Consider the following 53289-nt stretch of genomic DNA (forward strand, 5'->3'; position numbering starts at 1 on the left):
GTCGAATATCGGATACGAACGCTGAGGTTTTCACCCACTCGTACTCCCGACGCCGCTACGCTATCTCCTCGAACGAGTCGAAACCGCTCCAGCACTCGCACTCCAGGTCGTCAAGCGACGTCACCTCGTCCGGCAGGTCCGATATCGGCATCCCCGACCCCACCTCGTCGCAGTCTCGCGTATGTACGGAGAAATCACTCGTAGACATCGTGTACATACGACAGGATTCCACCGTCTACCGGTATAAACTTCTGGTTTCTAACACTCTCACCGGGAGTTCCGACGCTCGCGCGCTTCGGCTTGTCGCTGCACGTCCGCCAACGCGTCTTCCTGTTCGCTCCGCGTCAGTCCGCCGGATTCGACGTGGCGTCCGTCGTACTGCCACCGCGGAATCGCGTCCCAGACGCTGTCTCCCGACCGCTCTGTCGCGAACAGGGCGCGGAGTCGTTCGAGGAGTCGGAGGGCCATGAGCGACGGTAGCACGGCTGGGCGCATAACGCTGCTGGTGTGGGACGACTGACAGCTCTTCGGTCGGACGGGTACCGCTCACTCGGCTTCTCGCCGGCCCCGTTCGGACCACTCGCCCGCGCGGACGAGGAGAGCGACGCCGGCTATCCACCCGCCGAGTCGAATCGCTTCGACGGCGATGTGCGGTGGGTCGCGCCACCCCCATCCGGTCACGACGTACTCGTTCGCCGTCGGTTCGACGAGGTAGTACGTTCCGTCGCGGACGACGTAGAACCGACTCTCCTCGTACACGTCGTCCTCGTTGACGGTGACCGTGCCCTCACGTATCGCCGTCTGGACGTACTCCGGTGCTCTGTCGAATTCAGTCGCGAGCGCATCTCTCACCGTCGATTCGGAGACGGGGTCCAGTCGGAGAACGAGCGCCCCGTCTTCGAGCGTCGTGTTCGGCCGGAAGTAGCCCTCGGGCGTGCGGACGAAGTCGTGGGCGGCGTACGTCTCTCTCGTCGGTTCGTCGCCGACGGGGACGCGGAGCGCTCCCCCGTCGTCCAGGGAACGCTCGAAGGCGCACGTCCGCGACCTGATGGGCGTCCACGAACATCGTCTCACGTCCACCGTCGTCCGGACGTACTCCGCGTCGGGAACGCCGTCGGCTTCGGTCGCTTCGTAGGTGATTCGCTCCTCCGACGAGACGCCGTCCGGATAAGCGTAGACGTGATTGCCGAGGAGGAGGACGCCGAGGACGGCGAAGAGGAGGGCGCGTCTGTACTGGGGATTCACGGCCGACCGATTCGACGTATCGGATAACTGTCTTTTGGTCGCGGGTTCGCCGTCTACGCCTCGCGGACGACGTGGCCGTACTTCAGGAGGGCGACGAACACGGACCCGCCGATAGCGTTGCCCGCCGTCGAGAGGACGAGGAATTCACCGAACGTGGCGAACCCCATCGCGGGGTCGACGAGGACGGCGGCGAGCACTTCCACGGTTCCCGCGATGGAGTGCGGGAGGTGGGCGATGCCGATGGTCGTCGCGATAATCCAGACGAAGAACACCCGGCTGATGGTCTCCTGGGCGGCCGCGACCAACCACGAGAGCAGTCCCATCAGCCACCCCGCGAGGATGGCCGCCGACAGCATCACGAGCGGCGGGTGGCCGACGAGTTTCTTCCCGATGTCGACGAACGCCGACGGGTCGACGATGCCGTACGCCGGCGCGACGAGGACGACGATACCGGCGAACAACGACGCGCCGACGATGTTTCCGGCGTAGACCAGTCCCCAGAGTCGCCCCAACTCGGAGAGGGACGCGCGGCCGTCGATGACCGGGAGGACGGCGAGCGTCGTGTGTTCGGTGAACAGTTCCGACCGCCCGAGGACGACGAAGATGAACCCCACGGCGTAGAGGTTCGCGAGGACGATACTCATCGTCGCCTCCGTCCAGACGCCGGACGCCAGCGTCGCGACGGTAACCATGAGAAACGGGCCGAATCCGACGTCGAGTCCCGCCGAGAGCGCCGAGAGGAGTAACCCTCCCGAGGGCCGTTCTAGTTCTCCGATTCCTTCCTCTATCTGCTCTGCGAGAATCGACCGTCGTGTAGTCTGCTCGCTCCCCGACGAGAAGTTCTCGCCACCGTCTGTCTCGGGCATCTAGTCGGGTCGTCGGGCGGGGGGCCTATAGTCGCTCTTGCCGTTACCCCCTGCGACGGAGGGCGACGAGCAGTCCGGCCAGCGTCACTCCCCACACGAGGTGACCGACGAATCCGACGGACGAGAGGTTCGGAACCGGGGCCGGAACGCCGAGTGCGCGGAGCCAAAGCGGCATCACGACGCCCGCGGCGACGAGCGAGAGTCCCGCGCCGTAGCCCGCACCGGCGAGGGAGGCGAGGTGGAGTCGCCGCCGGTATCGCGCGAAGCGCGGCGTCGCGAGGGCGGCGGCGAACGCGACGCCGAAGACGAGGCTGTGAAACAGGTGCGTCGTCCACCCGACGAACGGCGAGGCGACGCCGTAGAGCGACCCGATGACGGGGAGCGAACCCGCTGCGTAGTCGAGGAGGAGTCCCATCACACCGCCGGCGACCACCGAGGCGACGGCGGCGTCTCGGACCCATCCCGTCGAGAGACCACCGACCGCGGTCGGGTCGTGACCGTCCGGCGTCTGGTGGCGACGGAAGGTGAGCGTCACCCCGGTACCGTCGCCGTCGATGCCCGGTCCGACGTCGACGCGCGCCCCAGACTCCTCGGCGAGGAGTCGGACGACGGTCACCCCGAACCCCGCAGTCGGGTCGTCGTACTCGGGGAGCGACCCGTCGCGGAGGACGCGACGCTGTGCGTCCGGCATCCCCGGCCCGTCGTCGGCGACGGTGATACTGACCCGACGCCATCCCACCTCCGCGGTGACGGCGACGGCGGGGTTCGACTTCGGGTTGTGTTCGACGGCGTTGCGCAACAGGTGCTCGAAGAGGTCCGCGACGTGCGTCGTCGCGCAGATGTCGACGTCGTCGACCATCGCTCTCTGGTATCGAATCTCGGCGTCGGGATGTCGTTCCGACACGGCCGCGACGCTGGATTCGACGACGGCCGCCACCGAGACGGGTGCGAGGGGGTCCGGGTGCGTGAGGGCGGTCACCTCGTCGACGGCGTCGCCGATTCGGTCGGCGCTCCGTTCGATGACGCCTCTCGGGTCCGACGCGTGTTCGCCGCCGTCCGTCTCGACGCCGACGAGGCTCGCGTAGCCGCGAACGACGTTGACGCCGTTCAACACCTCGTGTCTGAGGATGCGGTTCAACAGCGTCAGTCGCGTCGTCCGCTCCGCCAAGTCACGCTGTTGGTCGTGCCGCCGCGACACCTGCACGCCCGTGAGTGCGCCGCCGACCGCACCGGCCAACAGGAGGTCCAACCCGAGTGCGGTCGTCGTCGCGTTCGTCCGTACGCCCGCGAGTTCGCTCCCGACGACCGACGCGGCGACGGCGACGCCCGTCGCGACGGTTCCGAGGAGACACCACCGCGCGACGGTCCACCCGTGCGTCCGGCCCCACTCGTTCACGGCAAGGACGACGCCGAACAGACTGAGTCCGAGACCGACTATCAGGAAGGGGGCTTCGCCGAGGAGAAACGCGAGCGTCGACCCGTTCGTCGTCGATGCGGCCGTCGCCGACCGGGTGAGCGAGAACCCGACGACTGCGACGGCGAGGCCGCCCCACGCTCCTTCTCTCCGCGCTCGTCTCCCGGACATATCGGATACAGTGAATTATTCGCAACCGTATATCAATCCTCCCCCGAGTCGCCTCCGTCTCTCGCGTTCGTCGTCGTCCGCCGTTCGCCCGATTTAAGAGTAGCGACGGCCGAGAGTCGGCTATGTCCTCGAATCGAAAAGGTGACCGCAGGGAACGCGAACTCGTCAACAAACTCGACGAGGCGGGATTCGCGGTCATGCGCGCCCCGGCGTCCGGAAGCGCGACGGAACGGGAACTGCCGGACGTCCTCGCGGGCAACGGCGAGGTGTTCTACGCCATCGAGGCGAAGGCCAGTTCCGGCCGTCCCATCTACCTCCAGGGCGAAGAGGTGGAAGCGCTCATTTACTTCGCGCAGAACTTCGGCGCGAAGTCGCGCATCGCGGTGCGGTTCGACCGAGAAGACTGGTACTTCTTTCATCCCGGCGACCTGTACGTCACCGACGGCGGCAACTACCGGGTGAAGAAAGAGACGGCACTCGCCGAGGGCGAACCGTTCGAGTCGTTCGTCGGCGGCCCCGCTCAGAGCCGTCTGACCGACGTCTCCGACGCTTCCGACGACGCGTAGACACGCGATACGCCGGACTACCTCTCGACAGCCACGCGTCTGACACGTTTCAGAATTACTGACAGCCTAGTTACTTATTGCCTTTCGGCACCGAGTGTACTTGCCGGAGGCACCCTCTCTGACGTTCTGAAGTCTCTTTCTGTCAGATATTCACTAGTCACTATCACTATATTTTGCTCTCCGGGGGCACTCGTCCGACCGGAATCGAGAGTCAGACCAGCGACGCCTGCGTGGTCCGTCCGTCGCTCGGCCCCGTCGCACCGCGGACGGCGTCCGAGTCGGCGAACCCCGACTCCACGGGGCGAAGGCGAGACGCGGGGAACCGGTACCGGCGTCTGCCTCTCAGGTCGGCGACGCCGCCGGCGAGTGGAACCGAATCGACGTAGACGGCCTCGAAGACGGGTTCGTGGCGGCCGTAGTGAGCGTTCGTCTCGTAGTCGGCGACGACTCGCCCTCGTTCTGTCTCCGCGTCGTCGGCGCGTTCGCCCGTCGCGCGGACGACGACGAGGAGGCTCTTCGTCTCCCTGTCGCGCACTAAGTCGCCGGGCGCGTGGTCGTGCGCCGCACAGAGGGCGGGCGCGGGGTCGAACTGGGAGACGAACGTTCGGCGGCCGCAGACGGCGCAGACGCCGGCGCGTTCGCCGGGCGCGGGGACGATACCTTCGGTTATCTCGATGGCCGTGCGGCGCAGGTGCTTACAGCGCGCGTGTCTGATGGCGTTGTCCGGACAGGTGCAGGTACCGGCCTCGACGTCGGTGACGTACGTGCCGCCCTCCGTCTCGACGACGTACCGGCCGTCGCGCAGTGGTCGAACCGCCATCGCCTCCGCGCGGGCGCGACGGGCGCGCCCCGCGTACCCACTCGCGGGGAGTGTCGTTTTTCGTCTGACCGGCCGGACGGCCGGGGCAGAGCGGTCTGTCGACGCGGGTGTGTTTCGGGTGTGCGTCATGGTTTGTTCACCGCGAGAGCGAGTGCTCACGCGTTACTCTCAGATACGTTCCGAGCGAACCTAAACCCTCGTTTCGTCTGGAATCTCGAACGTTCTTCGAAGCGCTTTTAGAACGGCCGCGGAAAGGCGGGTGCATGGCTCTCGAAGCGGAGATGCGCCGAAAGATACTCGTCTCCGTCGTCGCCGTCGGCTTCTTCATCGCTCTCATCGTAGGGGTCGGCGCGACGTACAACGACGGCGGACTCGCCGGGTCCGGTGGACTCGTGTTGGTCGGCACTATCGCACTGTTCGTTCTGGTTATGGCTGTCGTCGGCTTCCTCCTCGACAGGTAGACGCGACGCTTCGTCGAATCTCACTCTCGTCGACTCACTCGCGGGACCTCTTTTCCTCGACTCACTCGCCGACCGCTTCGCGCCAGTCTCGAACTTCGCCGGCGTCGCGGACGGCGCTCGTGTAGTACGACAGCGGATGCGAGATGGTCTCGCAGCGTTCGTCCCGGTTCACGCAGTCGCCGTACGACTGCATGCTCGCACACGACGGCGGCGCGAACTGCGACCCCTCGGCGTCCGCGAGGTACGTCACGCGCGTCTCGATTCTGTCCGCGTCGTCGCCGTCGGCGCCGAGCAACGTCGCCACCTCCGTCGCGTCCATCCCGAACGCGACGAGGAAGGAGACGAGCGAGAACTCGCTGTGCGCTGGGAGCGACTCGCCGGACTGGGCGCGTTGCAGGAGCGCCTTCATACACGGCGGAAACAGGCCGGGGACGACGGCGTCGACGTCGGTTCGCCCGGCCACGTCGTGGTCGTTCAGGAGGTTCCGCAGCGACTCGACTTCGTCGTCGAGTGCCTCGGCTATCTCGTCGCCGGCGGAATTCCCCCGAACCTCGAACGGGAGGCCGTCGGCGACGCGGCGTCGGACCGCCTCTTCGAGGAGTCGGTGGAGTTCGTCGTTCGTCACCCGAACCGCTCCCGTCGCGAGTTCGCGGTTGACGAGTCGCCAGCGCTCCCCCCAGTCCGCCGACGCGAGCGTCAGGTACGCTCCCACGCCGACCCAGTAGTGCGTCGGGTCGCGGCCCCCACGGCGTCGGTCGGTCGGGTCCGTCCGCTCCGGGCGAACGGCACCCGAGAGGTCGAACTCGCGGAGTACCCTGTCCAGCGAGACGGTCGGCGAACTCGTGCTCTGGAGGCCGTCGTCGTCGGTCTGGAAGTCCGCGCTGAACCGTTCGTGCGCCGTCGCGGCCTCCGCGGCGGCGTACTTGTCCACCGCCGCGGGCGTGTCGACGAGCGAGACGAGGATGCGTGCGATGGGGTACGACAGCAGTTCCTCGCGGTCGCTCCATCGTCGGGGTTCCTCGGGGGCGACGGTGCCCTCCATGAGGGCGCGTTCGACCCGCTCTAAGCCGCGCTCGACTGCCGGGGCGTCCTCGGCGATGAGCGCCGGGGGCGAGATGTCCGCCTCGCCGACGGCGGCGCGGGCCCCGTCGAAGAACGGATACCGAGCGTGGTGGGGGTCCATCGTCTGTTCTCGTCGTAGCCGGTGACCCCGAATAAACACGACGATTGGCCCGGACTCCGACAGGGCGACGCGCGCCCACCGCGACCCACACCGTACCACCTAAGACGGCGCACGTCTTCCCCCACTACGTGCCGCAGTTCGACTATCCGTGTCCCGACTGTCGGGCGACGAACAGCCTCCACGACGTGGATTGTCGGTTCGAGGGGGTTCCGTGGCCCGACGTCGAGAAAGCGTACACCGACCTCGCCGTCCGACTCACGGCGGGACCGGTCGACGAGGACGACCTGCGGGCGGCGGTTCACGGCGACTGGGACAACCTCCACCGCGCCGCACTCGACCGACTGAAGCGCGACGGCCGCGTCTCCGAGGGGAACGGAACGCTCCGTCTGCTCACGCCCGAAGAGTTCCGAGAGGAGGTGTCCGAACCCACGAGAGAGCCGATGCGGACGCTGTACCGCCACGGGAGCGTCCCCGGTTGTCACGACAACGCCGTCTTCGCGATGGTCGCGTGGTACGAGATGGTCGGCCTCTCGTGGTCCGAGACGCGAGAGAACGTCATCTCGTGGCTCGAAGACAGCGGAACGTGGGCGCGCGGCGGGTTCGAGGAGGCGACGCCCGCGCAGTTGGTCGACAGCAAACGCCACGTCTACGAGGCCGGCTACGGCTGGAAGGAGAAAGCCGAGTCGGCCAAACGCGTCATCGACCGACACCGCTGAGTCGCCGTCACGCCGAAGCGAATCTGAGACGGGCGTTCTCGACGCAATCCTTACGCCGTCGTGTCACTATTCTGCGGTGTGAGTTCTCCAGAGACGACGAGCGACGGCGGGGCGGATGCGACGCCGTCCGGCCCGACGGTCGAGGCTCCGCGCCGCGCACTCGCCATCGTCGTCGGCATCGTCTTCTTGGACCTGCTCGGGTTCGGCGTCGTCATCCCCATCCTCCCGTTCTACGTGCGGAGCTTCGAGGTGTCGGACGTGCTCATCGGCCTCCTCGCGGCGTCGTACTCGGTGATGCAGTTCGTCTTCGCGCCCTTCCTCGGCCGCCTCTCCGACGCCCGCGGGCGACGGCCCGTCCTCATGCTCTCGCTCCTCGGGAACGTCCTCGCGTGGACCGTGTTCGGACTGGCCGCGGAGGTGGGACTCCTGTTCGGGACGACTGCGGCGTTGGCGACGCTTTTCACCTCGCGGATGCTCGCGGGAGCGATGGGCGGGAACATCGCCACCGCACAGGCGTACATCGCCGACGTGACGCCCGCCGAGGGCAGAGCGGCCGCGCTCGGACTCGTCGGCGCGGCGTTCGGTCTCGGCTTCGTCTTCGGCCCGGCCCTCGGCGGCGCCGCCGCCAGCGCGGAGGCCGTCTCGTTCGCCGAGTCGGTGCTCCCGCCGTTCGTCCCGGCGACGCGGTTCTCGCTCCCGAGTTTCGTCGCCGCCGGGCTGAGCGTCCTCGCACTCGCGGCGACGGCGGCGTTTCTCCCCGAACCGGACAGACAGCGGGGGGAAGCCGGGCAGACGACGCTCGTCGGGCAGTTCGTCTCCGCGCTCCGCGACCCGGTTCTCAGGGGTCTCGTCCTCGCGTTCTTCCTCGTCTCGGTGGCGTTCTCGGGCGTTCAGGTGATGTTCATCCCGTACGCCGCCGACTTGTTCGGCTACGACGAGACGCAGACGGCACTGCTGTTGACGTACATCGGCGTCCTCGGCGTCGTCAATCAGGGCGTCCTCGTCGGACGTCTCTCGCGTCGCTACCCCGAGCGCCGAATCGCCCTCGCGGGCGCGACGATTCTCGTCGCCGCACTCGGAACGCTCCCGTTCTCGCACCTCCTCGGCGGGTTCGTCTCTCTCCCCGCGTTCGGTCCGGCGTGGTTCACCGGCGGCGTCCTCGTCCTCCTCGTCGTTCTCGCGTGTCTCTCGGTGGGGAACAGCCTCCTGAACGTCGCGCTCTCCGCGCTCGTCTCTCGGTCGGTGTCGGCCGACAAGCAGGGCAACGCCTTCGGCGTCACGCAGGGCGCGGGGAGTCTCGGACGGACCGTCGGCCCGCCGTTGATGGCGGCGCTGTACGTCTTCGTCTACTGGTCGCCGTTCGTCGCGGGCGCGTTGCTGGCGATTCCCGTCGTCGCCATCCTCGCGGGACGCGAGGCGGCCGCCGGACGCGACGACGTCGAGAGCGCGGAGTGACGGTATCAGTCGTCGGCGAGCGGTCGAGGCACGACGGTCCCCGTCGCCGTCGCGACGCCCCACCAGAGCGCGGCGAACTGGGCCGCGACGACGACGAGGAGGAGTACCGCGCCCTGTGCCGTACCGATTCCCGTCGACGCGAACCAGAGCGCGCCGAGACCCACGAACGCGAACCAGAGCGGCGGCGACGTCCCGTCCCGTCGCCCCTCGCGAATCGAGACACCGGCCGCACCGCAGAGCGCGACGCCGAACGTCGTCAGCGACTGCTTCAACCAGACGAGCGTCGTCGAGGCCGGGCCGCGAGTCGTCCGGACGAGGAACCGGTCGTCGCCTCGGACCACGACCACTCGCCCCGCCTCGAACGCCGGGTCGGCCGTGCGTTCCACGAGGACGCCGTCGGTCGACCGGGCGTCGTCGAACGCCGCCTGCGTCGCCGGTGACAGCGTCGCGTAGGCGACGGTGGCCGTCCGGTCGGTGTCCGCCGCGTCGGCCGCGTGCACGGCGTGGCGGTACGTCGGGTCCGCCGCGTGCGGGAGGACGAAAAGCGAGGACGAGAGGAGGAGCATCCCGACGGCGACGATGAAACAGACGACGCGTCGGTCCATACCGACTGGTTACAGTCTTCTGATATGAGTTTTCTGGTGAATGACACGATATGGAGACGTTCGTCGTCGATCGCAAGTCGCGTCGCCGAGGCCCGTGCGGCGGTGTCAGTGGCGGAGCGAACGGGCGGGGTGAGAGACCGAATCGAAGAGAGAGTGAGAACCGAGGAGAGGCCGCGAGTCGACGGCGTCAGTCGCTCTGGATGCGCGGGGCGAGCATGTAGGTGACGTTGCCCTGCCCCTCGGCGATGCGGTAGTGGAGTTTGACCGGGAACTCTTCGCCGAGTTCGACGGTCACTTCGGCGTCCTTCGGGATGGCCTTGTTCATGTCCTTCAGGTAGTCGAGCGAGAACAGCGAGTCGGCCGTCCCGGAGGTGAGGTCGATGAGGTCCTCGGCGTCGAGTTGGAAGTCGACGTCGTCGGTGTCGCCCTGCGCCTGGATGTGGAACGCCTCTTCGGCGTCGTCGACGCGGAGGCGGACGTGGTCCGAGACCATGTCGGCGGCCTTGATACCGCGGTCCAGTTGCGCGCCTTCGAGGACGATTTCTGCGGGGAGGTCCAGGTCCGGGATGTCGGGTTCCTGCCGGATGGAGTCGGGGTCGATGAGCGCGAGCGTCGAGGAGAGGCCGTCGATGCGGATGTTGAGCTTTCGCGTCTCCTCGTCGAGTTCGAGTTCGACCAACTGGTCGGCGTTCGCCATGCCGACGAAGTCCTCTAACTTCGAGAGGTTGACGCCGATGACGCCGCCGTCAGCCTCGTAGGACTCGAACGACGCGGCGTCGAGCGTGAGGTCGACCATGCCGACGTTCGCGGGGTCGACGGCCCGAATCGACAGGTCGTCCTCGTTCAGTCGAATCTTACACTCCTCGACGAGTACGCTCACCGAATCCAGCGCGTCCCGGAGCGTGGAGGCGCTCACGATGGCCTTGAACATGTGACCGAAGGTACGACAGCGGGCTTAAAAATACCCCTGATTCTCGTGTTCACATAGTGTCTTCCCGCGTGCCGCGTGAGCGCACGCGAGGCCGACCGTCACCCGACTCACACTCCGGTCTCGCTCTGCGGAATATTTATCTGAATGGATGCTCAACTATTCAGCTATGGCGCAGGATACGACCAGACTTCGCCGCCTCGTCGCGGACGAGACGGGCGACTGTTGCGAGGCCGACGTAGACGCGCGACTCGCCCGACTCGACTCGCTGGCGGCGGCGGTTCCGACGGGCGCGGACGCGGACGAGGACGTGGACGCACTGAAGACGCTCGGCAGCGAGACGCGCTACCGAATCGTCCGACTCCTCGTCGCCGCCGGGGACGAACTCTGCGTCTGCGAAATTACGCCCGTACTCGACGTGAGCGACAGTGCGGTCAGCCACGCGCTCTCGGACCTCGTCGACGCCGGACTGCTCTCGCGACGAAAGGAGGGAACGTGGCGCTACTACCGGACGACCGAACGGGCGGACCGACTGGCCGCGGCACTCGACGCGACGCGAGGTGACGGGGAATGAACGACTCGACCGAGACGGCCGACGAGAGCGACCTCACCGCCGCCGAACAGCGACGCGCGGTCAGAGAGCGATACGCTCGAATCGCGACGGGGTCCGAATCGGCGTCGCCCGACGAGGAGTCCGCGGGCGACTGCTGCGGCGACGACGGCGGATGCTGTGACCCCGGTGTCGACTCCGAGTCGCGCGACTCGACGGCACTCGGCTACACCGACGAGGACGTGGCCGCCGTCGCGTCGGGTGCGGACCTGGGTCTCGGATGCGGGAATCCGAACGCTCTCGCCTCTCTCGACGAGGGCGAGACGGTCCTCGACTTGGGGTCCGGTGCGGGCTTCGACTGCTTCCTCGCCGCGCGGGAAGTCGGAGAGACGGGTCGCGTCGTTGGCGTCGACATGACGCCCGAGATGGTCGAGAAGGCCCGCGACAACGTCAGGAAGAACGACGCGACGAACGTGGAGTTCCGCCTCGGCGAGATAGAACATCTCCCCGCCGCCGACGAGACGGTGGACGTCGTCATCTCGAACTGCGTCGTCAACCTCTCGCCGGACAAACCACAGGTGTTCCGCGACGCCTACCGCGTGCTCCGACCCGGCGGGCGACTCGCCATCTCGGACGTGGTGCTGACCGCGCCCGTCCCCGTCGAGATGCGCGCGGACCCCGACTCCGTCGCCTCCTGCGTCGCCGGTGCTTCGAGCGTCGACGAACTCCGCGCGATGCTGGACGAGGCGGGGTTCGTGGACGTGGCTATCGACCCGAAAGAAGAGAGCGCCGAGTTCGTCCGCGAGTGGGACGACTCGCTCGACTTGAGCGAGTACGTCGTCTCCGCGGCGATTACCGGTCGGAAGCCCGACTCGGCGTAGCTCTTCGTTCCATCCCGCTACCCCTATCTGTCTGAACCGTTTAGAGCCTGCAACTGACCATGGCCCGAAAGGACCACTACTACAACAAAGCGAAGCAGGAGGGCTACCGAACCCGGTCTGCGTACAAGCTGAAGCAGTTGGACGAAGAGGCGGGCCTGTTCGGCCCCGGCAACACCGTCGTCGACTTGGGTGCCGCCCCCGGCGGGTGGCTTCAGGTCGCCGCCGAAGCGGTGGGCGAACGGGGAACCGTCGTCGGCGTCGACTTCCAGCGCATCCGCGATTTGGACGCGGAGAACGTCGAGACCATCAAAGGCGACATGACCGACGAGGGGACCAAAGACCGCCTCAAGGAACGAATCGGCGCGGAGGGCGCGGACGTGGTCATCTCCGACATGGCACCGAACATGACCGGCGAGTACTCGCTGGACCACGCGCGTTCGATTCACCTCGCGCGGCAGGCGTTCGAGGTGGCACTCGAACTGCTCCCCGCCGGCGGCGACTTCGCGGTGAAGGTGTTCGACGGGCAGGACCTCGCGCCGTTCCGCGCCGACGTCGAAGAGGAGTTCCAGTACGTCCGCTCGATTCGCCCGGACGCCTCCCGCGACGAGTCCTCCGAACAGTACCTCGTCGCGAAACACCGCATCACCGCGCCCGTCGCGAAGGGCGACGAACTCGACGTGGTCATCCACGACGTGGGGAGCGAAGGCGACGGCATCGCCAAGGTGGACGGCTACACGCTGTTCGTCTCGGGGACGGAGACGGGCGACGAAGTTCGCGTCCGCGTCACCGACCTGAAGCCGAACTTCGGCTTCGCAGAACGCGTCGACGAGTAGCGCCGAGGCTCTCGACAGTCTCTTTTCGGGTGCGTCGCAGCCGTCGGTTCTCAGTCTTCGATTACGACGTCGACGTGCAGGTGGACGTCGCAGTCGCCCCGTCCGCCGCCGTTTCGACACTGACCGGTCGCGATGATATCCGATATCGTCGTGTACGTGCCACACGCCGGGCAGTGGAGTCCGTTCTCCATGCAGTGCCCCTCTGTCAGTCGTACCCGTCGCTCGCCCACCATGAGTGGCGTACGGTATCACGGAACATAAACGAGTTTGTCTGCGGGTTGACTTTTAGGCGTCCGAACCCCGTTCACAGCGTCCGTTCGACGCTGACCTCCGTCCGGAGTCGATTCCGCGGCGGCACCGCACCGTCGAGGGTGACGACGTACTCGTTCCTCCCCGGAGCGACCACGACGCCGGACACGACGCCACTGGCTCGGACACCCCCGTCGGGACCGACGATTTGTACCGTCACGTCGGCGCTGAGGCTCTGTCCCGTGTTGTTCACGACGACGGTGACGGCCGTGACGTTCCCGGCGTCGTAGGTCGTGGTGAAGCCTTCGACGACCAACGTCTGGTCGCCCACGCTCTGCGTGCGCGTCTGTTCGACGCCTTCCGCGTCCGTCGCGACCGGAATCGCCTGCGCTGTCGTCGCCGCGAGAAGCAAGAGGAGCGTGGCGACGCCGACCCGTCGCGTCATCCCGTCCGTTGGACGACGACCTCGATACCGGTAACGTTCGCGACGCTGTAGTTCCCGCCGAACGAGACGTCGACGGATTTCGTTGCCCCTGCGGCGAACGTCGTCTCGCTCGTCGTCTCGGTCGCAAGCGTCGCGCCGTCGTCGACGAGTCTCACGTGGACCGTCCCCGTGTGTTCGCTCGCTCCGGTGTTGTTCACTACCACCGTTGCCCCGGTGACGTTGATTCCCTCGTAGCTCAGTTGCTGTGAGTCGATAGTCAGGTCGTCGTCGACCTGTACGGTTCCCGTTGCGGGGACGATTGTGGCGGGGTTTCGGACCAACACCGTCGTCGCCGCGGAGGTTCCGGCGGCCGTGACGAGAACGACGACCAGAACGACTTTCAGCGACACGAGTCTTTCTGGCTTCTCCATATGTATCGGGATATGTCGAACAGTATATTCGTATACCCGGACGTGTCCGGCCTGTCAGAGTTCTTATAGGCAGTGGCTGAACGTATCCACAACACCAAAGCGCGAGTACGGTATCGCAGCTACCATGACCGTCGAAGCGTCCGTCGTCGAACTGGAGTTCGAGTTGGAGGGCGACCTGTTCTTGGTCGAAGCCTCGCGGGCGGCGTCGTGTCACCTTCGGCTCGAAGAACTCCAACAGCGCTCGGACGGGTCCGTCCTGGAGTTCGTCACGGTCACCGGTGCCGACCCCGAACGCGTGCTCGAACTCGCCGCCGGAACGCCGGTGCTCTCGGAGGCCAGACTCCTCCGAACGGACGAGGCCACCGACCGGTCGCTCTTCGCGTTCGTCTCTACCTCACCCATCGCGACGTCGCTCGCGGACTCGGAGTCGGTCGTCAAGCAGATATCCGCGCAGGCGGGGTCCGGGCGCGTAGTCGCAGAAGTACCCCCGCACATCGACGCCTCGAACGTCATCCGTGCCTTCCTCGAACAGTATCCCGACGCGACGCTCGTGGCTCGTCGACAGACGTCCCGGACTGCACCGTCTCTCACTGCCGCGGAACAGCGAGACTCACTCCTCTCGGGGATGACGGAGCGACAGTTCGAGACGATTCGGACCGCCCACGGGATGGGGTACTTCGAGACGCCGCGGGCGGTGTCGACGGCCGAAATCGCCGACGAACTCGGTCTCGCCAGTTCGACGGTGTCCGAACATCTCCGGATGGCACAGAAACACGTGTTCGATGGGCTCTTCTCGTCGGTGTCCTCGACGGACGGCTACCCTTGAACGTCGATTCTACGCGCCGTTCGCCCTCGGTCTCACTCCAACGCCCACGCGTCGCGTTCGCTCTGCCGGCCGCCGCCGAGAAGAGCGACGACGGCGTAGACGAACGGCGTGTCGAGGAGCGCGATGAGCAGTTTCAGGAGGTACTGCCCGACGACGAGGGCGACGACGACGCCCGTCGGGAGCGCCTCGCCGATGCCGAGGACGCGAGGGGCGACGTAGAAGGCGACGGTGACGAAGATGACGGTGTCCAGCGCCTGACTCGTCGCCGTGGAAGCGATGTTCCGGAGCCAGAGGTGGCCGTCGCCCGTCAGTTCGCGGATGCGGTGGAAGACGAGGACGTCCCAGTTCTGACTGACGAGGTACGCGAGGAGACTCCCCGCCACGATGTTCGTCCCCGAGGCGAGGACGGTACGGAACTGCCCGGCGAACTCGGGGTTCGCCGCGGGCGCGAAGATGGTCCCCCAGACGAGTGCGAGGAGGACGAAGTTCATCGCGAAGCCGACGTTGACCATCACCTGCGTCGGACGCTGGCCGTACAGTTCCGAGTAGCAGTCGGAGGCGAAGAAGGTGAGCGCGTACGCTAGCGCGGCCCCCGGCATCAGTATCGTCGCGCCGACGACGGGGAGCGACCCGAGGGCGTCGGGGACGGGGATTGCGAGCAGTTTCGAGGCGGTGAGTTGCGCCGTCGTCAGCGCGGTGACGAACAGCGCGAGGAGGCCGACCTGTCCGGCGTCGAGGCCGTCACTCATGTTCGAGTCTGCCGTGTCGTTCGTCTATCTCGTCTAAGATGTCGAGCGTCTTGCGGACGGACGCCCGGATGGCGTCGCTCCGGTTGACGAACTTCTTGTCGTCGCCCACGTGCTCGTCTAAGTCCGCGAGTAACTCGTCGGGTATCTCGACGCTTATCTTGGACATACCCGTGGATTATCTGCGTCATACTTACGCCTTTATACCCGAGCCGACGTTCGCTCGTCGGCTCTCTCGGGGTCGAGATGCTCGTCGAGATATTCGTGGGAGAATACCTCCTCGGTCTCACGCCGTTCCGCGGGCGGGCGCGAGGTTCCGACGGCCGCCGAGGGTGACGACGAAGAGGACGCCGAGGCCGACGCCGTAGGCGGCCATCAGCGGAATCGTGACGATGAACATCGTGATGATGTCGGCGGGGGTGAACACCGCGGCGAACGCCAGCAAGCCGACGGTCACCTCGCGCCAGCGGTTCCGCATCGTCTGGTAGGTGATTCCCCCTCCGTTCAGCAACAGCATCAGGATGGGGATGTCCGCGAGGATGCCGATACCGCCCGTCGTGAAGAAGATGAGCCAGAAGAAGTCGGTGATGCGGTAGGAGACGAGCATGTTCGCCTGCACCGCGTCGTTCACCAACCACGAGATGACGCCGGGAGCGACGTAGAAGTACCCGAGGACGAACCCGCCGAGCAGACCGAAGGTGAGAGAGCCGACCCAGATGAACACCGTCGCTCGGCGACGACGGACGATGTTGCGTTCGCGAAGCGCGGGCCACGCGAAGAACGCGACGAACGGGAGCGTGACGATGACCGCGACGAGGACGGAGAACTTCACCTCGAACACCAGCGCCTCCATCGGGTGGAGGGCGACGACGTTCAGCACCTCGTCGGGCGTCACGGCGTCCGGCAGGCGACTGAGGAAGTTTTCGTAGACGATTTTCAGCCCGCCGGCGTACAGCGCCGTGAACGTCGTCGCCATCGTCCCCATGAAGACGACGGCCAGCCAGAACGTCTTCGAGGTGATCGTCTCTAAGATGAACGTGATGTCCTTGTAGTAGCCGCCGATGTCGTCCTCGTCGGACTCGCCGTCGGTGAGTTCGTCTAAGAACGTCCCGCCGGCGCGCGTCGCTCTGTCTTCGATGCCGTCCGACTGCTCGGTCTCTCCCGCCGCCTCGTCGGCCTCGCGCGTCTCCTCGGCCTCGTCGAACCGGTCGAGGATGGCCTGCGCCTTCTCGTTGTCGCCGGCGTCCAAGGCGTCGCCCGCGAGTCCCATCGCCTCGTCCTCCGAGAGGTCCGCGAACACCTCGGGCGGGGCGGCGCGGACGCCCGCCACGTCCAGGTCCTCGACGGCTATCTTCGAAGGGTCGCCCACGCCGCGTTCGAGCGGACCGACGGACTCCTCGATGTCTTTGTAGACGGCGTAGCCGAGGCCGAAGAGGAAGAGGACCAGGCCGCCGAGCACCGACCAGACGACGAGTTCCGTCCGCGGGGGGAGGCCGAACGTGCTCCCGAGGGGGAGGACGACGTAACCGCTGTCGACGAGTGCGAGTCCGCGGTTGACCGCGTCGTCGCCGCCGTAGGTGTAGAACAGGTAGACCGCGGCACCGCCGAGGGCGGCGCTCCCGGCGACGACGTTCCAGCGTTTCGTCACCGCGTTCCGGAAGTCGAGCTGTTCGCTCCCGCGTCGAGCCGTGACGACTATCTTCGAGAGGTAGAGGCTGAAGCCGTACAGCGCGAGGACGGGCACGGCCCAGAGAATCTGCGTGAACGGGTCCGGCGGAGTGAACATCGCACCCGCGGCGAACACGGCGACGACGGCGTAGCGCCACTTGTCACGGAACGTCTCGTACGGGACGATTTCGGCGTACGACAGGAGCGTCATCACCAGCGGAAGTTGGCTCGCGAGGCCGAACGAGACGGTCAGGAGGAACATGAACTGCGCCCACTTGACGATGGAGTACGTCGGCTCGAACCCGATGTTCACCGTCGCCTGCGCGAGGAACTGGAAGGTGATGGGGAAGAAGAAGAAGTAGCCGTAGGCGACGCCGGCGGTGAACAGCGTGACCATCCCGGCGGCGATGAGCGCGAGTTTCCACCGCGGCACCGGCGTCTCGGGCCACGCCCCGCGCTCTCGGAGGGCGTCGCGCGAGTAGTAGATGAATATCGGCGTGGCGAGGATGAGACCGGTCACCAGTCCGATCTTCGCCTGCAACAGCACCACGTCGAACGGCGTCTGAGCGATGATTTGAACCTGTCCGCTCAGCGCCTCGTTCATGTTCCGCCTGGTGACCGATTCGAGGAAGCCCCAGACGTAGAGGCGAAGCGCGTAGAACGTTCCGAGGAAACCGACGAGGAACACGATGAAGACCTTCTGGAGGTCCTTCTGCGCCGCGCGCAACATCGCACCGGCGGTCTCGCGACCGCCGTCGATCGCGCGGCGGGTATCCTCGTCGAGCGCGCTAGACATACCCGACGAAAGCCGTCTCGCGGTTATCAATCTTTTTCACCGGCGGCGCGGCCATCCGGAAAGGCCTATAACGACCGGGCGGTGAATCACTGGTGAATGGCCGACGATTCGGAGTCGGACCGATCCTCGCCGGACGCCGACGAGTCCGACGGTTCGACCGCGGACCACGAGACGCCCGAGTCGTCCGCGACGCCGACCGACGAACCGGACGCGGCATCGGCGGACACGGAGAGGGACGACGCCGGCGTTTCAGACGCCGCCGAGGAGACCGAATCGACGGACGCAGACGACGATTCTGACCCCGCAGAGCGGGCCGACGCCCCGGATATCGCCGCGACGTCGGACGGTCGCCCCGGAGCGGACGTCGACCCCGACGACGTCGAGACGGTCGGCGACGATTCTTCGGAGAGCACCGATGGCGAAGACGACTCCTCGGAAGACACTGCCGCTGCCGAACTCGAACCCGAGACGGAAACCGAAGACGACGCCGAGGCCGCGAACCTCGAACGCGAGGGGCTCATCCCGCCGCCGGACGAGGAGACCATCGCCGAGGCGACGGCGTCGACGGACGACGCCGACACGGACGACGGAGACGGCGAGGAGTCCGCAGACGACGATGACCGACGCGCGGACTTCGTCCCCTCGGACTACGACCCGCCGGAGACGAAGACGCCCGAGGAGATGGGGCTGACAGCAGACGACGAGGAGACCATCGCCGACACCGACGGCGGCGCGCCCGCCGTCGCCACCGGGACTCGCGAGGACTTCATGGAGGAGTCCGGCGAGTTCGACGACGACGGGATACTCGGCGACGGCCCCGAGACGGACCAGGAGATGCCGCTCGCGGACCACATCGAGGAGATGGTCCACCGCCTCGCCGTCGTGTTCGCCATCGGCGGCCTGATTACGCTCGTCCTCTACCCCGGCGCCGACTTGGCGAACTCGGCGCTGAACCTCAATCTCGTGAGTTCGACGGACGTCATCAACTTCCTCTGGGACAAACACATCCCCGGGGCGCCCGAGATGGCCGAACGCCGGCCGCGCATCTACGGCCCCCTCGAACTCGTCTTGACCGAACTGAAAGTCGCCGGCCTCGCGGGCCTCGTCATCGGCCTCCCGGTGTTCGTCTACGAGACGTACCTGTTCATGCGCCCCGGGTTGTTCCCCAAGGAGCGACGCTACTACCTCGCGGCCGTCCCGACGAGCCTCGTCCTCGCGTTCATCGGTATCGCGTTCGCGCACTTCATCGTCCTCCCCGCCATCTTCGCGTACTTCACCTCCTACACCACGGGCACGGCCGTCATCGCGTTCGGTCTGAAGGAGACGTTCAACCTCATCCTCATCTTGATGGGCTACAACGCCATCATCTTCCAGATTCCGCTGTTCATCATGCTCGCCATCATGATGAACCTCGTCACGCGGGAGTGGCTGGTGGCCCGTCGCCTCCTCTTTTGGGCGTCGTTCCTCGGACTGGCGTTCTTCGTCAGTCCCGACCCGACGGGGATGGCCCCCATCATCATCGCGGCGACGATGATTACCCTGTTCGAGGGGACGCTGTTCCTCCTGCGGTGGACCGGGAACTGACCGCCCGGCCGCCGTCCCCCCGTCTGCGTCGCCTGCGGAGTCACTTCCCGACCGGAACCGTCGCCGCCAGTCCCTCCACGAGGTAGTCGTTCGCGACGAGGACGACGACGACGATGGGTGCCAACCCGAGGACGGCGGCGGCGGCACCGAACACGGCCTCCGAGTAGCGAAGCCCGTAGACGAACGGTGCGAGCGGAGCCCAGTGTCTCGGGTCGCCGTCGGTCATCAGATACGAGAAGAAGAACTCGTTGTACACCTGCACGAACGTGAGCACGCCCGCCGCGGCGATGCCGGGTCGCGCGAGCGGGAGGACGACGCGCCGGAACGCGCCGAGTCTGGTCGTCCCTTCGACGCGGGCGGCGGCCTCCAGTTCGTCCGGTATCTGCGCGTAGAACGTCGTCAGCACGTAGATTGCCAGGGGGAGCGTCAGCATCGTCGTCGGGAGGACCACGGCCCCCGGCGTGTTGTACAGCGTCGGCGACGAGAGCGTCACCGGCCCCACCGCCACCTCGACGCCGGTGAACAGGTGGAACAGGGGGGCGAGAAACGACGCGGGCGGGAAGTACGCGACGACGAGAAAGCCGAGGAGCAACGGCCGGCGGCCGGGGAACTCCAGGCGACCGAAGGCGTACCCCGCGAGCGACCCGACGACGAGGACGACGACGGTGCTGAGCGTCGCCACGAGGAGTCCGTTGAACAGGTGTCTGAGAAACGGCGAGTACAGGGCGACGACGGCGAAGTTCGACACGCTCACGCTCTCGGGGACGAGGCCGAGTCCGTGGACGGCGGACGGCGGCGTCACGGCGAGGACGAGGAGCCAGTACAGCGGAAAGCCGAACGTCACGAGCAGCGAGACGACGAGGACGAAAAAGAGGAGTCGGTAGACGACGCGAGGGTACGCGATGGCGTTCCGAACGCCGCGCTGGAGGACGTTCTCGCTCATACTGAACCGACTCCGGGGACGGGCGTCACGTCGTGTCGTGTCGCCGCGCCGAACGAAAAGTGCTGGGCTTCAGGTCGTTCTCGGCGCGCGCGGACCGACCTCGGGAGCGCCCGCCTCGACGCGGCGTTTCAACGCCTCGTTCATCGCGACGAACCCCGCCTCCGTGTCGTCGCCGACGAACCGGAGGACGGGTCCCGCGAGGACGCCCGTGAACGTCTCGGCGTGGACGAATCGAGTTCGCTCGCCGCCGTCGAGCGATTCGAGGACGAACCGGTGCTCGCCGTCGAACAGACCGGGGACGAACAGGTGGCCGAGCCACCGCAGTTCGCGGTTCGCGTCGGCGACGACTATCTCGGGGCGGAAACCCGTCTCGCGACCGTTCGGCGGCGACAGACGGACGTGCGGGTGCGACCCGACGTTCGGTTTGCCCGCGATACGGAGGAACGGGTTCCACTCGGGGTAGCGGTCGAAGTCGGTGAGGACGTCCCACACCGCCTCGGGCGGAGCGGCTATCTCGACGGTCGTCCGAATCTCTCTCATACGCTCTCAGACGCTGTTCGAGCGGATAACTGTCGCGCGCGCCGGGGTCTCACGGCGCGCACACGCGAGTCACTTCGTCGGGTAGTCGGTGGCGAACACGTCCTCGACGAGGGGTTCGTCGTCGTCGCCGTCCTCGTCGTCGGCATCGTCGGACCCCGGACTCACGCTCCCCGTCTGGTAGCCGTGGAGGTCCAGCGTCACGTGGTCGAACCCGAGGTCGGTGAGTCGGTCGCGGACGGCGTCGGCGAACTCGGGGTCCAGCGCCGTCTCCAACTCCTCGCTCGCGACTTCGATGCGGGCGAGGCCGTCGTGGTCGCGGACGCGGAACTGCGAGAAGCCCCACTGGCGGACGACGCGTTCGGCCTTCTCGACGCGCGTCAGTCGCTCTTCGGTCACTTCGATGCCCGTCGGGATGCGCGAGGAGAGACACGCCATCGACGGTTTGTCGGCCACCGAGAGGCCGTAGTCGTCGGCGATGGCCCTGACCTCGTCTTTCGAGACGCCGTGACTGAGAAGCGGCGAGAGTACCTCTAACTCCTCGACGGCGCGGAGCCCGGGTCGGTGGCCCTCGCCGGGGTCGGAGGCGTTCGTCCCGTCGCAGACCGTCTCGATGCCCATCTCGCGGGCGGCGTCGTACATCCGGCCGAGGCGCATCGTCCGGCAGTGGTAGCACCGGTCGCCGTCGTTCGTGACGAAGTCGGGGTTGTCGAGTTCGGAGAACTCCACCACCTCGTGACGAATCCCTATCTCGTCGGCGACGCGGCGGGCCTCGTCGAGTTCTTCGGCCGGGAGCGTTTCCGACTTGGCGGTGCAGGCGACGGCGTCGTCGCCGAGTGCCTCGTGAGCGAGTGCGGCGACGACGGCGGAGTCGACGCCGCCGGAGAACGCGACGAGCACCCCGTCTCGCGCTTCGAGCGACGTGCGCGCCGCCGCGGCCTTCTCGGCGGGCGTCGTGTCAGAGTCGTCTGGCGTGTCCGCGTCGAGCATACCTCGTCTATCCGGCGGAGCGGCAAAAGTACGTTGTCCTCGGCGACGCCCCCGACCCGGAAGCCAAAAGAAACAGGGCCGGTTCGCCCGAACACCTCGACGGAGGTCCGACGCCCGGCCAATCCCCTTGCCAGCACGGGCGTCTCTCCTCCGTCGGTTCACACGCGGAGAGGCGTCGCTCCGCCGTGACTCCGCGCCGCACCGCGCCGCGAATCGCGGTCGACGCGGTCGCGCGCCCGTGCTGGCCGACGCCGCCGTCGCCTCACGCTCACTATGACCCGAAGACACGAGCCAACCGGCCCGGACGAATCGTCTGACACGGCCGACGGACTCGGCGGCTACCCGGCCGTGACCGGCAACGCGACGCTTCTCGGCGTGAGTACCCGCGGGACGCCCATCTACCTCGACGACGAGGGGAACAGGCGTCTCGAAGGCTACCACGAGTCCGAGGACCGACCCGACGAGTGGCGAAGCGAAGTCGCCCACGACGAGGACGACTCCGTCGCCGACGTGATAGACGACGTCGAAGAGACCGTCGGCTGGGACCGACTCACCGACTTCGCGCGAGAACACCTCCCCGGCGTCGACGACCCGGACGAGACGGACGAAACCGACGCCGACGCGCGGTGACGCCCGCGCGGAGGCGCACCGGTGGCGTCACCGTCGCTCTTTCTGCCGTCAGCGTCACAACGCTCGCCGGAGAATCGCCGTGCAATGCCGGTCGATTCATCTATCGAGTCCGACGCGGCCGACGCGGAGAGAGAGAACCACGAGGCGACCGTCCTCGACGTGACGCCGATGGACGAGAACCGCGAGGAGGAGATTGCGTCGGTCGTCGACTCGCGCCGCGAGGACGTCCGGAACCGACTCGGTCGCGAGGAGGAGTTGGGGTCGTTCGCGGACCCGAACAGCGGGTGGGAGGAGGCCATCACCGAGTTGACCGACAGAGGGGACGTCCTCGGCGACGACTTGGAGGCGTGGCGAGGCCGACTGCGGATGCCGTATCCGTCGTTAGTCCGTGTCCGGTTCGAGGTGGGCGCGTCGCGCACCGACCCGCACGACACCGGGTTCGAGTACGTCCCCGGACAGTACGCGCGAATCAGCTACGACGACGAGGAGCCTCGCGTCTACTCCATCGCCAGTTCGCCCAACAGCGACCACGTCGAACTCTGTATCCGGCGAGTTCCCGGCGGCGAACTCACGCCCGACCTGTGCGACGAACTCGAAGCGGGCGACGACCTGTTCGTCCGCGGCCCGTTCGGCGACGAACTCATGCTGAAAGAACCGTCCGACCGCGACGTCGTGTTCGTCGCCACGGGAACCGGCGTCGCCCCGTTCAAGAGCATGATCGACTACCTGTTCGAGGAGGGGATGGACGAGTTCGACGGGGAAAATCGAGACGTGTGGCTCTTCCTCGGGTCGTCCTGGGAGGACCACCTGCCGTATCGGGAGGCGTTCCGCGCGATGGACGACGAACGCGAGCACTTCCACTTCGTCCCGACGCTGAGTCGCGAGACGTCGCTCACCGACTGGACCGGGGAGACCGACTACGTCCAGTACTGCCTCCTGCGCTACCTCGACGGCGACGCGACCGACACGGGCGGCCTCCCCGAGGAGTTCGCGGAGTACGCCGGGGCCGAACCGACCGCCAACGCGAACCCGCCCGCCCGTCTGAACCCCGACGAGATGGAGGTGTACGTCTGCGGTATCGGCGCGATGTGCGACCCCGTGACCGACGTGGTCGAATCGCTCGGCGTCGACGAGGCGTATCTCGACGTCGAGAGCTTCGGCTGAGGCGTCTGACGGCCCGAACCGCCACCTGACAGCGCCGCGGACCCGTAACGTTTTGTCTGGTCGGGCGATACTCCACGGCGAATGGAGTTCGAGTCCATCCCCGGCGTCGGGGAGAAGACGGCGAAGTCGCTGTCGAAACTCGACGGTGCCGAACGAGCGTTGGCCGCGGGCGACGTGGCGACGCTGGCCCGCGCACCGGGACTCACGGAGGGCCGGGCGGCGGCCATCGCCCGCGGCGCGATTCGACGACGGCACGACGACGACGGCGGCTTCCTCGCCACCGACCGCGCCCGGGAGGTGTACCGCGACGTCCTCGCGTTACTCCGCGACCGAACCGTCACCACGTACGCCGCGAAACGACTGGAGACGTTCTTCCCCACCGCCTCGGCGTCGCGAATCGAAGAGGTCCGCGAGTTCGCCGAGACGGCCGTCGAGCGAGACCCGGACGCGGACGTCCTCGCCGCCCTCGACGGCGTCGAACCGCTCGAATCGGCCTCGGGAATCCGCGTCCGCGAGCGCTGTCTCGCCACCGCCGACGCCGAACGCTACGCCGCCGCGAAGGACGCGTTCCCCGAACTCTCGGTCGAAGTCGTCGAAGACGCGCGGGGCCTCTCGGAACTCGCTCGCTCGTACGCCACCGTCGTCGCCTTAGACGAGGCGTTCGCGGGCGTCGACGTAGAGGGCGACGTGCGCGTCCGCCCCGACGCGGCCGAGCATCCCGACGAGATAGTGCCCGAACGGGTCCTCGCCTTCTTCGCGCAGAACCGCGCGCGCATCCACGCCGCCGCGGACGTCCACGAGGTGGCGAGCCTCGACGCGCCGTGCGACCTCGACTCGCTCAGAGACGCTCTCTCGCGACTGGACGACGACGGCACCATCGTCGGCGACGACGAACTCGACCGGTTGGTGAACGCCGTCGACGACGCGGACGCCGCCGCCTCCACTGCGGAGTCCGTCGCCAACGACCACCTCCGCGACGCCATCCGCGAACGCGACGTGACCATCGAGGGGACCGACTTCCTCTCGCTCGTCGAACAGGGCGCGCGCGTCGACTCGTTGCTCTCGCGGGAACTCGAAGACCAGTACGCCGACGCCGTCGCGACGGCCAGAGACCACCTCGTGGAGTCGCTGTCGCTGAGACCCGAGGAGGCCGACATCGCCACCCGGGTCTTCACCGACGACCCCTCGTTCCCCGTCGGGTACGACGAGGAGATGCTCGCTCGACTCCGAACCGAGTTGAAGACCGGACGCGACCGCCGCGCCGTCCGCCTGAAGCGCGAACTCGCCGCGGACCTCTCGGACCTCCGCGACCCGGTGAACGAGATGGTCACGGACGCCCTCGAACTCGACGTGGAACTCGCCGTCTCACGGTTCGCCCGCGACTTCGACTGCGCCTTCCCGGCGTTCGTCGCGGACGGGAGCGACGCCGAATCCGCAGACGACGACGGCGACGGATTCCGCATCGACGGCGGCCGCTCACCGCTCCTCGACGTGCCGTTCGACGCCGTCGACCCCGTCGACTACGGCGTCTCCGGCGTCACCCTCCTCTCCGGCGTCAACTCCGGCGGGAAGACGTCGACGCTCGACCTCGTGGCACTCGTCGTCGTCCTCGCGCACATGGGACTGCCCGTCCCCGCCGAACGCGTCGAACTCGAACGCTTCTCGGAACTCCACTACTACGCGAAATCGCAGGGGACGCTCGACGCCGGAGCGTTCGAGAGCACCCTTCGGGACTTCCGCGAACTCGTCGACGGCGAGACGAACCGCCTCGTCCTCGTGGACGAACTGGAGAGCATCACCGAACCCGGCGCGTCCGCGAAGATAATCGCCGGGATTCTGGAAGCGCTGGACGACCAGGCGACGACGGCGGTGTTCGTCTCCCACCTCGCGGACGAGATACGCGAGGCGGCGACGTTCGGCGTCGCCGTCGACGGAATCGAAGCCGTCGGACTGGCAGACGGCGAACTCGTCGTGAACCGCTCGCCGGTCAAGGACCACCTCGCGCGTTCGACGCCGGAACTCATCGTCGAGAAACTGGCCGGCGAGGACGCCTCGGGATTCTACGACCGCCTGCTGGAGAAGTTCTGACAGGAGTTATGACCTCGGCGTCGCGGCAGACGACCGTCTGCCAAGCGGCGTCACTCCGGATTGGTAAGATGCAGTGAATTACTGAATTCGGCGTCTGTAACCGGTTTCCGTTTCGATTTCACTTTCACTCCGGGTCTGGGGAACCGTTAAGTACGCTGCTATTCGTGATTCAAGCGATGAGGGACGACCCCGAAGAGGGGATGCTGTCGTGGGACGAGACGGTCTTCCGCGACGAGCACGTCTTCGAGATAGACTACGTTCCGGAGACGTTCAACCACCGCGAGACGCAACTGCAGAGCCTCAAGTACGCGCTCCGCCCCGCCGTCCGCGGGTCCCGTCCGCTCAACACCATCGTCCGCGGTCCGCCGGGAACGGGGAAGACGACGGCCGTCCAGAAACTGTACGGCGAACTCGGCGCACAGTCGGGCGTCCGCACCGTCCGCGTCAACTGTCAGGTCGACTCCACGCGCTACGCCGTCTTCTCGCGCATCTTCGAGCACATCTTCGAGTACGAGCCGCCGTCGTCTGGAATCTCGTTCAAGAAGCTGTTCGGGCAGATAACCGACCGACTCGTGGAGGAGGACGAAGTCTTGGCCGTCGCCCTGGACGACGTGAACTACCTGTTCTACGAGAACGAGGCGTCGGACTCGCTGTACTCGCTGCTCCGCGCCCACGAGACGCACTCGGGCGCGCGAATCGGCGTCATCATCGTCTCGTCTGACCTCTCGCTCGACGTCATCGACGAACTCGACGGCCGCGTGCAGAGCGTCTTCCGGCCCGAAGAGGTGTACTTCCCGGTGTACGGCGTCGACGAGATAGTCGACATCCTCCGCGGCCGGGCGCGCCGCGGGTTCCACGACGGCGTCATCGGCGACCCGGAACTCGACCGCGTGGCCGAACTCACGGCCGACAGCGGCGACTTGCGCGTCGGCATCGACTTGCTTCGCCGCGCCGGCCTCCACGCCGAGATGCGCGCCAGTCGAACCGTCACGCTCGAAGACGTCGAAGCGGCGTACGACAAGTCCAAACACGTCCACCTCTCGCGGTGTCTCCGCGGCCTCTCGGACCCCGAACGCGCCCTCGTGCGCGTCATCGCCGAACACGACGGCGAACAGGCCGGCACCGTCTACGAAAGCTTCCACGAGGCGACGGACCTCGGCTACACGCGCTACTCGGAAATCGTGAACAAACTCGACCAACTCGGCGTCATCGAGACCGAGTACGCCGAGATAGAGGGCCGCGGACGCTCTCGGTCGCTCTCTTTGGCGTACGATGCCGACGCCGTGTTGGACCGCCTCTGAGTCTCCGTTCGGTAGCTACATCCACCGCCCCGGCGAGTGACGACCATGGACGCAGACCGAGTCGCCGTCGTGACGGCGGCGGGACGCGGAATCGGCGCGGCGTGCGCGAGGCGACTGGCGGACGACGGCTACGTGCCCGTCCTCCTCTCGAAATCCGGGGCGGCCGTCGACGTGGCCGACGAACTCGGCGGCGTCGGGTTCGAGGGCTCCGTCACCGACCCCGACGACCTCGCGGCACTCGTCGAGGCCGCACACGACCGCTACGGCCGCATCGACGCCGTCGTGAACAACACGGGCCATCCGGCGACGGGTGACCTCCTCTCGCTCGACGACGACGCGTGGCACGAGGGACTTGACCTGGTCCTCCTGAACACGGTCCGGATGGCGCGTCTCGTCACGCCCATCATGCGAGCGGGCGACGGCGGCGCGTTCGTCAACGTCTCGACGTTCTCGGCGTACGAACCGAGCGCAGAGTTCCCCGTCTCGTCGGTCCTCCGTGCGGGACTGGGGGCGTTCACGAAACTGTACGCCGACCGGTACGCGGGCGAGGGAATCCGGATGAACGCGGTGCTCCCGGGGTTCGTGGACAGCTACGAGGTGGACGCGGCGACGCGCGACCGAATCCCGATGGGCCGACCGGCCCGAACCGCCGAGATAGCCGACACCGTCGCCTATCTGCTCTCGCCGGCCGCGAGTTACGTGACGGGACAGAACGTCCGCGTCGACGGCGGCCTGACCGACCACGTCTGACTCGCCGGACCGCCACATCGTCGCCCCCGAAACGCCTCAGAACTCCTCGACGTGCGGTCTGAGGTCGAGTTCGAGCGTCCACGCGCTCCGGTCCTGTTCGACGAGGTGCCAGTACGTCTCGGCGATGGCGTCGGGGTCCAGATAGTCGGCGTCGTCGCCGACGTCTCGGTTCGGCGGGCGGATGCCGCCGTCGACGACGACGTGGGCGACGTGGACTCCCTTCGGGCCCAACTCGCGCGCCATCGACTCGGCCATCCCGCGCGCGCCGAACTTCGCGGCGGAGAACGCGAGGGCACCCTCGCGGCCGCGGACGGCCGACGTCGCGCCGGTGAAGATGACCGTCCCACCGGCGTCGTCGCCGTCCAGCATGTCGTCGACGGCCTCCTGTGCGCAGACGAACGCGCCGCGGACGCCGACGGCCACGGCGTGGTCGAGTTCTTCGACCGAGAGTTCGCGCAGACCCTTCCAGGCCGACCCGCTCGCGTGGTTGACGAGGACGTCGACGGGGCCGAACGCCTCGCGAACCGCGTCGAACGCCGACCGAATCTCGTCGGGTTCCGTGAGGTCCGTCGGGACGGCGAGTCCCGCGCCCGCCGTCTCGTCCAGTTCCGCGGCGAGTTCGTCGATGAACGACGCGGAACGCGCGAGGAGTGCGACCGAACAGCCCTCGCTGGCGAACGTTCGGGCGAGCGATGCACCGAGTCCGGGCCCGACACCGGCGACGACGGCGACTCGTGACATGCCTTCTCCGAGGTGCGCCAGCACCAAAACACCGAGTGAGAGCGGAAGGTTTGTGCCCGCCTGCGCCGACGCCTCGCGTATGAAGACGACGGGCGGCAGCGACGACCAGAAGCGCCGGGCGGCCGAACGGGCGGCCGAACTCGTCTCCTCCGGTGAGACGGTCGGACTCGGCACGGGAAGCACCACGGCGTTCGCCATCCGAGCGCTCGGACGGGCCGTCGACGGCGGACTCGACGTTCGCGGGGTCCCCACGTCGTTCGCCTCGCGCGAACTCGCCCGCGACGTCGGTATTCCACTCGCCTCGTTGGACGAGGTGGCATCGGTCGACATCGCCATCGACGGCGCGGACCGACTCGACGCCGACCTGAACCTGATAAAGGGCGGCGGCGCGGCGCACGCCCGCGAGAAGATAGTCGCCGCCGCGGCGAGTCGGTTCGTCGTCGTCGCCGACCCCTCGAAGGTGGCGGAGACGCTGGACCGGTCGGTACCGCTCGAAGTGCTCCCCGACGCGCGAACCGTCGTCGCCGGGGCCGTCGAGGAACTCGGCGGCGACCCGGAACTCCGCCGCGCGGAGCGAAAGGACGGCCCCGTCGTCACCGACAACGGTAACCTCGTCCTCGACTGCGAGTTCGGTCGAATCGCCGACCCCGCGTCGCTGGCGGCCGACCTGTCGGCGACGCCGGGCGTCGTCGAACACGGCCTGTTCGTCGGACTCGCCGACGAGGCGTACGTCGGCACCGACGACGGCGTCGACGTGCGTCGCTGAGGCTCGAACGCGCTGTTCTCGACGGTTCTCTCTCGTCCTCTCTCGGCGTCTCCCCGGTGTCGCAACTCGTCGGCGGAGTCGGCTAAAAGAAAGGTGAGTTAGAAACCCGGCTTACAGGTCGCGGGGCTGGACCGTCTTCCGGTCGTTCTCTTCCGCACGGCGGGCGGCATCTTCGAGCAGTTCCTTCACTTCCTCGTCGAGCGCGTCGTAGAAGTCAGAAGCGACGTTCTTGTCGTTGAGCGCTTCCTTGACGGCTGCCTTGACAATAAGGTCTGCCATACAACCCTCCTTTCTAAGGCCTACTTAATAAGATTTCCCAAATCAGCCGCCTCTCAGCCCCTACTCGTAGTATATGGCCTTTCGGAGGGGACGGATTTATATACCGGGAGGGCGCATAGGGGCAGACGCTTTGAACGAGGGTCTGGAGGGGTCGAATCCTTCGTTTCCCTGATTTTTCGTTCGAGTCGACCGTCGTCGGCCCGAAACGATAGGTAGGTGGGGAACGGGCGCGAACGCACGCTCATGCGAGATGTTCTAGAGGACGTCGCGGCAGGCGAACTCACTCCGGAAGAGGCCGAAGTGCGTCTCACGGGGTACACGACGACGGACGCGGGCCGCTTTGACGCGGCGAGAGAGTCGCGACGCGGCGTCCCCGAGGCGATTCTGGCGGACGGAAAGACTCCCGACGAGACAGCGACAATCGCCGTCGCCGCCGTCCGTTCGACGGGAAGAGCGATTCTGACGCGGGCGGCGGAGTCACACGTGGACGCCGTCGTCGACGCCCTCGACGAGAACGCGACGTTCGACAGAGACGAACGGGCGCGGACGCTCGTGGTACACGCGCCGGAGTTCGACTCGCCGACGCTCGACGCGACAGTCACCATCGCCACCGGCGGCACATCCGACGCCGAAGCGGCGGGCGAAGCGGCGGTCATCTTGCGGGAGATGGGTGCGACGGTGACGCGCGTCGAAGACGTGGGCGTCGCCCACCTCGGGCGCGTCCTCGACAACCTGGAGACGCTCCGCGAGGCGGACGTGGCAGTCGTCGCCGCGGGTCGCGAGGGTGCGCTCCCGACGGTGGTGGCCGGCCTCGTCGACACCCCCGTCATCGGGCTTCCCGTCTCGACGGGGTACGGCCACGGCGGCGAGGGCGACGCGGCCCTCATGGGGATGCTCCAGTCCTGTACCGTCCTCTCCGTCGTCAACGTCGACGCCGGATTCGTCGCGGGGGCGCAGGCCGGACTCGTCGCCCGCGCGGTCCACGACGCACGAACCGCCACCGAGGAGTCGTGACGGTCGTCGGCACCCGCACGCCGGCTCTCGTCTCGTGCGGCCGGCGTGTAATTTAACAGACGTTCGTCCGATTCGAACCCCCCTTCGTGGACGTTTCGACACTCAACGCGCACGCGCGCGAAGCCCTAAGTGGGTGGCGTCCGTACTGAATGCTACCGGCACACGTGGTGGCTGCCGGAATTCAACCATGCCAACTTGCGACCACTGCGGGTCGCACGTGTCTGAACGCTTCGCGCGCGTGTTCACGGACGGTGAAGGACGGCTTCTGGCCTGTCCGAACTGTTCGGCGAACGCGGGTATCGCGGAGGTCGCACGGCAACGAACCCGCACTGCATGACCACTGAAGCGGACGAAAGACCACCACGCGAAGCCGTACCCCTGTCAACGTAACCGGCGCGAAACCACGCGGCCGGTTCCGTTTCGGCTCACACCAGAAACGCTACTTAGCCTCCCGCGAACGCTCACCTATTCGATGAGCGACGGCTACTCGATCCTCCTGACGAACGACGACGGCATCGACGCACCCGGCATCGCGACGCTTCGCGAAGAACTGACGGCCCTCGGCGAGGTGACCGTCGTCGCACCCGACGAGAACCAAAGCGGCGTCGGCCGCACGCGTAACCACACGGCCGTGGTCCGAGACCACCCGTGGGGCTACCGACTGGTCGGCACGCCCGCCGACTGCGTCGCGTACGGTCTCGGCGGCCTCGACACCGAGTTCGACGTGGTCGTCTCCGGCGTCAACGACGGCCCGAACGCGGGCAACTACGTCGTCGGACGCTCCGGCACCGTGGGCGCGGGTATCGAAGCCGCGTTCCTCGGCACGCCCGCCCTCGCCGTCTCCGCGTACCACTCGACGGACTTCTTCCTCTCGCCGCCCGAGGAGTACGACTTCTCTCGTCCCGCCCGCGTCGCCACCGGCTTGGTCGAACGCGCCCTCGACGCGGGCGTCTACGACGAGGTGGACCTGTTGAACGTCAACGCGCCCGTCGACTCGCCGAACCCGCCCGTCATCCTCACGGAACCGTACCACGAGTACGGCCAGCAGGTCGAACGGGTCGAAGACGACGAACTGGGGCCGGACGAACACCGCGTGAAACTCTCGGACCGGACGTGGCCCGACGCCGTGGGGTGGGAGAACCCGTTCCCCGTCGCGGAGCGACACCGCGAACGCTACCCCGTCGGCAGCGACCGCCGGGCGATGGTGGACGCGTCCGTCAGCGTCTCACCGTTGACGGTGAGCCACGCCGTCCCCGACAGCGCCCGCCTCGCGGACGTGGTGGAGACGTTCGAAGTCGAGTGAGACCATGGGTGAACACCACGTCTACGTGCTCCGCTGTGCGGACGACTCGCTGTACACGGGCTACACGACGGACGTCGCGCGGCGGGTCGCAGAACACGACGCCGGCGAGGGCGCGAAGTACACCCGCGGGCGGACGCCGGTCGAACTCGTCTACACCGAGTCGTTCGAGTCGCGGTCGGCGGCGATGTCGCGCGAGTACGAGATAAAACAGCTATCGCGCCCTCAGAAGCGACGACTCGTCGACGACTGACCGATTCAGTCGTCCGCGCGGGCGGCGTCGACCGTCTCGGGGTGGAGACGCCGCGCCTCGTCGACGACCGATTCGGCCAGCGAGACGAGACGGCGACGGACGTCCTCGTCGGTGAGTTCGTCGCCGTCGTACACGTCGTACGCGCCGCGGACGCCGACCTGTTCGGGGACGACGTGTCCGTGGACGCCGCGGACGGTGCTTCGCATGTGTTCGAGCGTCGCGCCGTAGGACCCGCCGCCGGCGGTGGCGAGCAAGCCGACGGCCGTCTCCTCGAACTCGTCTTTCGAGCAGTAGTCGTGGAAGTTGCGGAACGTCGAGGAGTACGACCCGTGGTAGACGGGCGATCCGATGACGACGCCGTCCGCCTCGCGGAGGAGTCGGGTGAGACGTTCGGAGTCGCCCTGTTCGTCTTCGTCGGGGTGGTACAGCGGAAGGTCGACGTCGCCGAGGTCGAGCATCGTGGTCTCCGCGCCCGCCTCGGCGGCGGCGTCGAGGACGATTTCGAGCGACTTCTTCGTGTAACTCCCCTCTCGCCTGCTTCCGCAGACGGCGACGATACTGGTCATTGGGCACAGTAGGGTGGCGAGCGAGCAAAAGGCCGTTGGCTTCGGTCGGTGCGCCCGGATTCGTCCGCCGACGGCGTACCTTTTTGACCGACGCCGGTGACCTTCTCGGTATGGACGCTATCTCTTTCGGCACCGACGGGTGGCGCGCGACGCTCGACACGTTCACGGACGACAGACTCCGTATCGTGGGGCAGGCCGTAGCCGACTATCTCGCGGACGAGGGGTTCGACGACCCCGTCTTCGTCGGCTACGACGCCCGCGACACGTCTCGGGGGTTCGCGGAGTCGCTGGCCGAGGTTCTGGCGGGTAACGGGTTCGACGTGCTCCTTCCGGAACGCGACTACCCGACGCCGCTCGTCGCCTACGCCATCGCCGACCGCGGCCTCTCGGGTGCGCTCATGGTGACGGCGTCGCACAACCCGGCGGAGTACAACGGCGTCAAGTTCATCCCCTCGGACGGCGCGCCCGCACTCCCCGAAGTGACGGAGGCCATCGTCGAACGACTCGCCGAACCGGACCTCCTGCCCGAAGACGAACGCGGCACGATAGCGGAAGTCGACATCGTGACGCCGCACTTCGAGCACGCCCGCGAACTCGTGGACGCGGACCTCTCGGGACTCACCGTCGTCCACGACGCCATGCACGGGAGCGGTCGCGGCGTCACCAGCGCACTCCTCGAATCCGCCGGCGCAACGGTCGTGAGCATCCGCGACGAACGCGACTCGAACTTCGGGGGGACGCCGCCGGAACCGAGCGCCGAAAACCTCGAACCCCTCGTGGAAGCGGTCGAAGAACACGACGCCGACCTCGGCGTGGCGAACGACGGCGACGCCGACCGCGTCGCCTTCGTCACGCCCGACCGCGGCCACTTGGACGAGAACCTGTTCTTCGCTGCCGCCTACGACTACATGCTGGAGTCTGACTCGGGTCCGGCCATCCGCACCGTCTCGACGACGTTCCTCATCGACCGCATCGCCGAAGCACACGGCGAAGAGGTGTTCGAGACGGCTGTCGGCTTCAAGTGGGTCGCCGACGCGATGAAAGAACACGACGCGCTGATGGGCGGCGAAGAGTCCGGCGGCTTCTCCATCCGCGGGCACGTCCGCGAGAAGGACGGCGTCCTCATGGGACTGCTCGGCGCGGCGGCAGTCGCGGAGGAACCCATGGACGAACGCGTCGACCGCTTGCTGGATACCCACGGCGACATTGTCGCCGACAAGATTGGCTTGGACTGCCCCGACTCCGAGAAGGGCCGCGTCATCGACGACTTAGACGACGAACTCCCCGAACAGGTCGCGGGGCGAGACATCGCGAAAGTCGTCACGCTCGACGGCTTCAAACTCCTCTTAGAAGACGGCTCGTGGCTCCTCGTCCGCCCGTCGGGCACGGAACCGATGATGCGCGTCTACGCCGAGGCCGAGAGCGAAGACAGCGTCCGCGAACTCCTCGAAGCGGGCCGCGAACTGGTCGCCCCCCTCATCTGAGGACGCCGCGGAACCGGTTCGACTCTCCTTCGACCGGTTCGACGGCGAACCCCAGCGCTTCGTAGAACGGTCGCACCTGCGGGCGAAACGTCGCCGTCAGCGGATGAGCCGTCGTCTCGGCGGCCGATTCGACCAACGCCCGGCCGACACCCCGCGCTCTGCGGGAGCGATGGACGGCGATTTGAGAAATCTCCGTCGTGCCGTCGCCGACGTCCAACACGCAGACGCCGACGATTCGCTCCCCGCTCTCGGCGACGAGAACGCTCTCGTTCTCGACGCGGCGGGCCATCGCCGCTCGGTCGAGTTCGAGCATCGCGGCGTCCAGCAACTCGGTCGCCGCATCCACGTCGTCGGCGCGGGCGAGACGAATCTCCGTCACGGTCGGCGTTCGTCGCCGGCGCGGTTCAACGTCTCGGTTACTCGGGGATGGCCGCCAGCAACTCGTCTATCTCGGGGCGGTCGCCGGGACTGTCGCCCGCGTGGTCGAACAGTACCGCCCCGGTGTCGGCGTCGACGACGAGTGCCTCCGGCATCCGTCCCACCAGGTCGTGAAGGCTCCCGAGGACGCCGAACCGTTCGGGCTGGTTCACCGCGTCGCCGACCGACTTCCCCTCGTCGGCGAGGAGGGGGAACGGCAGGTCGTACGACTGTTGCCACTTGGCCGTCCGTTCGGCGGGTTCGGGGACGACCGAGACGACTTCCGCGTCCCGCGCCTCGAACTCGTCGTAGCGACGCTTGACCGCCTGTACCTGTCGCCGACACAGCTTACAGTAGTAGTCTCGCTGGAGCAAGAGAACGAGGTAGTCGGCGTCCGAGTCGGCGGGCGAGTACGTCTCCGGACCGCGTCCGACGTTCGGCAACTCGAAGTCGAGGGGGGTCGTGGCCGTGTTCATACGTTCACGAAACGCTGAACGTTGAAGAACGTCCTCCGGGAGTGCGTCCGCGGTACCAGACTCCGGACCGGTCGCGCTTACGGCGCGCCGCCCTTTATCAGGCGAAGCACCTTCACGCGGTCGACTTCGACGGGTTGGTCCTCGGGGACGGGCGACCCGTCGACGAGGACGGACACCTCGTGCGGACTGAGGTCGACGGCGCGGACGAGGTCGGCGTAGGTGCCGTCGTCGTCCACCGAGACGTCGTGCGTCTCCTCGCCGACGACTTCGACGGTGACGTGCATACCGTCTCTCGCCGCGGCGGCGGTTTCTCCGTTTCGCTCTGCGCCTCCGACGACTCGCTTCGCCGACGGTCCGAGACGCAACGCGGGTGCTTTATCACTCGCCGGGACCGTGAACAGCGTATGAGCGAGGCCGCGGACGCGGAGGACGCCCCCACGGGTCGCGAAATCTGGATCGAGAAGTACCGACCGCAGACGCTGGACGACGTGTACGGCCAAGGCGACATCGTCGGCCGTCTCCGGTCGTACATCGAACAGGACGACCTGCCCCACCTGCTCTTTGCAGGACCCGCGGGCGTCGGGAAGACGACTTCCGCGACGGCCATCGCCCGCGCCGTCTACGGCGACGACTGGCGCGGCAACTTCCTCGAACTGAACGCCTCGGACGAACGCGGTATCGACGTGGTGCGCGACCGAATCAAGAACTTCGCGCGGTCCTCGTTCGGCGGGTACGACTACCGCATCATCTTCTTGGACGAGGCGGACTCGCTGACCTCGGACGCGCAGTCCGCCCTCCGCCGGACGATGGAGCAGTTCTCCGACAACACGCGCTTCATCCTCTCGTGTAACTACTCCTCGAAGATTATCGACCCCATCCAGTCGCGGTGTGCGGTGTTCCGGTTCTCACCGCTCGGCGACGACGCCGTGCGCGAACAGGTGAGAGACATCGCCGCGGCCGAGGACATCGAACTCACCGAAGACGGCCTCGACGCCCTCGTCTACGCCGCCGGCGGCGACATGCGCCGCGCCATCAACTCCCTGCAGGCCGCGGCGACGACGGGCGACGTCGTCGACGAGGAGGCCGTCTACCTCATCACCTCGACGGCGCGACCCGAAGACATCGAGGAGATGGTCCAGTCGGCCATCGACGGCGAGTTCCTCGCCGCGCGGTCGAAACTGGAGACGCTCCTCGTGGACACGGGAATGGCCGGCGGCGACATCATCGACCAACTCCACCGCTCGGTGTGGGACTTCGAGTTGGACGAACGCGCGACCGTTCGACTGATGGAACGCATCGGCGAGGCGGACTACCGCATCACCGAGGGCGCGAACGAGCAGGTCCAGTTGGAAGCGTTGCTCGCGTCGCTGGCCGCCGCGAGCGAGAACTGACCCGCGCCGCCCGCCCTACTCGCATCGCCCGACACCGGACGCCCTTCTCTCGGTCTCAGTCCACGTCGAACTCGAAGCGCGCGCCGCCCGACGCCGACTCCGTCACCGACACCGACCACCCGTGGGCGTCGGCGATGCGCGAGACGATGGCGAGTCCGTAGCCGATGCCGTCGTCGCCGGTGGTCTCGCCGGGTTCGAAGACGGCGTCGCGTCGGTCGGCCGCGATTCCCGGCCCGTCGTCCGCGACGAAGAAGCCCGTCTCGGTGGACCCGACGGTGACGGTGACGTCGTCGCCGGACGGTGGGTTCGCGGACTCGCAGTCCGCGGCGTCATCGGACTGCGTCCGGTTGCCCGTGGAACCGTGTTCCACGGCGTTCCGAAAGAGGTTACCGAACAGTTCGGCGAGGCGGTCGACGTCCGCCTCGACGGTCCTCGTCGCTTCCGTCTCCAACGCCGCACGCGTCGTCTCGACGGTTCCCCACGCCTGCCGTGCGACCGAGACCACGTCCACGGTGTCCGTCTCGCCGACGACTTCGCCCTGTCTGGCCAGCGAGAGCAGGTCGTCGATGAGTTGTTCCATCTGGTCCAGCGCGTCGGCGACCGTCTCGAACGACTCCGTCCGGTCCATCTCGCGGCCGAGTTCGAGGTGTCCCTGCGCGACGGCGAGGGGGTTCCGCAGGTCGTGGCTCACGATGTTGGCGAACTCCTCTAACCGCTCGTTCTGCTGTTCTAACTCGGCTTCGCGCCGCTTTCGCTCCGTGATGTCCGTGTAGAGGGCGTAGCCGGAGTCGTCGGTGCCGTCGGTCTCCAGTGGGACGACGTCGAGGATGTAGTCGCGGACGTCACCGTCCGCGAGACGCCGTACTTCGCCTCTGTAGCTCTCGCCGTCGGCGACGCGTAACTCCGGCGGGTCGTCGTCCTCCGGAGGGACGAGTTCGTCGACGACGTCCTCGCCGACGACGTCGACGGCGCGGCAGTCGAACTGCGACTCGAACGCGCGGTTGACGTTCCGGGCGTGTGCGCCGCCGGACGCCGTGTCGACCTCGTAGAGGACGGCGGCGTCCGAGACGTGGTCGAAGAGCGCCGTCGACCGGTCGCGTTCGTCTCTGAGGTCGCCTTCGGCGCGAATCCGTTCGGCCGTCACGGCGACGTGCGCCATCAGCACCTCCGTGAGTTCGGCGTCCGCCTCCGAGAACGCCTCGGGAGTGTACGCGGCGGCTTGAAACACGGCGAAGTCGCCGATGGCGACGCTCAGCCCGGAGCGATACGTCGTCTTCACCGGGTCGGCGTCGTCGGCCTCGGCCATGTCCCTGATGAGTCGAGTCTCGCCGGTTCGGTAGACGTCGGCGGCGACGCCGCCCTCTTCGAGGGGCTTGACTTCCGCGCCGTCGTCGGGGAACCCCTCGGACATCGCGGCGGGACAGATAGCCCCGTCTTCGACGATACCGACGTAGCTCAGGTCGAACGAGAGAATCTCGTCGGTGATGGCGACGGTTCGCTCGAACAGTTCGTCGAGGTCGGTGACGGCGGCGAGTTCGACGGTGCCCCGGTGCAGTGCCTCCACGCGACTGCGACTCTCGCGGAGCGCGTTCTCCGATTCGATTCGGGCGGCCGTCTCGGCGGTGTAAGAGACCAGCAGTTCCGCCAACTGGCGGTCCGTCTCGTCGTACGCGTTCACCTCCGTCGAGATGGCCTGGAACACGCCGATGTCGCCGATGGGGACGCTGATGGCGGACCGGAACTCGTCTCTGCCCGGCTTGGCCGTCTCGTCCGTGCGGACGTCGTTGACGAGGTGCGGCCGTCCCGTCTGGTACGTCTTCCCGAGGATGCCCTTGTCCAGCGGAATCAGTTCGTCGTCGCCGTAGTCGCCGTCGCTCGCGCGGACGCGGAAGCCGCCGCCGACGTCGATACACACGGAGGAGTTGTCGAACGCGAGGATTCGGTCGGCGATGTCGATGGTTCGGTCGAACAGTTCGGCCGTCGTCTTCGCGGAGATGAGCGCCGAACTCCCCTCGTAGAGTCGTCTGAGTCGCGTCTCTCGGTCGGGGGAGTGGTCCGCGCGTGCGAGAATCCACCGCAACTGGGTCCGGAGTGCGTCGTCGTCGCCCTCGCGGACGAACGCCTCGAAGCGTTCGGGATGGAGGACGTCCGCGGGGTCACAGTCGGCGTAACAGAGGGCGGGGACGTCGTCGTCCACCTCGCACGCCGGGTCCGTGACGACCACCACGTCGACGGAACGGCTCCCGTCTTCGACGGTCAGCGTCGTCGCCGGTGTCTGGAAATCGAGCGCTTCGCCTCCGCTCCCGTCCGAACCGTCGACGGCGAATCGCGCTTGTTCTCTTCCTCGCACGGCAATCTGACTAAGGAATATTCAGGATTCATATAATAGTTGCGGCACGTTCTCCCGGAACGTGTCGCCGTCTCGCACGGACGCGGGCGGGCGGTCTCAGTTCAGCACCCAGAACCGGTAGTTCAGAAGCGTCGCGAACGACACCCACGCCAGGTAGGGGAGCATGAGCGCCGCCGCGCGGCGGTCGATGCGGGCGAACAGTCCCGTCACGACGACGATGGCCGCCAGGAGGGGAACGATGACGACGAGGCCGTACAGCGGCGACTGGAGGCCGAAGAACGCCAGCGACCACGCGACGTTGAGGACGAGGTGGCCGAGGAAGGCGTACAGCGCGACGTTCGCGCGCGGGTGCGACGACCGAGAGACGAGAAACGCCGCCGTCCCCATGAGGGCGTACAGCGTCGTCCAGACGGGGCCGAACACCCAGTTCGGCGGTGCGAACGCCGGTTGCACGAGCGTCGTGTACCACGTCTGTACCGCCGACGCCGTCGCGACGCCGCCGAGTACTCCGGCCAGTTCCGACAGGACGACCCACGCCACCCACTCGACGGCGGGGCGACGCCGAATCGACGAACGAATCTCCATGCGAGAGGAGACGCGCGGGACGATGGTAGCAGTGTCGGTGGTCGCGAGGGACCGTGTCGGTGGTCGCGCACGACCCCGAAATCGACGGTCAGTGTCCCGCACACCCGGAACTGTTTTACCCGACGGTGGGTCAATCTGGGGTAATGAGCGAACTCGAAGAGGAGTACCGCCTCGACTATTTCGAGGAGGAGGGCTTCTACCGGAAGCAGTGTCCCGTGACGGACGCGTACTTCTGGACGCGAGACCCCGACCGCGAGACGTGCGGTGAACCGCCCGCGGACGACTACTCCTTCATCGACAACCCCGGTTTCGACGAGGAGTACACGCTCGAAGAGATGCGCGAGAAGTTCCTCTCTTTCTTCGAGGAACACGGTCACGAGCGAATCGAACCCTACCCGGTCGCGGCGAACCGCTGGCGCGACGACGTGCTCTTGACGCAGGCGTCTATCTACGACTTCCAGCCGCTCGTCACCAGCGGACAGACGCCGCCGCCGGCGAACCCGCTGACCATCTCACAGCCCTGCATCCGGATGCAAGACATCGACAACGTCGGCAAGACGGGCCGACACACGATGGCGTTCGAGATGATGGCGCACCACGCGTTCAACGCGCGCGAGGAGGTGGGCGACGAGTACGCCTACTCCGGCGAGGTGTACTGGAAGGACGAGACGGTCGAACTCTGCGACCAGTTCTTCGAGTCGATGGGCGCGGACGTCTCCGAGATAACGTACATCGAGGACCCATGGGTCGGCGGCGGCAACGCCGGTCCGGCGTTCGAGGTGCTCTACCGCGGCGCCGAACTCGCCACGCTCGTCTTCATGTCGATGGAACAGGACCCCGAGGGCGAGTACGAGATGAAAGACGGCAACCGGTACTCGCCGATGGACACCTACATCGTCGACACCGGCTACGGACTCGAACGCTGGGCGTGGGTGTCGCAGGGCACCGCCACCGTCTACGAGGCGGTGTACCCCGACATGATACAGTTCTTGAAAGAGAACGCGGGCGTCTCCATGACCGACGAGGAGGAGGAACTCGTCCACCGCGCCGCGAAACTCTCGGGCTACCTCGACATCGACGAAGTCGACGACGTGTACGAGGCGCGCGTCGGCATCGCCGACGAACTCGGCGTCGACGCCGAGGAACTCACCAGTCTCCTGCGGCCCCTCGAAGACATCTACGCCATCGCGGACCACTGCCGAACGCTCGCGTACATGTTCGGCGACGGCATCGTCCCCTCGAACGTCGGGACGGGCTACCTCGCCCGAATGGTGCTTCGCCGGACGAAGCGACTGGTCGACAACGTCGGCGTCGACGCGCCCCTCGACGAACTGGTGGACATGCAGGCCGAGCGTCTCGACTACCAGAACCGAGACACCATCCGCGACATCGTCCGCACCGAGGAGCGAAAGTACCGCGAGACGCTCGAACGCGGGACGCGGCGGGTGGAGTCGCTGGCCGACGAGTACGCCGACTCCGACGAGTCGATTCCGCTGGACGACCTGGTGGAACTGTACGACAGCCACGGCATCCAACCCGACATGGTGCGCGACATCGCCGAGGCGCGCGGTGCCACCGTCGACGTCCCGGACAACTTCTACTCGCTCGTCGCGGACCGACACGAGGGCGAGGGGGCGTCCGAGGCGGCCGAAGAACGCGAGGAGCGACTCGCGGACCTGCCCGACACGGAGAAACTCTACTACGACGACCAGGAGCGAACCGAGTTCGAGGCCGTCGTCCTGGACGTCATCGAACGCGAGGAGGGCTTCGACGTCGTCTTGGACCAGACGATGTTCTACCCCGAGGGCGGCGGCCAACCCGCCGACCACGGGACGCTCTCGACGGACGACGCGACGGTGCAAGTCACCGACGTACAGATTCGCGACGGCGTCGTCCTGCACCGGGCGGACGCCGACCCCGGAAAGGGGGAGTTCGTCCGCGGGCAACTCGACGTGGAACGCCGCCGTCGACTGATGCGACACCACACGGCGACGCACGTCGTCGGACACGCCGCCCGGCGCGTCCTCGGCGACCACGTCCGTCAGGCCGGCGCGCAGAAGGGCACCGACCGCGCCCGCTTCGACATCACCCACTACGAGCGAATCTCGCGCGAGGAGGTCAAACGGATAGAACAGGTCGCAAACGACATCGTGATGCAGAACCTCGCGGTGAAACAGGAGTGGCCGGACCGTCACGAGGCCCAGGAGAAGTACGGTTTCGACCTGTATCAGGGCGGTATCCCGCCGGGACGGAACATCCGCGTCATCACCGTCGGGTCCGACGTGCAGGCCTGCGGCGGAACGCACGTCAGGCGGACGGGCGACATCGGAGCCATCAAGATTCTGACGACCGAACCCGTCCAGGACGGTATCGAGCGCATCGTCTTCGCCGCCGGTGACGCCGCCATCTCGGCGACGCAGGCCACCGAGGATTCGCTGTACGAGGCGGCGTCCGTCCTCGACGTGACTCCCGAGGACGTGCCCGCGACGGCCGAGCGGTTCTTCACCGAGTGGAAGGACCGAGGAAAGACCATCGACCGACTGAAGTCCGAACTCGCGGAGGCGCGCGCCGCCGCCGAGACGGAGGAGATAGACATCGACGGGACGCCGGCCGTCGTCCAGCGACTGGACGGGGACGCCGACGAACTCCGCGCGACGGCCAACGCCATCGTCGACGAGGGGAAAGTCGCCGTTCTCGGGTCTGCGGCGGGCGGAAGCGCCCAGTTCGTCGTCGGCGTGCCCGACGGCGTGAGTATCAACGCGGGCGAAGTCGTCGGCGAACTCGCCGGACGCGTCGGCGGCGGCGGCGGCGGCCCGCCGGACTTCGCACAGGGCGGCGGCCCGGACGTCGACGCTCTCGACGACGTCCTCGAAGAGACGCCGAACGTCCTCCGGCAGGTGCTGGACGCGTAGGCGCGTCCCGCCGAGGTTCGGTCTGCACTCGCTGGAATCGACGGCGAGTTCGGCCGGTTGCTGTCAGAGCAAACCTTAAGAACATCTGTTTGATTGGTTAGATAACTGTATGGAGCTCTCCGACCGAGTGACCCGCGAGACGCGTGACCTCTCTTCCGTGCTCGTCCTCCGCCCGCAGTTTCGTTCCGGGACGGACGCGGCGTGCAAGCGACTGCTCGTCGGCGACGCCGACCGCGTCTCCGTCCTCGGAATCTGCTTCTCTCGTACGCCTCGCCGATGGTACGAACACTGGTCCGAGGCGCTCGGCGCTCCGCCGGAGACGGCCGCCGTCGTCACCACGCGCGACGAGTTCGGCGGCGACCCGCCCGCCGGACTCACCGTCGAAACCGTCTCCAGTCCCGCGGACCTGACCGGAATCGGGATGCAGGCGACGAAGCAGTTGACCGCGTTCGGGGAGACGGACGACGCCGTCGCCGTCTCGCTGGACTCGCTCACGCTCATGCTTCAGTACGTCTCCTTAGAGACGCTGTACCGGTTCCTCCACGTTCTCACCGGTCGAATCGACGCGCTCGACGCGACCGGACTGTTCCTGCTCGACCCGACGACGCAGGACCCGGCGACGGTGCACACGCTCAAGACGCTCTTTCACGGCGTGTTAGCGTACGACGACGAGGCGGACGACTGGACCCTGCAGACGCAGTGAGACCGTGTCGGTGCCGATAAGGGTGTGACTCGCCGACTGACGGGCATGCCTGTGGCTACGAACGACGGGGTCTCGTGTTACTACGAACGTGCGGGCGCGGGCGACCCGGTGGTGTTCGTCGGCGACGTGGGGTACGGCGCGTGGCAGTGGGGCTGGCAACACGCCGCCGTCGCCGGTCCGTACGAGAGCGTCGTCACCGACGTCCGCGGTGCCGGTCGGTCGGACGCCCCGCCCGGTCCGTACTCGGTTCCGGACCTCGTCTCCGACCTCGTGAGCGTCCTCTCGGACGCCGGACTCCGCTCTGCGACCGTCGTCGGCGCGGGACTCGGCGGCCTCGTCGGACTCGAAGCGGCGCGCACGTCGGGTCGCGTGGACCGACTCGTCTGTCTCGGGTCGGGCGCGTCGGGTGCCGACCTCGACTTAGAACCGCTGTACGGGTCGCCGGAGGACCCCGAGACGCTCGAACGCTCGCTGGAACGGGCGCTCTCCGCGGAGTTCGTCGACGCGCACCCCGACGCGGTCCGCCAGATGGTGGCGTGGCGGAGCGACGAGGACGCCGCCCGGGCGGCGTGGGAGGCGCAGGCCGCCGCCGTCGCCGACTACTCGCTCGCCGAACCGTACCGCGTGACGACGCCGACGCTCGTCGTCCACGGACTCGAAGACGCCGTCTGGCCCGCAGACCGCGGCCGCGAACTCGCCGATGCCCTCCCGCGCGGGGAGTTCGTCGGCGTCGAGGGCGCGGGACACCTCGTTCACGTCGAACGGTCGAAACCGGTGAACGACGAACTCCTCGGCTTCCTCGCGGACGCCTGAGGAGGGGACCGACCGCGAGAGCGGCAGGACACGTCGCGAGCGCAACGCACTTTTGACCCCCCCTCGTTGCACCGATAATGAGTCAGGGAGACGAGAGACTCCGGTTCGCCTTACTGGACGCCTCGCACGGCGACACGAACACCAGACGGAACTTCCGCCGCGAACTCGACGCCGACTTGGCCGAGTTCGACGCCACCGAGGGGGAACTCCCCTCGCACTTCGACTTCGACGGCGTCGTCGTCACCGGGTCGCGCGCGTCGGTGTACTGGGACGAGGCGTGGATCCCACCGCTCGTGACGTACGTCCGCGACGCCGCAGAACGCGACGTTCCGATTCTCGGCGTCTGTTACGGCCATCAGGTCGTCGCCACCGCCCTCGGCGGTCAGGTCGCCGATATGGGCGAGTACGAAATCGGCTACCGCGAGGTGTCGCAGACGGCGGACAGCGAACTGTTCGAGGGAATCGGCGACTCCTTCCTCGTCTTCACGACGCACTCGGACGCCGTCACCGAACTGCCCGAGGGGGCCGAACTCCTCGCGGAGAACGAGTACGGCGTCCACGCCTTCCGAAAGGGCCACGCGTGGGGCGTCCAGTTCCACCCCGAGTACGACACGACCACCGCCGAAGCCGTCACGAAGGGGAAAGACCTGCCCGACGAACGCATCCGGTCGGTGCTGGACGGCATCAACGCGGAGAACTACGACGCTGCCTGCGAGGCCAAGCAGTTGTTCGACAACTTCGTCGCCTACGCGCGTCGCGTCCGCGCCGACGCCGAAGCGGCGGCCTGACCGTTCCCGCCTCTGGAGCCGACTCCGTCTCCGTTGCCGCCTCCGCGACGCCCGCGTCTCCCGCGACCGAACGAACACCTTTTGTCGCCGTGCGACCGAGCAACCTTCATGCTCGATTATCTGGGATTGGAGGCGGACCTCACGCAAGAAGAGCGGATGATTCGCGACGAGGCGCGGCGCTTCGTCGAAGAGGAGGTCAAACCAGACATCGGTGAGCACTTCGAGAACGGCACGTTCCCGATGGACCTCGTCCCGAAGATGGGCGAACTCGGCTTCTACGCGCCGACGATAGACGGCTACGGACTCCCCGGCGTCGGTGACCGCGCGTACGGTATCCTGATGCAGGAGTTAGAGGCGGGCGACTCGGGTCTCCGGTCGATGGCGAGCGTGCAGGGCGCACTCGTCATGTACCCCATCTACGCGTTCGGGTCCGAGGAGCAGAAAGAGCGGTGGCTCCCTGACCTCGGAACCGGCGACGCCGTCGGCTGTTTCGGCCTCACGGAACCCGAACACGGGTCGAACCCGTCGGGGATGCAGACGCGCGCGGAACGCGACGACGACGGCTTCGTGTTGAACGGGTCGAAGACGTGGATAACGAACTCGCCCATCGCCGACGTGGCCGTCGTCTGGGGGCGCGACACCTCCGCGGACGATTCGCCCGTCCGGGGCTTCCTCGTCGAGACGGACCGCGACGGCGTGACGACGAACAAGATAGACGACAAACTGTCGATGCGGGCGTCCGTCACCGGCGAAATCGGACTGGACGACGTGTGGGTGCCCGAGGAGAACGTCCTCCCGGGCGTGGAAGGGATGAAGGGTCCGCTGTCCTGTCTCACGCAGGCCCGGTTCGGTATCTCGTGGGGCGTCGTCGGCGCGGCTCGCGACGCGTTCGAGGCCGCACTCGACTACGCGAAGGACCGCGACCAGTTCGGCGGCCCCATCGCGCGCTTCCAGATTCAACAGGACAAACTGGCGGAGATGGCGACGCAGATAACGAACGGGCAACTGATGGCCTACCGCCTCGCGGAGTTGAAGTCGCGCGACGAGTTGCGCCATCAGCACGTGTCGATGGCGAAGCGACACAACGTCCGGATGGCCCGCGAGGTGTCGCGGACGGCCCGTGAGATTCTCGGCGGCAACGGCATCACCACCGACTACTCGCCGATGCGACATCTCGCGAACATGGAGACGGTGTACACCTACGAGGGGACGCACGACATCCACACGCTCGTCATCGGGGCGGACCTCACTGGCATTCCAGCCTTCGAGTAGCTTGGCTGCTCGAACCGTTGGAATGGCAGTGAGTAGGATGGGGTTCCGGCCTTCGAGCCGTCTCTACCTCACGGGAGGGACCCGTTCGTGTATCCGTGCGAAACGTTCTCTATTCACTGTCAATCGTCACAAAAACAACGTCCGTAGTTCGGACGAGAGCACCTGATAGCGGTTCTCGGGGCCGAACGTCAATCTTTGCCGCCCGTGCGCGGACTGTGCCAATAGGGCGCACGGTTTATACCTGACAGACCGTACGACTAATCGGAGGCAGACAATGACCGCTTCGGCCCACAACAGTTCGACTGCACTCGACCTCGACGTCGAAGAGGCGTGGGCGCTCCACGCCGCTCTCCTGTCGGCCATCGAGGATGCGGTGCAGGACGGCGACGACCCCGAGACCGCTGTATCGCTCCTCGAACGTCTCGAAGACGGCGACGACTTCGACTCCGAGGAACTGGAGTGTCTCGTCGAGACACTTCGCGACTACGTCGAGCACCGGGCACCGTCGCGTGACCGCGGCCCCGCGCGGAACGTCATCAGCGACATCCAGACCGCCCTCGCGTGACGCACTCGACACCGAGCACGGACCGCTATCGACCCGCCCAACTGCCCCCGTTCCCGCGTGGCGTGTGCGTATCGATGGACTGTCCGCCGGTACTCTCGCGCCCCCGACTGCTTCAGGGTTCGTCTTCCCAGTAATCCACCGTGTCCTCCCGCTTGAAGTACCCCGACACGGTCCGCTCGCCGTCTCCGCCCGGCGGCGCGCCCGCGAAGACACCCACTTTTTCGGAGTCCGGATAGACGCTCACGTCCGGGTCCCGCATCGTCGAGACCATCAGGTAGCGAAGCGGTTCCTCGCCGTCGTTTCGCAGGCGGTGCGCTCCCGACGGGTCGGCGGGGAACGCGAGGAAGTCGCCCGCGGCTATCGACTCCTCGCCGTCGGGGGTTCGGACCACGCCCGTTCCCGAGAGGACGTACGCGACCTCTTCGTTACCCGTGTGGAAGTGGTACGGCCACGACGACGCTCCCGGCGGGAGTTCGTACAGACTCGCTCCCAACGTCTCCGCCTCCGACGCCGAACCGAGTTTCTTGCGCCGAAACTGCGTCCGTCCGTGTTCGGTCTCCGTCCACGCCAGTTCTGACTCGCGAACTCGTGACACGGATGACAGATTCGCCGCCGCGGTAATCAGTCCTCGGCCGGGTCGGGTCGAGCGACTTGCCTTCGACGGTGGCTACTTGCGGCCGACGCGCGACCGGACGGTATGGGTTTCATCCACACGGCTCTCGACGTGACCGACGTAGACGAGACGCTCGATTTCTACGCGGAACTCGGCCTCTCGAAGACGGGCGAGTTCACGCTGAACGGCGTCCGAAACGTCTACGTCGGCGACGGTGACGACGCGGAACTCCAGTTGAAACACGACCCCGAGAGAGACGAACCGGTCGAACCGGCCGGTATCGACCACGTCGCGGTCGAAGTCGACGACGCCGACGAGGCGTTCGCGAGTCTCGTGGCCGCGACGGACTGTCCGGTGGTCCGCGAACCGTTCGACGTGGACCCGGTGAACGCCCACGTCGCGTTCGTCGAAGCCCCCGACGGATACGTCGTCGAACTGGTCGAATATCTCGACTGACTCGTCTCCGAGAACGACCGTCCCTTCCGCGGGGACCACCTATTTGTCTCCTCCGAACGGAGGTACTGGTGATGACGAATCAACAGGTCACGGACCTCCTGAAGAAGGCGTACCTCGACGAACTGGAGACGGTGATGAACTACATGACGAACTCCATCGTGTTGGACGGCGTCCGCGCCGAAGAGATCAAGGAGTCGCTCAAGGCGGACATCCAAGAGGAACTCGGTCACGCCGAACAGATCGGCAACCGCCTGAAGCAACTCGACGAGAAACCGCCGGGGTCGGCGTCGTTCGAGGCCAGCCAGATGGACCTTCAACCGCCCGAAGACAGTACGAACGTCATCTCGGTCATCGAGGGCGTTCTGGCGGCCGAAGAGGACGCAATCTCCACGTACCGCGACCTTATCGACGCCGCCGAAGAGGCGAACGACCCGGTCACGGAGGACCTCGCGGTCACGCTTCTCGGCGACGAGGAGGCACACCGCACGGAGTTCCGCGGGTTCAAGAAAGAGTACAAGAAGGACTGAGGCGTCCGTTCGTACAGTCCTCGGAACTATTATTTCTTACCAGACGACATATCCCTCCGTGAGTTCCCTCCTGTTCGACCTGCTCGTGTCTCCGCTCTCGGAGTTGTTCGCCGGCCTCGGCCCCGGAATCCCGCTGTGGTGGCTGTTTAGCCGCGCGGTTGCAATCGTCGCATTCTCGCTCGGTGCGGTCTTCGCGCTCGCTCGTCCGGCACCGCTCTCGTACGTCGGGTGGGTACTCCTCGCTCCGGGAGTCGCCTTCGCGGTCTCCGACGCGCGGACGCTCTGGCGGTGGCTCTGAGCCTGCGTCGAACCCAAACCCACGCCGAACACGAAAGCAGACGCGCTCAGTCGGCCGTCGCGGACGTCGTCTCGTCGCCTGCGGCCGACGCGTCGCGTTTCGACTCCAACGCTTCCACCAGCAACTCGGCCACGTCGATTATCTCGATGTCGTCCTCGTAGTCGCCGGTCTTCCGCCCGTCCTCGTACATCGTCGCGCACATCGGACAGGCGACGACGAACTTCTCGACGGCGCTCCCGGCGGCGGTGTCTTCGAGTGCCTCGCGCAGGCGTTCCTCGCTCGGTTTCGTCTCCTCGTCCTGTTCCATCCAGAGGCCGCCGCCGCCGCCACCGCAGCAGAACGAGTCGGAGCGATTGCGGGGCATCTCCGCCAGCGTCGCGCCCGTCGCGCGGACGATTTCGCGGGGGGCCTCGTACTCGTCGTTGAACCGCCCGAGGTGACACGGGTCGTGGTAAGTGACGGTGTAGTCTATCTCGGACCCGTCGAGGCCGACACGGTCCGACTCCACGAGCGATTCGACCACCTGCGTGTAGTGGTAGACGGGGTAGTCGAACTCGGGGTCCAGTTCGGGGTACTCGTTCAGGAACGTGTTGTACGAGTGCGGGTCCGTACAGACGATTTTGTCGAACTCGCAGTCGTGGACGGCCGCGGCGTTGTCCTCGACGAGCATCTCGTACAGGCCCTCCTCGCCGACGCGGCGCACGTCGTTGCCGTCGTGCTGTTCGTCCTCGTAGAGGATGCCGTAGGAGACGCCCGAGAGTTCGAACAGGCGGGCGAGCGACCGCGCGACGCGGCGGTTTCGCTCGTCGTAGGAGGGGTAGTCGCCGACGTACCAGAGGAACTCCACGTCCTCCTCGCGGGCGTCGGGCACCTCGAAGTCGAGGTCACGGGTCCAGTCCGGGCGTTTCCGGGCCGGGTCGCCGAACGCGTTGCCGTTCTGGAAGATGTTCATCATCGCCTCCTGAACGGGTTCCTGTTGCTGGCCCGTCTCCGTGAGACGGCGGTTCATCTCTGTGAAGTGGCTGAGGTGTTCGATGTCGACGGGGCAGGCGTCCATGCAGGCCATGCAGGCCATGCAGGACTCCATCGATTCGGCCGCGATGACCGAGGTGCCGCCGTCCGCGACGATGTCGATTTCGTCGGTCTCTCCCGCGTCTAACTCCTCGCGGTAGCGCTTCAGGTCGAGGATGACGTCCCGCGGGTCGAGGTTCCGACCCGAGGCTTTCGCGGGACAGACCGACGAACAGCGACCGCACTTCGTGCAGGCGTCGGTGTCGAGGAGTTGCCGCCACGACAGGTCGTCGATGGAGGTGTAGCCGATTTCGTCGGGGCTCTCGTCCTCGGGGACGCCCGGAAGGCGCTTACCGGCCTTCTCGTCGGCGGTGACGACGTTGGCGAACGAGGATATCATGTGGAACGGCTTCGCGTAGGGGACGAACGCGACGAAGCCGAGGGCGATGATGGCGTGGGACCACCACCCCGCCCAGTAGAGCGTCTCGGCCATCCCGGCGGTCATCCCGCCGGCGTCGAAGACGAGGGCGACGAAGTAGCCGACGAACGACACCGTCTCCCACTCGGGGAACTCGGTGCCGACGATGCGCAGGGCCTCTAAGGCGTAGCCGCCGACGCCGAGGACGAACAGCGTCCAGACGAAGATGTCGTCTTCGAACCCGGTGTGTTTGCCCCAGAGGCGTTCCTCGCGGACGACGTAGCGGCGGTAGATGGCCATGCCGACGCCGACGACGAACAGGAAGCCGAGGGCGTCCATGACGAACGAGTACGAGAGGTAGAAGTCGCCGACGAAGAACGACTCGCCCGTAATTCGCCGGTAGAAGTCGATGTCGATGGCGAGGATGGTCGTCCCGATGAGGAGCGTCAGAAAGCCCCAGAGGATGAACGCGTGCATCACGCCGCCGTACAGGTCACGGTCGAACTGCTTCTCGTTCGAGAGGACGACGCGGGAAGCCCGACGGATTCGCCCGGGCAGGTCGTCGAGTCGGTCGAAGGCGTCCGCCTCGCCCTCCGTGTAGCGCGCGAAGCGTTCGTACACGCCGTACAGGAAGACGAGCACGGCCATCGCGGAGAGGGCGTAGAAGACCACCTCACCCACCGGAGAGATGGTCCAGAACGTCTCCCGAGTCGGTTCCGACTGCAAGAGTATCATAGTTTATTGGGCGGAAACTGAGCGGTTAAATCTTGTCACCCGCGGCGGGGGTATCCGACGAGGAATCGGACGCCGCACGGCGGTCAGACGAACACCGACGCGACGAGCAGGAGTCCGAACGCGAGGACGGGATAGTCCCGCCGAGAGAACCGGAGGTCCGGAAGCGTCGGATTCCACGCGAAACAGCGCGCGCGGAGGGCGAGTGCCAGCCTGTCCGAACGAGCGAAGGCCCGGCGGACGCCCGCGGTGCCGACGATACGGATTCGGTCCCGGAGCGAACGCTGGTCTCCTAGTCGCGCCGCCGACGCCTCCCGGACGCGTCGGAGGTCCGCGAGGAGGACGGGGAAAAAGCGGAAGACGAGGGCGACGCCGACGCCGAAGAACCGGCCCGCCTTCCCGGGCACGAGTCGCTCGACGGCCGCCCGGGAGTCTCTGACCGGCGTCGTCCGCAGGTAGACGGCCGAGACGAGGAGGACGAGGAGGACGCGATAGCTGGCGAGTGCGGGGTCGACGGCCGCGCCGAGGTCCACGCCGGGCGGCGAGACGGTGACCACGGAGACGAGTGGCGCGAGGACGACGAACGGAAGCGCCGGGGCGAACCCGCGGAGCGAGTCCACCGGCGAGACGCGCCCGGCGGCGAGGAATCCGGCGGTGAGGACGGTGAAGACGGCCAGTCCACGGGGAGTCGTGTGCGCGAACGCCGCGACGGCGAAGGCGGCCTGCACGAGCAGTTTCGTCCGCGGGTCGAGACGGTGCGCAAGCGAGTCGCCGGGGCGGTAGGTCAGCATCGGCGCGGGGCGCGGACGTCGTGCGCTTCTAACTGCTCGACGGCCGCGTCGGGCGTCTCGTCGACGACGACGCGGCCACTCGACAGTACGACGACGCGGTCGGCGACGGCGAGGAGGTCACGCACGTCGTGGGTGACGACGACGACGCTCGTTCCCGCGCCGTGGAGGGATTCGAGACGGTCCACCACGGCGTCGCGGGCGGGGGCGTCCAACCCGGTGAACGGTTCGTCCAACACGAGGTGGTCGGGGCGCATCGCGAGTGCGCCCGCGATGGCGACGCGTTCCTGTTCGCCGCCGGAGAGTTCGTCCATTCGCTCGTCGTCTCTCCCCGCCATGTTCACCGCGTCGAGTGCGTCGCTCACTCGTCGGTCTATCTCGGGTCGCGGGAGGCCGAGGTTCTCCGGCCCGAACGCCACGTCCGCCCCCACCGTCGCGGCGACGAACTGGTCTCTCGGGTCTTGAAACACCATCCCGACGGCCGTCCGTGCGGCGACGAGGTTCTCCGGGACCGACCGACCGTTGACGGACACCTCGCCCGCGTCGGGTTCGACGAGGCCGTTGAAGTGCCGGACGAGGGTGGTCTTGCCGGACCCGTTCGCGCCCGCGAGGACGACGAACTCGCTGTCGTCGATAGCGAGGCTCACCCCGTCGACGGCGACGCTGTCGCCGTAGCGGTGGACGAGCGACTCGGTGCGGATGGTCATCGCAGGGTCATCGTGAGGTCATCGCGAACTGTCTGTTCTCCGCTACTCCGCCGCGGCGGCGTCGCTTCTGACGACGCCGACGGCGGCGGCTATCTTCACGGCCTCGAACGGGACGAACGCGAGGGCGCTGACGACGAACGCTTCGACCAGTCCCACGTCTTGGACGATGGAGAACCCGAGCGTACCGAGGGTGTAGATGACGACGGTTCCGAGGACCATCCCGCCGACGAGGCGGCCGAGTCCGACCTCCGCGGGGTCACGCAACTCGGACGTCCCGTGGACGGCGACGCCGACGAGGGCGGCGGCGACGGGGTACGACCAGAGGAAGCCGCCCGTGTAGCCGAACAACGGGCCGAGTCCGGCCTGCCCGCCGGCGAAGATTGGCGCACCCGCCGCGCCGGCGACGAGATAGAGCGCTATCGACGCGCCGCCCCACACGGGACCGAGGAAGATTCCGGCGAGGAAGACCCCCAACACCTGGAGACTCACCGGCACGGGCGAGATAGGGTTCGGGAACGAGACGAAGGCGAACGCGCCGGTGAGCGCCGCGAACAACGCCGCGCGCGCGACGTTGCCGACGACGGCGTCGCCGACGAGTTCGACCGAATCGGTGTTCGTAGCCATGCCTCGTCGTGTCTCGTAAACCACTATTAGTCGTTCGGTTTACGAAGGCCGTTCGCCGGTCGCGACGCCGTCTCGGTCGCCGCCGTCGTATGGTTCACTCGAATATTCAGTAAGCTTTTGTAGCCACGGACGGTGTAGTATCTGTTCATGGACGAGAAGACGGCACACCTGAGAGACATATTCGTCGAGACGACGGGGGGCGACACCGTGACCGAGGCGCAGGAGGAGTCCCGCGGGTCGCTGACGGACGACGCCGACGACGAACGGGCGAACGCGCGCGTCGCCCGACTCGTCGCGGCGATGCGAGAGCGGTACGAGTTCGAGACCGACCTCGAACCCGCCGACTTACACCGCGTCGTCCGCGGGTTCTTCGACGGCGACACCGACGCCGAACTCGCCGCCGCCCTCGACGCGGACGCCGACGCGGCGGCCGTGTTCACCGCCCGGATGGACCTCCACCTGATTCGCGACGGCGACACCGACGCGCCGTTCGAGTTCGCCGAACTCCGGTCGCTCGTCCGGTCGGGGGCCGACGACGAGACGTGCGCCGCCGAACTCGGGACGGAGGTGGAGACGGTGCGGCACTCCCGTCGCGTGGTCGAGACGCAACTCGAAGCGA

63 protein-coding genes (2 of these 63 running past the window's edge) are annotated in these 53289 nt (G+C 67.1%); 32 read left to right on the forward strand and 31 right to left on the reverse strand.

The window, feature by feature from the left end; all coding sequences use genetic code 11:
- Positions 1–25: the final stretch of a cyclodeaminase/cyclohydrolase family protein gene (locus BM282_RS01425; protein WP_089876074.1), read on the forward strand. It extends 563 nt beyond the left edge of the window; the window shows 25 of its 588 coding nt (coding positions 564–588); the start codon falls outside the window, past its left edge; the stop codon is at positions 23–25.
- Between the two features lie 30 nt (positions 26–55).
- Here BM282_RS01425 and BM282_RS18350 read toward each other — a convergent pair whose 3' ends face one another.
- The 5 genes from BM282_RS18350 to BM282_RS01445 all read right to left on the reverse strand — a co-directional run bounded on the left by BM282_RS18350 (position 56) and on the right by BM282_RS01445 (position 3696).
- Positions 56–217, reverse strand: coding sequence for a hypothetical protein (locus BM282_RS18350; RefSeq protein WP_175501331.1), 162 nt, complete (start codon positions 215–217; stop codon positions 56–58).
- A 50-nt stretch (positions 218–267) separates the two neighbouring features.
- The gene (locus tag BM282_RS01430; RefSeq protein ID WP_217642682.1) at positions 268–468 is read right to left on the reverse strand and encodes a hypothetical protein; all 201 of its coding nucleotides are present in this window, start codon (positions 466–468) and stop codon (positions 268–270) included.
- A 78-nt stretch (positions 469–546) separates the two neighbouring features.
- Positions 547–1245, reverse strand: a complete 699-nt coding sequence (locus BM282_RS01435; RefSeq protein WP_089876078.1) for a hypothetical protein — start codon at positions 1243–1245, stop codon at positions 547–549.
- A 53-nt stretch (positions 1246–1298) separates the two neighbouring features.
- The gene (locus BM282_RS01440; RefSeq protein WP_089876080.1) at positions 1299–2111 is read right to left on the reverse strand and encodes a formate/nitrite transporter family protein; all 813 of its coding nucleotides are present in this window, start codon (positions 2109–2111) and stop codon (positions 1299–1301) included.
- Between the two features lie 43 nt (positions 2112–2154).
- Positions 2155–3696: an ATP-binding protein gene (locus BM282_RS01445; protein WP_089876082.1), complete on the reverse strand. Its 1542-nt coding sequence runs from the start codon at positions 3694–3696 to the stop codon at positions 2155–2157.
- 122 nt (positions 3697–3818) lie between these two features.
- On the opposite strand from BM282_RS01445, the gene hjc reads away from it, so the two are divergent.
- Positions 3819–4262 carry a Holliday junction resolvase Hjc gene (gene hjc, locus BM282_RS01450; RefSeq protein ID WP_089876084.1) on the forward strand — a complete coding sequence of 148 codons (444 nt, stop codon included), beginning with the start codon at positions 3819–3821 and terminating at the stop codon, positions 4260–4262.
- Between the two features lie 211 nt (positions 4263–4473).
- Here the strand turns inward: hjc and BM282_RS01455 are convergent, their stop codons facing one another.
- Positions 4474–5211 carry an SWIM zinc finger family protein gene (locus BM282_RS01455; RefSeq protein ID WP_089876086.1) on the reverse strand — a complete coding sequence of 246 codons (738 nt, stop codon included), beginning with the start codon at positions 5209–5211 and terminating at the stop codon, positions 4474–4476.
- A 134-nt stretch (positions 5212–5345) separates the two neighbouring features.
- On the opposite strand from BM282_RS01455, the gene BM282_RS01460 reads away from it, so the two are divergent.
- The gene (locus tag BM282_RS01460; protein WP_089876088.1) at positions 5346–5543 is read left to right on the forward strand and encodes a DUF7472 family protein; all 198 of its coding nucleotides are present in this window, start codon (positions 5346–5348) and stop codon (positions 5541–5543) included.
- A 61-nt stretch (positions 5544–5604) separates the two neighbouring features.
- Here BM282_RS01460 and BM282_RS01465 read toward each other — a convergent pair whose 3' ends face one another.
- Positions 5605–6726 (reverse strand): DNA primase large subunit PriL, encoded by a 1122-nt coding sequence (locus BM282_RS01465; protein ID WP_089876090.1) that lies wholly within the window; start codon positions 6724–6726, stop codon positions 5605–5607.
- 128 nt (positions 6727–6854) lie between these two features.
- On the opposite strand from BM282_RS01465, the gene BM282_RS01470 reads away from it, so the two are divergent.
- Together BM282_RS01470 and BM282_RS01475 are read left to right on the forward strand one after the other, a co-directional pair.
- Positions 6855–7442 (forward strand): DUF7474 family protein, encoded by a 588-nt coding sequence (locus tag BM282_RS01470; RefSeq protein ID WP_089876092.1) that lies wholly within the window; start codon positions 6855–6857, stop codon positions 7440–7442.
- A gap of 78 nt (positions 7443–7520) precedes the next feature.
- On the forward strand, positions 7521–8897 hold the full coding sequence (locus BM282_RS01475) for an MFS transporter (protein ID WP_089876094.1): 1377 nt from the start codon (positions 7521–7523) through the stop codon (positions 8895–8897).
- A 5-nt stretch (positions 8898–8902) separates the two neighbouring features.
- On the opposite strand, the gene BM282_RS01480 is transcribed toward BM282_RS01475, so the two are convergent.
- Both BM282_RS01480 and BM282_RS01485 read right to left on the reverse strand, forming a co-directional pair.
- Positions 8903–9502, reverse strand: coding sequence for a hypothetical protein (locus tag BM282_RS01480; protein ID WP_089876096.1), 600 nt, complete (start codon positions 9500–9502; stop codon positions 8903–8905).
- A gap of 187 nt (positions 9503–9689) precedes the next feature.
- Complete coding sequence (locus BM282_RS01485; protein ID WP_089876098.1) at positions 9690–10433, reverse strand: DNA polymerase sliding clamp; 744 nt, start codon at positions 10431–10433, stop codon at positions 9690–9692.
- A 166-nt stretch (positions 10434–10599) separates the two neighbouring features.
- Here BM282_RS01485 and BM282_RS01490 point away from each other — a divergent pair, with 166 nt between their 5' ends.
- The 3 genes from BM282_RS01490 to BM282_RS01500 are packed head-to-tail and all read left to right on the forward strand — an operon-like array spanning position 10600 to position 12694.
- Complete coding sequence (locus BM282_RS01490) at positions 10600–11004, forward strand: ArsR/SmtB family transcription factor (protein ID WP_089876100.1); 405 nt, start codon at positions 10600–10602, stop codon at positions 11002–11004.
- Positions 11001–11861 (forward strand): arsenite methyltransferase, encoded by an 861-nt coding sequence (arsM, locus tag BM282_RS01495; protein WP_089876111.1) that lies wholly within the window; start codon positions 11001–11003, stop codon positions 11859–11861. The genes BM282_RS01490 and arsM overlap by 4 nt, the downstream gene beginning before the upstream one ends.
- Positions 11862–11920: 59 nt before the next feature.
- Positions 11921–12694 carry a 23S rRNA (uridine(2552)-2'-O)-methyltransferase gene (locus tag BM282_RS01500; protein WP_089876113.1) on the forward strand — a complete coding sequence of 258 codons (774 nt, stop codon included), beginning with the start codon at positions 11921–11923 and terminating at the stop codon, positions 12692–12694.
- Between the two features lie 50 nt (positions 12695–12744).
- Here BM282_RS01500 and BM282_RS01505 read toward each other — a convergent pair whose 3' ends face one another.
- The 3 genes from BM282_RS01505 to BM282_RS01515 form a co-directional block, all read right to left on the reverse strand.
- Complete coding sequence (locus tag BM282_RS01505) at positions 12745–12927, reverse strand: hypothetical protein (protein WP_089876115.1); 183 nt, start codon at positions 12925–12927, stop codon at positions 12745–12747.
- 71 nt (positions 12928–12998) lie between these two features.
- Entirely contained in the window at positions 12999–13388 is a 390-nt protein-coding gene (locus BM282_RS01510; protein ID WP_089876117.1) for a hypothetical protein, read from the reverse strand.
- Positions 13385–13798, reverse strand: coding sequence for a hypothetical protein (locus BM282_RS01515; protein ID WP_089876119.1), 414 nt, complete (start codon positions 13796–13798; stop codon positions 13385–13387). The genes BM282_RS01510 and BM282_RS01515 overlap by 4 nt, the downstream gene beginning before the upstream one ends.
- A gap of 124 nt (positions 13799–13922) precedes the next feature.
- On the opposite strand from BM282_RS01515, the gene BM282_RS01520 reads away from it, so the two are divergent.
- Positions 13923–14624: a helix-turn-helix domain-containing protein gene (locus BM282_RS01520; protein ID WP_089876121.1), complete on the forward strand. Its 702-nt coding sequence runs from the start codon at positions 13923–13925 to the stop codon at positions 14622–14624.
- A 32-nt stretch (positions 14625–14656) separates the two neighbouring features.
- Here BM282_RS01520 and BM282_RS01525 read toward each other — a convergent pair whose 3' ends face one another.
- The 3 genes from BM282_RS01525 to tatC form a co-directional block, all read right to left on the reverse strand.
- Positions 14657–15373 carry a queuosine precursor transporter gene (locus BM282_RS01525; RefSeq protein WP_089876123.1) on the reverse strand — a complete coding sequence of 239 codons (717 nt, stop codon included), beginning with the start codon at positions 15371–15373 and terminating at the stop codon, positions 14657–14659.
- Positions 15366–15539, reverse strand: coding sequence for a ribbon-helix-helix domain-containing protein (locus BM282_RS01530; protein ID WP_089876125.1), 174 nt, complete (start codon positions 15537–15539; stop codon positions 15366–15368). Before BM282_RS01530 ends, BM282_RS01525 begins: the two co-directional genes overlap by 8 nt.
- 117 nt (positions 15540–15656) lie before the next feature.
- Entirely contained in the window at positions 15657–17834 is a 2178-nt protein-coding gene (gene tatC, locus BM282_RS01535) for a twin-arginine translocase subunit TatC (protein ID WP_089876127.1), read from the reverse strand.
- A gap of 96 nt (positions 17835–17930) precedes the next feature.
- Between tatC and BM282_RS01540 the strand changes: the two genes are divergently transcribed.
- Entirely contained in the window at positions 17931–19418 is a 1488-nt protein-coding gene (locus BM282_RS01540; protein ID WP_089876128.1) for a twin-arginine translocase subunit TatC, read from the forward strand.
- Positions 19419–19458: 40 nt separating this feature from the next.
- Here BM282_RS01540 and BM282_RS01545 read toward each other — a convergent pair whose 3' ends face one another.
- The 3 genes from BM282_RS01545 to larE form a co-directional block, all read right to left on the reverse strand.
- Positions 19459–20361 carry a carbohydrate ABC transporter permease gene (locus tag BM282_RS01545; protein ID WP_089876130.1) on the reverse strand — a complete coding sequence of 301 codons (903 nt, stop codon included), beginning with the start codon at positions 20359–20361 and terminating at the stop codon, positions 19459–19461.
- Between the two features lie 69 nt (positions 20362–20430).
- A complete protein-coding gene (locus BM282_RS01550; protein ID WP_089876132.1) occupies positions 20431–20901 on the reverse strand; it encodes an SRPBCC domain-containing protein in 471 nt (156 codons plus the stop codon).
- A gap of 69 nt (positions 20902–20970) precedes the next feature.
- Positions 20971–21888, reverse strand: coding sequence for an ATP-dependent sacrificial sulfur transferase LarE (larE, locus tag BM282_RS01555; RefSeq protein WP_089876134.1), 918 nt, complete (start codon positions 21886–21888; stop codon positions 20971–20973).
- Between the two features lie 273 nt (positions 21889–22161).
- Between larE and BM282_RS01560 the strand changes: the two genes are divergently transcribed.
- The 5 genes from BM282_RS01560 to BM282_RS01580 all read left to right on the forward strand — a co-directional run bounded on the left by BM282_RS01560 (position 22162) and on the right by BM282_RS01580 (position 27821).
- Positions 22162–22518 carry a hypothetical protein gene (locus tag BM282_RS01560; RefSeq protein ID WP_089876136.1) on the forward strand — a complete coding sequence of 119 codons (357 nt, stop codon included), beginning with the start codon at positions 22162–22164 and terminating at the stop codon, positions 22516–22518.
- Between the two features lie 84 nt (positions 22519–22602).
- The gene (locus tag BM282_RS01565; protein ID WP_089876138.1) at positions 22603–23682 is read left to right on the forward strand and encodes an FAD-binding oxidoreductase; all 1080 of its coding nucleotides are present in this window, start codon (positions 22603–22605) and stop codon (positions 23680–23682) included.
- Positions 23683–23763: 81 nt separating this feature from the next.
- The gene (locus tag BM282_RS01570) at positions 23764–25770 is read left to right on the forward strand and encodes a MutS-related protein (protein ID WP_089876140.1); all 2007 of its coding nucleotides are present in this window, start codon (positions 23764–23766) and stop codon (positions 25768–25770) included.
- 176 nt (positions 25771–25946) lie between these two features.
- Positions 25947–27071, forward strand: coding sequence for an ORC1-type DNA replication protein (locus BM282_RS01575; protein ID WP_089876142.1), 1125 nt, complete (start codon positions 25947–25949; stop codon positions 27069–27071).
- Positions 27072–27116: 45 nt separating this feature from the next.
- The gene (locus tag BM282_RS01580; RefSeq protein WP_089876144.1) at positions 27117–27821 is read left to right on the forward strand and encodes an SDR family oxidoreductase; all 705 of its coding nucleotides are present in this window, start codon (positions 27117–27119) and stop codon (positions 27819–27821) included.
- 36 nt (positions 27822–27857) lie between these two features.
- Here the strand turns inward: BM282_RS01580 and BM282_RS01585 are convergent, their stop codons facing one another.
- The gene (locus BM282_RS01585) at positions 27858–28562 is read right to left on the reverse strand and encodes an SDR family NAD(P)-dependent oxidoreductase (RefSeq protein WP_089876146.1); all 705 of its coding nucleotides are present in this window, start codon (positions 28560–28562) and stop codon (positions 27858–27860) included.
- Positions 28563–28641: 79 nt separating this feature from the next.
- Here BM282_RS01585 and rpiA point away from each other — a divergent pair, with 79 nt between their 5' ends.
- Entirely contained in the window at positions 28642–29328 is a 687-nt protein-coding gene (gene rpiA / locus BM282_RS01590; RefSeq protein WP_089876148.1) for a ribose-5-phosphate isomerase RpiA, read from the forward strand.
- A 111-nt stretch (positions 29329–29439) separates the two neighbouring features.
- On the opposite strand, the gene BM282_RS01595 is transcribed toward rpiA, so the two are convergent.
- The gene (locus BM282_RS01595; RefSeq protein ID WP_006055446.1) at positions 29440–29607 is read right to left on the reverse strand and encodes a DUF1931 family protein; all 168 of its coding nucleotides are present in this window, start codon (positions 29605–29607) and stop codon (positions 29440–29442) included.
- Between the two features lie 243 nt (positions 29608–29850).
- Between BM282_RS01595 and larB the strand changes: the two genes are divergently transcribed.
- The 4 genes from larB to BM282_RS01610 all read left to right on the forward strand — a co-directional run bounded on the left by larB (position 29851) and on the right by BM282_RS01610 (position 32174).
- Entirely contained in the window at positions 29851–30621 is a 771-nt protein-coding gene (gene larB / locus BM282_RS01600) for a nickel pincer cofactor biosynthesis protein LarB (RefSeq protein ID WP_089877291.1), read from the forward strand.
- A 187-nt stretch (positions 30622–30808) separates the two neighbouring features.
- The gene (locus tag BM282_RS19055; protein ID WP_449271683.1) at positions 30809–30958 is read left to right on the forward strand and encodes a DUF7563 family protein; all 150 of its coding nucleotides are present in this window, start codon (positions 30809–30811) and stop codon (positions 30956–30958) included.
- Positions 30959–31093: 135 nt separating this feature from the next.
- Entirely contained in the window at positions 31094–31924 is an 831-nt protein-coding gene (gene surE, locus BM282_RS01605) for a 5'/3'-nucleotidase SurE (protein WP_089876151.1), read from the forward strand.
- 4 nt (positions 31925–31928) lie between these two features.
- The gene (locus BM282_RS01610; protein ID WP_089876153.1) at positions 31929–32174 is read left to right on the forward strand and encodes a GIY-YIG nuclease family protein; all 246 of its coding nucleotides are present in this window, start codon (positions 31929–31931) and stop codon (positions 32172–32174) included.
- Positions 32175–32179: 5 nt separating this feature from the next.
- Here BM282_RS01610 and BM282_RS01615 read toward each other — a convergent pair whose 3' ends face one another.
- Positions 32180–32740: an NADPH-dependent FMN reductase gene (locus BM282_RS01615; protein WP_089876155.1), complete on the reverse strand. Its 561-nt coding sequence runs from the start codon at positions 32738–32740 to the stop codon at positions 32180–32182.
- Positions 32741–32850: 110 nt separating this feature from the next.
- Between BM282_RS01615 and BM282_RS01620 the strand changes: the two genes are divergently transcribed.
- A complete protein-coding gene (locus tag BM282_RS01620) occupies positions 32851–34224 on the forward strand; it encodes a phosphoglucomutase/phosphomannomutase family protein (protein ID WP_089876157.1) in 1374 nt (457 codons plus the stop codon).
- Here the strand turns inward: BM282_RS01620 and BM282_RS01625 are convergent.
- The 3 genes from BM282_RS01625 to samp2 all read right to left on the reverse strand — a co-directional run bounded on the left by BM282_RS01625 (position 34217) and on the right by samp2 (position 35401).
- Entirely contained in the window at positions 34217–34603 is a 387-nt protein-coding gene (locus tag BM282_RS01625; RefSeq protein WP_245758263.1) for a GNAT family N-acetyltransferase, read from the reverse strand. The two genes, BM282_RS01620 and BM282_RS01625, sit on opposite strands and share 8 nt — an antisense overlap.
- A 37-nt stretch (positions 34604–34640) precedes the next feature.
- Positions 34641–35117 (reverse strand): peroxiredoxin family protein, encoded by a 477-nt coding sequence (locus BM282_RS01630; protein ID WP_089876159.1) that lies wholly within the window; start codon positions 35115–35117, stop codon positions 34641–34643.
- A 77-nt stretch (positions 35118–35194) separates the two neighbouring features.
- Positions 35195–35401 (reverse strand): ubiquitin-like small modifier protein SAMP2, encoded by a 207-nt coding sequence (gene samp2, locus BM282_RS01635; protein WP_089877294.1) that lies wholly within the window; start codon positions 35399–35401, stop codon positions 35195–35197.
- Positions 35402–35521: 120 nt separating this feature from the next.
- On the opposite strand from samp2, the gene BM282_RS01640 reads away from it, so the two are divergent.
- Positions 35522–36508 carry a replication factor C small subunit gene (locus BM282_RS01640; protein WP_089876162.1) on the forward strand — a complete coding sequence of 329 codons (987 nt, stop codon included), beginning with the start codon at positions 35522–35524 and terminating at the stop codon, positions 36506–36508.
- Positions 36509–36563: 55 nt separating this feature from the next.
- On the opposite strand, the gene BM282_RS01645 is transcribed toward BM282_RS01640, so the two are convergent.
- Positions 36564–38858 (reverse strand): sensor histidine kinase, encoded by a 2295-nt coding sequence (locus BM282_RS01645; protein WP_089876164.1) that lies wholly within the window; start codon positions 38856–38858, stop codon positions 36564–36566.
- Between the two features lie 96 nt (positions 38859–38954).
- Positions 38955–39443 carry a TspO/MBR family protein gene (locus BM282_RS01650; RefSeq protein WP_089876166.1) on the reverse strand — a complete coding sequence of 163 codons (489 nt, stop codon included), beginning with the start codon at positions 39441–39443 and terminating at the stop codon, positions 38955–38957.
- Between the two features lie 143 nt (positions 39444–39586).
- Here BM282_RS01650 and alaS point away from each other — a divergent pair, with 143 nt between their 5' ends.
- The 6 genes from alaS to BM282_RS01680 all read left to right on the forward strand — a co-directional run bounded on the left by alaS (position 39587) and on the right by BM282_RS01680 (position 46496).
- On the forward strand, positions 39587–42355 hold the full coding sequence (gene alaS / locus BM282_RS01655; protein WP_089876168.1) for an alanine--tRNA ligase: 2769 nt from the start codon (positions 39587–39589) through the stop codon (positions 42353–42355).
- 109 nt (positions 42356–42464) lie between these two features.
- Positions 42465–43058, forward strand: a complete 594-nt coding sequence (locus BM282_RS01660; protein WP_089876170.1) for a DUF7504 family protein — start codon at positions 42465–42467, stop codon at positions 43056–43058.
- A gap of 45 nt (positions 43059–43103) precedes the next feature.
- Positions 43104–43871 (forward strand): alpha/beta fold hydrolase, encoded by a 768-nt coding sequence (locus tag BM282_RS01665; RefSeq protein ID WP_089876171.1) that lies wholly within the window; start codon positions 43104–43106, stop codon positions 43869–43871.
- Positions 43872–43948: 77 nt separating this feature from the next.
- On the forward strand, positions 43949–44659 hold the full coding sequence (locus BM282_RS01670) for a type 1 glutamine amidotransferase (RefSeq protein ID WP_089876173.1): 711 nt from the start codon (positions 43949–43951) through the stop codon (positions 44657–44659).
- Positions 44660–44767: 108 nt separating this feature from the next.
- Entirely contained in the window at positions 44768–45931 is a 1164-nt protein-coding gene (locus BM282_RS01675; protein WP_089876175.1) for an acyl-CoA dehydrogenase family protein, read from the forward strand.
- A 274-nt stretch (positions 45932–46205) separates the two neighbouring features.
- A complete protein-coding gene (locus BM282_RS01680; protein ID WP_089876177.1) occupies positions 46206–46496 on the forward strand; it encodes a DUF7853 family protein in 291 nt (96 codons plus the stop codon).
- Positions 46497–46608: 112 nt separating this feature from the next.
- On the opposite strand, the gene BM282_RS01685 is transcribed toward BM282_RS01680, so the two are convergent.
- Positions 46609–47091 (reverse strand): cupin domain-containing protein, encoded by a 483-nt coding sequence (locus tag BM282_RS01685; RefSeq protein WP_089876179.1) that lies wholly within the window; start codon positions 47089–47091, stop codon positions 46609–46611.
- A 102-nt stretch (positions 47092–47193) separates the two neighbouring features.
- On the opposite strand from BM282_RS01685, the gene BM282_RS01690 reads away from it, so the two are divergent.
- From BM282_RS01690 to BM282_RS01700, 3 genes are all read left to right on the forward strand, one after another.
- Entirely contained in the window at positions 47194–47565 is a 372-nt protein-coding gene (locus BM282_RS01690; RefSeq protein ID WP_089876181.1) for a VOC family protein, read from the forward strand.
- 71 nt (positions 47566–47636) lie between these two features.
- Positions 47637–48092 carry a ferritin-like domain-containing protein gene (locus BM282_RS01695; RefSeq protein ID WP_089876183.1) on the forward strand — a complete coding sequence of 152 codons (456 nt, stop codon included), beginning with the start codon at positions 47637–47639 and terminating at the stop codon, positions 48090–48092.
- Positions 48093–48150: 58 nt separating this feature from the next.
- Positions 48151–48390, forward strand: a complete 240-nt coding sequence (locus BM282_RS01700; RefSeq protein WP_089876185.1) for a hypothetical protein — start codon at positions 48151–48153, stop codon at positions 48388–48390.
- 46 nt (positions 48391–48436) lie between these two features.
- Here the strand turns inward: BM282_RS01700 and BM282_RS01705 are convergent, their stop codons facing one another.
- The 4 genes from BM282_RS01705 to BM282_RS01720 form a co-directional block, all read right to left on the reverse strand.
- Positions 48437–50554: a (Fe-S)-binding protein gene (locus BM282_RS01705; protein ID WP_089876187.1), complete on the reverse strand. Its 2118-nt coding sequence runs from the start codon at positions 50552–50554 to the stop codon at positions 48437–48439.
- A gap of 83 nt (positions 50555–50637) precedes the next feature.
- On the reverse strand, positions 50638–51342 hold the full coding sequence (locus BM282_RS01710; protein ID WP_089876189.1) for an energy-coupling factor transporter transmembrane component T family protein: 705 nt from the start codon (positions 51340–51342) through the stop codon (positions 50638–50640).
- Complete coding sequence (locus BM282_RS01715) at positions 51336–52046, reverse strand: energy-coupling factor ABC transporter ATP-binding protein (RefSeq protein ID WP_089876192.1); 711 nt, start codon at positions 52044–52046, stop codon at positions 51336–51338. Before BM282_RS01715 ends, BM282_RS01710 begins: the two co-directional genes overlap by 7 nt.
- 42 nt (positions 52047–52088) lie before the next feature.
- Positions 52089–52670, reverse strand: a complete 582-nt coding sequence (locus BM282_RS01720; protein WP_089876194.1) for a biotin transporter BioY — start codon at positions 52668–52670, stop codon at positions 52089–52091.
- Positions 52671–52817: 147 nt separating this feature from the next.
- On the opposite strand from BM282_RS01720, the gene BM282_RS01725 reads away from it, so the two are divergent.
- Positions 52818–53289, forward strand: the 5' portion of a protein-coding gene (locus tag BM282_RS01725; RefSeq protein WP_089876196.1) for a conditioned medium-induced protein 4. It continues 140 nt past the right edge of the window; only the first 472 of its 612 coding nucleotides appear in the window; its start codon is at positions 52818–52820; its stop codon lies off the right edge, out of view.

The sequence above is a fragment of the Halogeometricum limi genome (genome assembly GCF_900115785.1).
GTDB classification, from domain to species: Archaea; Halobacteriota; Halobacteria; order Halobacteriales; family Haloferacaceae; genus Halogeometricum; species Halogeometricum limi.

What these genes read in the sequence shown, in the direction of transcription:
- BM282_RS01460 (WP_089876088.1), top strand. Translation starts at nt 5,346, where the DNA reads ATGGCTCTCGAAGCGGAGATGCGCCGAAAGATACTCGTCTCCGTCGTC.
- BM282_RS01675 (WP_089876175.1), top strand. Translation starts at nt 44,768, where the DNA reads ATGCTCGATTATCTGGGATTGGAGGCGGACCTCACGCAAGAAGAGCGG.
- samp2 (WP_089877294.1), bottom strand. Translation starts at nt 35,401, where the DNA reads ATGCACGTCACCGTCGAAGTCGTCGGCGAGGAGACGCACGACGTCTCG.
- BM282_RS01615 (WP_089876155.1), bottom strand. Translation starts at nt 32,740, where the DNA reads ATGACCAGTATCGTCGCCGTCTGCGGAAGCAGGCGAGAGGGGAGTTAC.
- BM282_RS01505 (WP_089876115.1), bottom strand. Translation starts at nt 12,927, where the DNA reads ATGGTGGGCGAGCGACGGGTACGACTGACAGAGGGGCACTGCATGGAG.
- BM282_RS01680 (WP_089876177.1), top strand. Translation starts at nt 46,206, where the DNA reads ATGACCGCTTCGGCCCACAACAGTTCGACTGCACTCGACCTCGACGTC.
- BM282_RS01440 (WP_089876080.1), bottom strand. Translation starts at nt 2,111, where the DNA reads ATGCCCGAGACAGACGGTGGCGAGAACTTCTCGTCGGGGAGCGAGCAG.
- BM282_RS18350 (WP_175501331.1), bottom strand. Translation starts at nt 217, where the DNA reads ATGTACACGATGTCTACGAGTGATTTCTCCGTACATACGCGAGACTGC.
- surE (WP_089876151.1), top strand. Translation starts at nt 31,094, where the DNA reads ATGAGCGACGGCTACTCGATCCTCCTGACGAACGACGACGGCATCGAC.
- BM282_RS01660 (WP_089876170.1), top strand. Translation starts at nt 42,465, where the DNA reads ATGGAGCTCTCCGACCGAGTGACCCGCGAGACGCGTGACCTCTCTTCC.
- BM282_RS01540 (WP_089876128.1), top strand. Translation starts at nt 17,931, where the DNA reads ATGGCCGACGATTCGGAGTCGGACCGATCCTCGCCGGACGCCGACGAG.
- alaS (WP_089876168.1), top strand. Translation starts at nt 39,587, where the DNA reads ATGAGCGAACTCGAAGAGGAGTACCGCCTCGACTATTTCGAGGAGGAG.
- BM282_RS01705 (WP_089876187.1), bottom strand. Translation starts at nt 50,554, where the DNA reads ATGATACTCTTGCAGTCGGAACCGACTCGGGAGACGTTCTGGACCATC.
- BM282_RS01695 (WP_089876183.1), top strand. Translation starts at nt 47,637, where the DNA reads ATGACGAATCAACAGGTCACGGACCTCCTGAAGAAGGCGTACCTCGAC.
- BM282_RS01490 (WP_089876100.1), top strand. Translation starts at nt 10,600, where the DNA reads ATGGCGCAGGATACGACCAGACTTCGCCGCCTCGTCGCGGACGAGACG.
- BM282_RS01530 (WP_089876125.1), bottom strand. Translation starts at nt 15,539, where the DNA reads ATGTCCAAGATAAGCGTCGAGATACCCGACGAGTTACTCGCGGACTTA.
- BM282_RS01585 (WP_089876146.1), bottom strand. Translation starts at nt 28,562, where the DNA reads ATGTCACGAGTCGCCGTCGTCGCCGGTGTCGGGCCCGGACTCGGTGCA.
- BM282_RS01445 (WP_089876082.1), bottom strand. Translation starts at nt 3,696, where the DNA reads ATGTCCGGGAGACGAGCGCGGAGAGAAGGAGCGTGGGGCGGCCTCGCC.
- rpiA (WP_089876148.1), top strand. Translation starts at nt 28,642, where the DNA reads ATGAAGACGACGGGCGGCAGCGACGACCAGAAGCGCCGGGCGGCCGAA.
- BM282_RS01620 (WP_089876157.1), top strand. Translation starts at nt 32,851, where the DNA reads ATGGACGCTATCTCTTTCGGCACCGACGGGTGGCGCGCGACGCTCGAC.
- BM282_RS19055 (WP_449271683.1), top strand. Translation starts at nt 30,809, where the DNA reads ATGCCAACTTGCGACCACTGCGGGTCGCACGTGTCTGAACGCTTCGCG.
- BM282_RS01525 (WP_089876123.1), bottom strand. Translation starts at nt 15,373, where the DNA reads ATGAGTGACGGCCTCGACGCCGGACAGGTCGGCCTCCTCGCGCTGTTC.
- BM282_RS01485 (WP_089876098.1), bottom strand. Translation starts at nt 10,433, where the DNA reads ATGTTCAAGGCCATCGTGAGCGCCTCCACGCTCCGGGACGCGCTGGAT.
- BM282_RS01520 (WP_089876121.1), top strand. Translation starts at nt 13,923, where the DNA reads ATGACCGTCGAAGCGTCCGTCGTCGAACTGGAGTTCGAGTTGGAGGGC.
- BM282_RS01670 (WP_089876173.1), top strand. Translation starts at nt 43,949, where the DNA reads ATGAGTCAGGGAGACGAGAGACTCCGGTTCGCCTTACTGGACGCCTCG.
- BM282_RS01515 (WP_089876119.1), bottom strand. Translation starts at nt 13,798, where the DNA reads ATGGAGAAGCCAGAAAGACTCGTGTCGCTGAAAGTCGTTCTGGTCGTC.
- BM282_RS01650 (WP_089876166.1), bottom strand. Translation starts at nt 39,443, where the DNA reads ATGGAGATTCGTTCGTCGATTCGGCGTCGCCCCGCCGTCGAGTGGGTG.
- BM282_RS01510 (WP_089876117.1), bottom strand. Translation starts at nt 13,388, where the DNA reads ATGACGCGACGGGTCGGCGTCGCCACGCTCCTCTTGCTTCTCGCGGCG.
- BM282_RS01550 (WP_089876132.1), bottom strand. Translation starts at nt 20,901, where the DNA reads ATGAGAGAGATTCGGACGACCGTCGAGATAGCCGCTCCGCCCGAGGCG.
- larE (WP_089876134.1), bottom strand. Translation starts at nt 21,888, where the DNA reads ATGCTCGACGCGGACACGCCAGACGACTCTGACACGACGCCCGCCGAG.
- BM282_RS01580 (WP_089876144.1), top strand. Translation starts at nt 27,117, where the DNA reads ATGGACGCAGACCGAGTCGCCGTCGTGACGGCGGCGGGACGCGGAATC.
- BM282_RS01610 (WP_089876153.1), top strand. Translation starts at nt 31,929, where the DNA reads ATGGGTGAACACCACGTCTACGTGCTCCGCTGTGCGGACGACTCGCTG.
- BM282_RS01565 (WP_089876138.1), top strand. Translation starts at nt 22,603, where the DNA reads ATGCCGGTCGATTCATCTATCGAGTCCGACGCGGCCGACGCGGAGAGA.
- hjc (WP_089876084.1), top strand. Translation starts at nt 3,819, where the DNA reads ATGTCCTCGAATCGAAAAGGTGACCGCAGGGAACGCGAACTCGTCAAC.
- BM282_RS01710 (WP_089876189.1), bottom strand. Translation starts at nt 51,342, where the DNA reads ATGCTGACCTACCGCCCCGGCGACTCGCTTGCGCACCGTCTCGACCCG.
- BM282_RS01560 (WP_089876136.1), top strand. Translation starts at nt 22,162, where the DNA reads ATGACCCGAAGACACGAGCCAACCGGCCCGGACGAATCGTCTGACACG.
- BM282_RS01465 (WP_089876090.1), bottom strand. Translation starts at nt 6,726, where the DNA reads ATGGACCCCCACCACGCTCGGTATCCGTTCTTCGACGGGGCCCGCGCC.
- larB (WP_089877291.1), top strand. Translation starts at nt 29,851, where the DNA reads ATGCGAGATGTTCTAGAGGACGTCGCGGCAGGCGAACTCACTCCGGAA.
- tatC (WP_089876127.1), bottom strand. Translation starts at nt 17,834, where the DNA reads ATGTCTAGCGCGCTCGACGAGGATACCCGCCGCGCGATCGACGGCGGT.
- BM282_RS01480 (WP_089876096.1), bottom strand. Translation starts at nt 9,502, where the DNA reads ATGGACCGACGCGTCGTCTGTTTCATCGTCGCCGTCGGGATGCTCCTC.
- BM282_RS01570 (WP_089876140.1), top strand. Translation starts at nt 23,764, where the DNA reads ATGGAGTTCGAGTCCATCCCCGGCGTCGGGGAGAAGACGGCGAAGTCG.
- BM282_RS01665 (WP_089876171.1), top strand. Translation starts at nt 43,104, where the DNA reads ATGCCTGTGGCTACGAACGACGGGGTCTCGTGTTACTACGAACGTGCG.
- BM282_RS01640 (WP_089876162.1), top strand. Translation starts at nt 35,522, where the DNA reads ATGAGCGAGGCCGCGGACGCGGAGGACGCCCCCACGGGTCGCGAAATC.
- BM282_RS01720 (WP_089876194.1), bottom strand. Translation starts at nt 52,670, where the DNA reads ATGGCTACGAACACCGATTCGGTCGAACTCGTCGGCGACGCCGTCGTC.
- BM282_RS01630 (WP_089876159.1), bottom strand. Translation starts at nt 35,117, where the DNA reads ATGAACACGGCCACGACCCCCCTCGACTTCGAGTTGCCGAACGTCGGA.
- BM282_RS01715 (WP_089876192.1), bottom strand. Translation starts at nt 52,046, where the DNA reads ATGACCATCCGCACCGAGTCGCTCGTCCACCGCTACGGCGACAGCGTC.
- BM282_RS01595 (WP_006055446.1), bottom strand. Translation starts at nt 29,607, where the DNA reads ATGGCAGACCTTATTGTCAAGGCAGCCGTCAAGGAAGCGCTCAACGAC.
- BM282_RS01455 (WP_089876086.1), bottom strand. Translation starts at nt 5,211, where the DNA reads ATGACGCACACCCGAAACACACCCGCGTCGACAGACCGCTCTGCCCCG.
- BM282_RS01575 (WP_089876142.1), top strand. Translation starts at nt 25,947, where the DNA reads ATGAGGGACGACCCCGAAGAGGGGATGCTGTCGTGGGACGAGACGGTC.
- BM282_RS01430 (WP_217642682.1), bottom strand. Translation starts at nt 468, where the DNA reads ATGGCCCTCCGACTCCTCGAACGACTCCGCGCCCTGTTCGCGACAGAG.
- BM282_RS01500 (WP_089876113.1), top strand. Translation starts at nt 11,921, where the DNA reads ATGGCCCGAAAGGACCACTACTACAACAAAGCGAAGCAGGAGGGCTAC.
- BM282_RS01690 (WP_089876181.1), top strand. Translation starts at nt 47,194, where the DNA reads ATGGGTTTCATCCACACGGCTCTCGACGTGACCGACGTAGACGAGACG.
- arsM (WP_089876111.1), top strand. Translation starts at nt 11,001, where the DNA reads ATGAACGACTCGACCGAGACGGCCGACGAGAGCGACCTCACCGCCGCC.
- BM282_RS01545 (WP_089876130.1), bottom strand. Translation starts at nt 20,361, where the DNA reads ATGAGCGAGAACGTCCTCCAGCGCGGCGTTCGGAACGCCATCGCGTAC.